The 57,671-nt window shown below is 39.8% G+C and carries 59 protein-coding genes, 7 tRNA genes and 1 pseudogene (2 of these 67 only partly in view); 51 read left to right on the top strand and 16 right to left on the bottom strand.

What is annotated here, in order from left to right; all coding sequences use genetic code 11:
* The 5 genes from FB592_RS10685 to FB592_RS10660 all read left to right on the top strand — a co-directional run.
* Positions 1-424, top strand: partial view of a D-alanine--D-alanine ligase gene (locus FB592_RS10685; RefSeq protein WP_141949503.1) — the 3' end only. The gene continues 662 nt to the left of window position 1, outside the view; 424 of the gene's 1,086 nt are visible here — the last part of the coding sequence; its start codon lies beyond the left edge, outside the window; its stop codon occupies positions 422-424.
* A 71-nt stretch (positions 425-495) separates the two neighbouring features.
* Positions 496-1,869, top strand: a complete 1,374-nt coding sequence (locus FB592_RS10680; RefSeq protein ID WP_141949502.1) for a UDP-N-acetylmuramoyl-tripeptide--D-alanyl-D-alanine ligase — start codon at positions 496-498, stop codon at positions 1,867-1,869.
* A gap of 399 nt (positions 1,870-2,268) precedes the next feature.
* Positions 2,269-3,753 carry a degradosome RNA helicase CshA gene (gene cshA, locus FB592_RS10670; protein ID WP_003246685.1) on the top strand — a complete coding sequence of 495 codons (1,485 nt, stop codon included), beginning with the start codon at positions 2,269-2,271 and terminating at the stop codon, positions 3,751-3,753.
* 172 nt (positions 3,754-3,925) lie between these two features.
* On the top strand, positions 3,926-4,405 hold the full coding sequence (locus FB592_RS10665) for a PH domain-containing protein (RefSeq protein WP_003234318.1): 480 nt from the start codon (positions 3,926-3,928) through the stop codon (positions 4,403-4,405).
* A complete protein-coding gene (locus FB592_RS10660) occupies positions 4,395-5,876 on the top strand; it encodes a PH domain-containing protein (protein WP_141949501.1) in 1,482 nt (493 codons plus the stop codon). The genes FB592_RS10665 and FB592_RS10660 overlap by 11 nt, the downstream gene beginning before the upstream one ends.
* Here FB592_RS10660 and FB592_RS10655 read toward each other — a convergent pair.
* The gene (locus tag FB592_RS10655; RefSeq protein WP_003246687.1) at positions 5,873-6,472 is read right to left on the bottom strand and encodes a rhomboid family intramembrane serine protease; all 600 of its coding nucleotides are present in this window, start codon (positions 6,470-6,472) and stop codon (positions 5,873-5,875) included. The genes FB592_RS10660 and FB592_RS10655 overlap by 4 nt on opposite strands.
* Positions 6,473-6,566: 94 nt before the next feature.
* On the opposite strand from FB592_RS10655, the gene acpS reads away from it, so the two are divergent.
* The 14 genes from acpS to FB592_RS10585 all read left to right on the top strand — a co-directional run bounded on the left by acpS (position 6,567) and on the right by FB592_RS10585 (position 17,372).
* Complete coding sequence (gene acpS, locus FB592_RS10650) at positions 6,567-6,932, top strand: holo-ACP synthase (RefSeq protein WP_015252768.1); 366 nt, start codon at positions 6,567-6,569, stop codon at positions 6,930-6,932.
* Positions 6,933-7,097: 165 nt separating this feature from the next.
* A complete protein-coding gene (locus tag FB592_RS10645) occupies positions 7,098-8,114 on the top strand; it encodes a LolA family protein (protein ID WP_003234282.1) in 1,017 nt (338 codons plus the stop codon).
* A gap of 113 nt (positions 8,115-8,227) precedes the next feature.
* The gene (alr, locus tag FB592_RS10640; RefSeq protein WP_141949500.1) at positions 8,228-9,397 is read left to right on the top strand and encodes an alanine racemase; all 1,170 of its coding nucleotides are present in this window, start codon (positions 8,228-8,230) and stop codon (positions 9,395-9,397) included.
* A 115-nt stretch (positions 9,398-9,512) separates the two neighbouring features.
* Positions 9,513-9,794, top strand: coding sequence for a type II toxin-antitoxin system antitoxin EndoAI (gene endB / locus FB592_RS10635; protein ID WP_003225183.1), 282 nt, complete (start codon positions 9,513-9,515; stop codon positions 9,792-9,794).
* Between the two features lie 4 nt (positions 9,795-9,798).
* On the top strand, positions 9,799-10,149 hold the full coding sequence (gene ndoA / locus FB592_RS10630; RefSeq protein ID WP_003156187.1) for a type II toxin-antitoxin system endoribonuclease NdoA: 351 nt from the start codon (positions 9,799-9,801) through the stop codon (positions 10,147-10,149).
* 115 nt (positions 10,150-10,264) lie between these two features.
* A complete protein-coding gene (rsbRA, locus tag FB592_RS10625) occupies positions 10,265-11,089 on the top strand; it encodes an RsbT co-antagonist protein RsbRA (RefSeq protein ID WP_141949499.1) in 825 nt (274 codons plus the stop codon).
* 4 nt (positions 11,090-11,093) lie between these two features.
* Positions 11,094-11,459 carry an RsbT antagonist protein RsbS gene (gene rsbS, locus FB592_RS10620; RefSeq protein WP_003225190.1) on the top strand — a complete coding sequence of 122 codons (366 nt, stop codon included), beginning with the start codon at positions 11,094-11,096 and terminating at the stop codon, positions 11,457-11,459.
* Between the two features lie 3 nt (positions 11,460-11,462).
* Complete coding sequence (gene rsbT / locus FB592_RS10615; RefSeq protein WP_017697001.1) at positions 11,463-11,864, top strand: serine/threonine-protein kinase RsbT; 402 nt, start codon at positions 11,463-11,465, stop codon at positions 11,862-11,864.
* A gap of 11 nt (positions 11,865-11,875) precedes the next feature.
* On the top strand, positions 11,876-12,883 hold the full coding sequence (gene rsbU / locus FB592_RS10610) for a phosphoserine phosphatase RsbU (RefSeq protein ID WP_003234295.1): 1,008 nt from the start codon (positions 11,876-11,878) through the stop codon (positions 12,881-12,883).
* Between the two features lie 61 nt (positions 12,884-12,944).
* The gene (gene rsbV, locus FB592_RS10605; protein ID WP_014662855.1) at positions 12,945-13,274 is read left to right on the top strand and encodes an anti-sigma factor antagonist RsbV; all 330 of its coding nucleotides are present in this window, start codon (positions 12,945-12,947) and stop codon (positions 13,272-13,274) included.
* A complete protein-coding gene (gene rsbW, locus FB592_RS10600; protein ID WP_003234299.1) occupies positions 13,271-13,753 on the top strand; it encodes an anti-sigma B factor RsbW in 483 nt (160 codons plus the stop codon). The genes rsbV and rsbW overlap by 4 nt, the downstream gene beginning before the upstream one ends.
* Positions 13,719-14,507, top strand: coding sequence for an RNA polymerase sigma factor SigB (gene sigB, locus FB592_RS10595; RefSeq protein ID WP_014662857.1), 789 nt, complete (start codon positions 13,719-13,721; stop codon positions 14,505-14,507). Before rsbW ends, sigB begins: the two co-directional genes overlap by 35 nt.
* The gene (gene rsbX, locus FB592_RS10590) at positions 14,507-15,106 is read left to right on the top strand and encodes a phosphoserine phosphatase RsbX (RefSeq protein WP_095252677.1); all 600 of its coding nucleotides are present in this window, start codon (positions 14,507-14,509) and stop codon (positions 15,104-15,106) included. Before sigB ends, rsbX begins: the two co-directional genes overlap by 1 nt.
* Before the next feature lie 106 nt (positions 15,107-15,212).
* Positions 15,213-17,372, top strand: coding sequence for a Tex family protein (locus FB592_RS10585; RefSeq protein WP_024572530.1), 2,160 nt, complete (start codon positions 15,213-15,215; stop codon positions 17,370-17,372).
* Between the two features lie 9 nt (positions 17,373-17,381).
* On the opposite strand, the gene cmpA is transcribed toward FB592_RS10585, so the two are convergent.
* Positions 17,382-17,495 (bottom strand): cortex morphogenetic protein CmpA, encoded by a 114-nt coding sequence (gene cmpA, locus FB592_RS10580; RefSeq protein WP_003225207.1) that lies wholly within the window; start codon positions 17,493-17,495, stop codon positions 17,382-17,384.
* A 103-nt stretch (positions 17,496-17,598) separates the two neighbouring features.
* Between cmpA and FB592_RS10575 the strand changes: the two genes are divergently transcribed.
* From FB592_RS10575 to FB592_RS10540, 8 genes are all read left to right on the top strand, one after another.
* Positions 17,599-18,051, top strand: coding sequence for a SprT family protein (locus FB592_RS10575; RefSeq protein ID WP_069703788.1), 453 nt, complete (start codon positions 17,599-17,601; stop codon positions 18,049-18,051).
* A 120-nt stretch (positions 18,052-18,171) separates the two neighbouring features.
* Positions 18,172-18,246: transfer RNA gene (locus FB592_RS10570), tRNA-Asn, on the top strand.
* 4 nt (positions 18,247-18,250) lie between these two features.
* Positions 18,251-18,341 (top strand) — tRNA-Ser (locus tag FB592_RS10565).
* 29 nt (positions 18,342-18,370) lie between these two features.
* Positions 18,371-18,442: transfer RNA gene (locus FB592_RS10560), tRNA-Glu, on the top strand.
* A gap of 11 nt (positions 18,443-18,453) precedes the next feature.
* Positions 18,454-18,528: transfer RNA gene (locus FB592_RS10555), tRNA-Gln, on the top strand.
* A 27-nt stretch (positions 18,529-18,555) separates the two neighbouring features.
* Positions 18,556-18,631, top strand: a tRNA-Lys gene (locus tag FB592_RS10550).
* Positions 18,632-18,642: 11 nt separating this feature from the next.
* Positions 18,643-18,724: transfer RNA gene (locus FB592_RS10545), tRNA-Leu, on the top strand.
* A gap of 81 nt (positions 18,725-18,805) precedes the next feature.
* Positions 18,806-18,889 (top strand) — tRNA-Leu (locus FB592_RS10540).
* 220 nt (positions 18,890-19,109) lie between these two features.
* Here the strand turns inward: FB592_RS10540 and FB592_RS10535 are convergent.
* The 3 genes from FB592_RS10535 to FB592_RS10525 all read right to left on the bottom strand — a co-directional run bounded on the left by FB592_RS10535 (position 19,110) and on the right by FB592_RS10525 (position 22,120).
* Positions 19,110-19,673, bottom strand: a complete 564-nt coding sequence (locus tag FB592_RS10535) for a GNAT family N-acetyltransferase (protein WP_141949498.1) — start codon at positions 19,671-19,673, stop codon at positions 19,110-19,112.
* Between the two features lie 196 nt (positions 19,674-19,869).
* Entirely contained in the window at positions 19,870-20,388 is a 519-nt protein-coding gene (locus FB592_RS10530) for a hypothetical protein (protein WP_141949497.1), read from the bottom strand.
* Positions 20,389-20,398: 10 nt separating this feature from the next.
* Positions 20,399-22,120 carry a ribonuclease YeeF family protein gene (locus FB592_RS10525; protein ID WP_141949496.1) on the bottom strand — a complete coding sequence of 574 codons (1,722 nt, stop codon included), beginning with the start codon at positions 22,118-22,120 and terminating at the stop codon, positions 20,399-20,401.
* Positions 22,121-22,283: 163 nt separating this feature from the next.
* On the opposite strand from FB592_RS10525, the gene FB592_RS10520 reads away from it, so the two are divergent.
* The 10 genes from FB592_RS10520 (at position 22,284) to cspC (ending at position 33,779) form a co-directional block, all read left to right on the top strand.
* A complete protein-coding gene (locus FB592_RS10520; RefSeq protein ID WP_141949495.1) occupies positions 22,284-22,757 on the top strand; it encodes a hypothetical protein in 474 nt (157 codons plus the stop codon).
* Positions 22,758-23,484: 727 nt separating this feature from the next.
* Positions 23,485-28,164 (top strand): isopeptide-forming domain-containing fimbrial protein, encoded by a 4,680-nt coding sequence (locus tag FB592_RS10515; protein ID WP_185739359.1) that lies wholly within the window; start codon positions 23,485-23,487, stop codon positions 28,162-28,164.
* A 6-nt stretch (positions 28,165-28,170) separates the two neighbouring features.
* Positions 28,171-28,743: a class D sortase gene (locus FB592_RS10510; RefSeq protein WP_141949493.1), complete on the top strand. Its 573-nt coding sequence runs from the start codon at positions 28,171-28,173 to the stop codon at positions 28,741-28,743.
* A gap of 639 nt (positions 28,744-29,382) precedes the next feature.
* Entirely contained in the window at positions 29,383-29,616 is a 234-nt protein-coding gene (locus FB592_RS10505) for a helix-turn-helix transcriptional regulator (protein WP_003240464.1), read from the top strand.
* Complete coding sequence (locus FB592_RS10500; RefSeq protein WP_141949492.1) at positions 29,613-29,966, top strand: cell division protein CrgA; 354 nt, start codon at positions 29,613-29,615, stop codon at positions 29,964-29,966. Before FB592_RS10505 ends, FB592_RS10500 begins: the two co-directional genes overlap by 4 nt.
* A gap of 905 nt (positions 29,967-30,871) precedes the next feature.
* Positions 30,872-31,048 carry a hypothetical protein gene (locus FB592_RS10495; RefSeq protein ID WP_120028276.1) on the top strand — a complete coding sequence of 59 codons (177 nt, stop codon included), beginning with the start codon at positions 30,872-30,874 and terminating at the stop codon, positions 31,046-31,048.
* A gap of 24 nt (positions 31,049-31,072) precedes the next feature.
* Positions 31,073-31,759 (top strand): hypothetical protein, encoded by a 687-nt coding sequence (locus FB592_RS10490; protein ID WP_141949491.1) that lies wholly within the window; start codon positions 31,073-31,075, stop codon positions 31,757-31,759.
* Positions 31,760-32,175: 416 nt separating this feature from the next.
* Positions 32,176-32,361, top strand: a complete 186-nt coding sequence (locus FB592_RS10485; protein WP_121591449.1) for a hypothetical protein — start codon at positions 32,176-32,178, stop codon at positions 32,359-32,361.
* Between the two features lie 350 nt (positions 32,362-32,711).
* Positions 32,712-33,305, top strand: a complete 594-nt coding sequence (locus FB592_RS10480) for a type 1 glutamine amidotransferase family protein (protein WP_141949490.1) — start codon at positions 32,712-32,714, stop codon at positions 33,303-33,305.
* 273 nt (positions 33,306-33,578) lie between these two features.
* On the top strand, positions 33,579-33,779 hold the full coding sequence (gene cspC / locus FB592_RS10475; protein WP_003234247.1) for a cold shock protein CspC: 201 nt from the start codon (positions 33,579-33,581) through the stop codon (positions 33,777-33,779).
* A gap of 689 nt (positions 33,780-34,468) precedes the next feature.
* Here the strand turns inward: cspC and FB592_RS10470 are convergent.
* From FB592_RS10470 to FB592_RS10460, 3 genes are all read right to left on the bottom strand, one after another.
* Positions 34,469-34,930 (bottom strand): CarD family transcriptional regulator, encoded by a 462-nt coding sequence (locus FB592_RS10470; RefSeq protein ID WP_029317377.1) that lies wholly within the window; start codon positions 34,928-34,930, stop codon positions 34,469-34,471.
* A gap of 622 nt (positions 34,931-35,552) precedes the next feature.
* Positions 35,553-36,416, bottom strand: coding sequence for a DMT family transporter (locus FB592_RS10465; RefSeq protein WP_141949489.1), 864 nt, complete (start codon positions 36,414-36,416; stop codon positions 35,553-35,555).
* Between the two features lie 237 nt (positions 36,417-36,653).
* Positions 36,654-37,535, bottom strand: a complete 882-nt coding sequence (locus FB592_RS10460; protein WP_038827573.1) for an AraC family transcriptional regulator — start codon at positions 37,533-37,535, stop codon at positions 36,654-36,656.
* A 112-nt stretch (positions 37,536-37,647) separates the two neighbouring features.
* Here FB592_RS10460 and FB592_RS10455 point away from each other — a divergent pair, with 112 nt between their 5' ends.
* Positions 37,648-38,607 carry a DMT family transporter gene (locus FB592_RS10455; protein WP_049140446.1) on the top strand — a complete coding sequence of 320 codons (960 nt, stop codon included), beginning with the start codon at positions 37,648-37,650 and terminating at the stop codon, positions 38,605-38,607.
* Positions 38,608-38,759: 152 nt separating this feature from the next.
* On the opposite strand, the gene FB592_RS10450 is transcribed toward FB592_RS10455, so the two are convergent.
* Positions 38,760-39,632 carry an AraC family transcriptional regulator gene (locus FB592_RS10450; RefSeq protein ID WP_049140448.1) on the bottom strand — a complete coding sequence of 291 codons (873 nt, stop codon included), beginning with the start codon at positions 39,630-39,632 and terminating at the stop codon, positions 38,760-38,762.
* Positions 39,633-39,858: 226 nt separating this feature from the next.
* Here FB592_RS10450 and FB592_RS10445 point away from each other — a divergent pair, with 226 nt between their 5' ends.
* From FB592_RS10445 to FB592_RS10430, 4 genes are all read left to right on the top strand, one after another.
* Positions 39,859-41,247 carry an aminotransferase-like domain-containing protein gene (locus tag FB592_RS10445; RefSeq protein ID WP_049140449.1) on the top strand — a complete coding sequence of 463 codons (1,389 nt, stop codon included), beginning with the start codon at positions 39,859-39,861 and terminating at the stop codon, positions 41,245-41,247.
* A 109-nt stretch (positions 41,248-41,356) separates the two neighbouring features.
* The gene (locus FB592_RS10440) at positions 41,357-42,649 is read left to right on the top strand and encodes an MFS transporter (RefSeq protein ID WP_141949548.1); all 1,293 of its coding nucleotides are present in this window, start codon (positions 41,357-41,359) and stop codon (positions 42,647-42,649) included.
* 230 nt (positions 42,650-42,879) lie between these two features.
* Positions 42,880-43,254: a hypothetical protein gene (locus FB592_RS10435; protein ID WP_064671983.1), complete on the top strand. Its 375-nt coding sequence runs from the start codon at positions 42,880-42,882 to the stop codon at positions 43,252-43,254.
* Between the two features lie 236 nt (positions 43,255-43,490).
* Positions 43,491-44,084, top strand: a complete 594-nt coding sequence (locus tag FB592_RS10430; RefSeq protein WP_141949488.1) for a YdeI/OmpD-associated family protein — start codon at positions 43,491-43,493, stop codon at positions 44,082-44,084.
* A gap of 371 nt (positions 44,085-44,455) precedes the next feature.
* Here the strand turns inward: FB592_RS10430 and FB592_RS10425 are convergent, their stop codons facing one another.
* Positions 44,456-45,115 carry a hypothetical protein gene (locus FB592_RS10425; protein WP_061891303.1) on the bottom strand — a complete coding sequence of 220 codons (660 nt, stop codon included), beginning with the start codon at positions 45,113-45,115 and terminating at the stop codon, positions 44,456-44,458.
* A 217-nt stretch (positions 45,116-45,332) separates the two neighbouring features.
* On the opposite strand from FB592_RS10425, the gene FB592_RS10420 reads away from it, so the two are divergent.
* Positions 45,333-45,656 (top strand): TVP38/TMEM64 family protein, encoded by a 324-nt coding sequence (locus FB592_RS10420; RefSeq protein ID WP_015252739.1) that lies wholly within the window; start codon positions 45,333-45,335, stop codon positions 45,654-45,656.
* A gap of 273 nt (positions 45,657-45,929) precedes the next feature.
* Here the strand turns inward: FB592_RS10420 and FB592_RS10415 are convergent, their stop codons facing one another.
* Entirely contained in the window at positions 45,930-46,205 is a 276-nt protein-coding gene (locus tag FB592_RS10415) for an HPr family phosphocarrier protein (protein WP_141949487.1), read from the bottom strand.
* A 334-nt stretch (positions 46,206-46,539) separates the two neighbouring features.
* On the opposite strand from FB592_RS10415, the gene FB592_RS10410 reads away from it, so the two are divergent.
* Positions 46,540-47,085, top strand: a complete 546-nt coding sequence (locus FB592_RS10410) for a TetR/AcrR family transcriptional regulator (protein ID WP_141949486.1) — start codon at positions 46,540-46,542, stop codon at positions 47,083-47,085.
* 168 nt (positions 47,086-47,253) lie between these two features.
* Here the strand turns inward: FB592_RS10410 and FB592_RS10405 are convergent, their stop codons facing one another.
* Entirely contained in the window at positions 47,254-48,117 is an 864-nt protein-coding gene (locus FB592_RS10405) for a DMT family transporter (protein ID WP_141949547.1), read from the bottom strand.
* 154 nt (positions 48,118-48,271) lie between these two features.
* Between FB592_RS10405 and pdxR the strand changes: the two genes are divergently transcribed.
* Both pdxR and FB592_RS10395 read left to right on the top strand, forming a co-directional pair.
* Complete coding sequence (pdxR, locus tag FB592_RS10400) at positions 48,272-49,663, top strand: MocR-like pyridoxine biosynthesis transcription factor PdxR (RefSeq protein WP_141949485.1); 1,392 nt, start codon at positions 48,272-48,274, stop codon at positions 49,661-49,663.
* 191 nt (positions 49,664-49,854) lie between these two features.
* The gene (locus FB592_RS10395; protein ID WP_021481670.1) at positions 49,855-50,280 is read left to right on the top strand and encodes a MaoC family dehydratase; all 426 of its coding nucleotides are present in this window, start codon (positions 49,855-49,857) and stop codon (positions 50,278-50,280) included.
* Between the two features lie 52 nt (positions 50,281-50,332).
* Here FB592_RS10395 and FB592_RS10390 read toward each other — a convergent pair whose 3' ends face one another.
* Positions 50,333-50,905 carry an alpha/beta hydrolase gene (locus tag FB592_RS10390; protein ID WP_031315637.1) on the bottom strand — a complete coding sequence of 191 codons (573 nt, stop codon included), beginning with the start codon at positions 50,903-50,905 and terminating at the stop codon, positions 50,333-50,335.
* Between the two features lie 82 nt (positions 50,906-50,987).
* Positions 50,988-51,317, bottom strand: coding sequence for a winged helix-turn-helix transcriptional regulator (locus tag FB592_RS10385; RefSeq protein WP_021481668.1), 330 nt, complete (start codon positions 51,315-51,317; stop codon positions 50,988-50,990).
* A 254-nt stretch (positions 51,318-51,571) separates the two neighbouring features.
* Between FB592_RS10385 and FB592_RS10380 the strand changes: the two genes are divergently transcribed.
* From FB592_RS10380 to FB592_RS10360, 5 genes and pseudogenes are all read left to right on the top strand, one after another.
* Positions 51,572-52,444, top strand: coding sequence for a YitT family protein (locus FB592_RS10380; protein ID WP_021481667.1), 873 nt, complete (start codon positions 51,572-51,574; stop codon positions 52,442-52,444).
* A gap of 568 nt (positions 52,445-53,012) precedes the next feature.
* Entirely contained in the window at positions 53,013-53,348 is a 336-nt protein-coding gene (gene aseR / locus FB592_RS10375; RefSeq protein WP_021481666.1) for a metal-responsive transcriptional regulator AseR, read from the top strand.
* Positions 53,349-53,360: 12 nt separating this feature from the next.
* Positions 53,361-54,668, top strand: a complete 1,308-nt coding sequence (locus FB592_RS10370; RefSeq protein ID WP_021481665.1) for an arsenical efflux pump membrane protein ArsB — start codon at positions 53,361-53,363, stop codon at positions 54,666-54,668.
* A gap of 58 nt (positions 54,669-54,726) precedes the next feature.
* Positions 54,727-54,972: pseudogene (locus FB592_RS10365) on the top strand (low molecular weight phosphatase family protein).
* A gap of 188 nt (positions 54,973-55,160) precedes the next feature.
* Entirely contained in the window at positions 55,161-55,952 is a 792-nt protein-coding gene (locus FB592_RS10360; RefSeq protein ID WP_120027822.1) for a GNAT family N-acetyltransferase, read from the top strand.
* Positions 55,953-56,021: 69 nt separating this feature from the next.
* Here FB592_RS10360 and FB592_RS10355 read toward each other — a convergent pair whose 3' ends face one another.
* Positions 56,022-56,909, bottom strand: a complete 888-nt coding sequence (locus tag FB592_RS10355) for an LCP family glycopolymer transferase (protein ID WP_031315636.1) — start codon at positions 56,907-56,909, stop codon at positions 56,022-56,024.
* 154 nt (positions 56,910-57,063) lie between these two features.
* On the bottom strand, positions 57,064-57,671 hold the 3' portion of the coding sequence (locus FB592_RS10350; RefSeq protein ID WP_031315635.1) for a polysaccharide deacetylase family protein. Its footprint extends 220 nt past the window's final position; the window shows 608 of its 828 coding nt (coding positions 221-828); the start codon falls outside the window, past its right edge — the gene reads right to left on this strand; the stop codon is at positions 57,064-57,066.

Raw genomic sequence — 57,671 nt, 5'->3', positions numbered from 1 at the left:
AATTAACGGCCGCGAGATTGAGATCGGCGTTCTTGGAAATGACGATCCTAAATGCTCTGTTGTGGGAGAAATCGCACCGAAGACAGATTTCTACGATTACAAAGCGAAATATGAGGATGGAGATACTGATCTGATGATTCCGGCAATTGTGACCGATGAGGAATACGCTACAATCAGTGATATGGCGATCAAGGCGTTTAAAGCGATCGATGGTTCAGGACTCGTCAGAGCGGACTTTTTCCTGACAGCTGACGGCGAAGTTCTGATCAATGAAGTCAACACAATGCCTGGCTTTACACCTTTCAGCATGTTCCCGCTGCTCTGGAAAGAAGCCGGAGTGGAATATGCTGACCTGATTGAACAGCTTGTGGAGCTTGCAAAAGAACGCCACGCTGAAAAACAATTGATTAAGCATACATTCTAATGAAGAAGGACACTGCCGGTAAAAGGGCAGTGTTTTTTCCCGTATATACAAAAGAAAGAGAGGGACCTTACTTGATTAAGCGAACAGTAAAAAACATTGCCGAAATGGTTAAAGGCACACTAACAAATTCGCAATATGAACAAACAGTCATTCATGGAGTGGCAACCGATACAAGAAAACTGGAACAACATCAGCTCTTCATTCCGCTGAAAGGGGAACGTTTTGACGGCCACACTTTTGTGGAGCAGGCTTTTGAAGCTGGTGTAGCGGCTGTTCTTTGGGATCGGTCAGAACCAAATCCGCCCGAGAATCACGCCGTCATTTTAGTGGATGATACCCTTACCGCACTTCAGCAGCTTGCAAAAGCCTATTTGCAGGAGCTTGGCACGCGTGTCATCGGAGTAACTGGAAGCAATGGCAAAACGACAACAAAAGATATGATTCACGCCGTACTGGGGACCAAGTACCGTGTCCACAAAACAGGAGGAAACTTCAATAATCATATCGGTTTGCCGCTGACGGTTCTAGCGATGCCTGAAAATACGGAGATCGCCGTATTGGAGATGGGAATGAGCGCCAAAGGAGAAATTGACCTCTTGAGCCGCCTGGCAAACCCGGATGCGGCAGTGATTACGAATATCGGCGAATCGCATATGCAAGACCTTGGCTCTAGAGAGGGCATCGCGGAGGCGAAGCTTGAAATCATTAACGGGCTTAAAGAAGACGGAGTGCTGATTTATATCGGGGACGAACCGCTTCTTCAAAATGCATACAGCTGCCAGACGAAAACGTACGGGACGGGAGCGCATAATGATTATCAGCTTCAGGATGTCAGCCAGAGTGAGGAAGGAACCCATTTTACAATCAAAGGGATAGAAAACACGTTTTTTATTCCGATACTCGGCAAGCACAATGTGATGAACGCCATGGCTGCAATTGCTGCAGGGGCTTATTTTGGCATCACGCCTGAGGGTGCGGCAAAAGGACTGAGCGGCCTAAAGGTAACCGGGATGAGACTTGAACTCATCAAAACAGACAGCGGCCTTTCAATAATCAATGACGCTTATAATGCGAGCCCGACTTCCATGAAAGCTGCAATTCAATTGACAGAAAGCCTCGAAGGCTACGGCAAAAAAATGCTTGTGCTCGGTGATATGCTTGAACTCGGCGATCTTGAAGAAACGTTCCATAAAGAGTGCGGCGCTGTGATCAGCCCTGATAAAATTGACCGCGTCTTTACGTACGGAAAACTGGGAGCTTTTATCGCGGAAGGCGCCCTGAAACACTTTGAGAAAGACCGCGTCAGCCATTACACTGAGAAAAAAGATCTCCTCCAAGCTGTGAAGGAAAACGCATCAAAAGGCGATTTGATTTTATTCAAAGCGTCCAGAGGTATGAAGCTTGAAGAAATCGTTAAAGATTTAATAGAGAGCCCGCTTTCATAAGAAAATATTTTGCAGAAAAACGCATATTGCATCATAAAATAACATGATATGCAAACACTAATGTATGCCGGCCGAAAATTATGTATATCTGGCCGGCTGCGGCTATGATACAATATATATAGGTTATTTCGCGATACGAACATATTCGTCCGGACTTTTCATCGTGACCCGAAGTTCTCCGCTGGATTCTTGGGAGCGGATGGAGCAGCAGCCGGCATATTCGAGATGCCGATCTGCTTCTCATCTTATTGAAAAACAAATAGTGTAATGGTAAGATAAAACTTAAAGTAATTCGGGCTTTGTATACGGATGGATCCTGTCCTTCTTGTCTAAAGGGCAGTTTTATAAGTGGTAAATCACGACATTACTGAAACAGCAATTAGAAGGAGTTTGAATAATTTGACTATAACGTTTCAAGATTTTAATTTAAGTTCTGATCTCATGAAAGCAATTAATCGTATGGGATTTGAAGAAGCAACACCGATTCAGGCACAAACGATACCGCTCGGACTTTCAAATAAAGACGTCATTGGACAAGCGCAAACAGGTACAGGTAAAACAGCTGCGTTTGGTATACCCCTTGTTGAAAAAATTAACCCCGAGTCTCCTAATATTCAAGCAATCGTAATCGCGCCAACCCGTGAATTAGCCATTCAAGTATCTGAAGAATTGTATAAAATCGGACAAGATAAACGTGCGAAGGTTCTTCCTATTTACGGCGGACAGGATATTGGACGGCAAATCCGGGCGTTAAAGAAGAATCCGAATATTATTGTCGGAACACCTGGACGTCTTCTTGACCACATCAATCGCCGCACCATTCGTCTAAACAATGTAAATACTGTTGTAATGGATGAAGCGGATGAAATGCTGAACATGGGATTCATTGATGATATTGAATCTATCCTTTCAAACGTGCCAAGCGAGCATCAGACACTTCTGTTCTCTGCCACAATGCCTGCGCCGATCAAACGCATTGCAGAGCGCTTTATGACTGAGCCGGAACACGTAAAAGTAAAAGCGAAAGAAATGACGGTTTCTAACATTCAGCAGTTCTATTTGGAAGTGCAAGAACGCAAAAAATTCGATACACTGACTCGCCTTCTTGACATTCAGTCTCCTGAGCTTGCGATCGTATTCGGACGTACAAAACGCCGTGTCGATGAGCTGGCTGAAGCCCTGAACCTTCGCGGATATGCAGCTGAAGGAATTCACGGTGACTTAACGCAGGCGAAACGTATGGTTGCGCTTCGTAAATTTAAAGAAGGCGCAATCGAAGTTCTAGTCGCAACTGATGTTGCCGCTCGCGGACTTGATATCTCAGGTGTTACACACGTATACAACTTCGACGTGCCTCAAGATCCTGAAAGCTACGTTCACCGTATCGGAAGAACGGGCCGTGCAGGAAAAACAGGTATGGCAATGACGTTCATTACACCGCGTGAGAAAAGCATGCTTCGCGCAATTGAACAAACAACAAAACGCAAAATGGACCGCATGAAGGAGCCTACACTTGATGAAGCGTTAGAAGGCCAGCAGCAGGTTACTGTTGAACGTCTTCGCACAACAATCAGTGAAAACAACCTGAACTTCTACATGACAGCGGCAGCTGAGCTGCTTGAAGATCATGATGCAGTAACAGTGGTTGCGGCGGCTATCAAAATGGCTACAAAAGAGCCAGACGACACACCGGTTCGCTTAACAGACGAAGCGCCGATGGTCAGCAAACGCTACAAGAACCAGCGTTCTTCTAAACGCAGAGACGGTCAAGGCGGCGGCTACCGCGGCGGAAAAGGGAAAAGCAACAACCGTTCTTCCTATGACAAAAAGCGTTCAAACGATCGCCGTTCTTCAGGTGACAGACGCCAGAAAAAATCTTACTAATTTGATCGATTCAGAGCCCAAAACATGATGTTTTGGGCTTTTTTATGTTCGCGATTTGTTATTCAGCAAACTTTCAGCTGACGGAAGCCATTTTTCTCTGTATGCTTAAGAATGAAACCTTTCTGTAAAAGAGACGTATAAGTAACGACGAAAAAAAGGGAGGTAGGTATTTTTGAGAGAGCAGCCAAAAAACCAAATCAGTCCAGACGGATTAAAGGTTTGGCGACTTCAAGAGATCATCATATCCGCTGTTTGCTTGCTTATTGTCATTGCAGTTGCAGTGTTAAGCTATTATTTTCATTGGCCGTACTGGATCAGCGGCGTGCTCGGCGCAGTTTGGCTGCTGGGATCGATTGTGACGGTCTTTATCATTCCGAAGGTCCGTCATAAGGTGTGGCGATATGAAGTCCATGAACATGAAATAGATATTCAGTCAGGTATTTTTGTGGTGACACGTGTGATTGTTCCGATGGTCAGAGTTCAGCACGTCGATACGTCACAAGGGCCATTATTAAAAAAATACAACCTGGCAACGGTGAAAATTTCCACGGCCGCGACCGTTCATTCGATCCCCGCTTTAGAGATGGAGGAAGCGGATCGGCTGAGAGACTCCATTTCCCGTCTGGCGAGGGTGACTGACGATGATGTCTGAACCGAAACGCCTGCACCCGGCGGCAGTCATTTTGAATTTATGCCATACCATTATTCAAACGATAAAAAATATCATTCTGCCATTCTTTTTTGTGTATATTGTCAATTCAAACCATACTGTCCGTTTTTACGGAGCCATTGCGCTCGGTGTGCTGTTCATCTGGCTTGTAGCGGCAAGCATTATCAAATGGAGAAGGTTTACCTATCGAATTGAAGATGATGAATTTAGAATCGAAGAAGGCTTATTTGTTACGAAAAAGCGATACATATCGATTGATCGGATTCAAACAATGAATACGAGCGCAGGCCTTGTCCAGCAAATCTTTAAGCTTGTGAAGCTGCAAATTGAAACAGCAGGCGGAGGCAAGGAGGCGGAAGCCGTTCTTTCTGCTATTTCTGTTGAAGAAGCGGAACGCATCAAAGAAGCTGTCTTTAAGAAAAAGGCGCAAAGACGAGAAAACGAACTTGATGAAGAGCGGCTTGAAGCTGAAGAGGAGTTGGTTCCGGCCGTTGAGGTGCAAGAGCACTATCGCATGAACGCGAAAGAATTGCTCATGGCTGCTTCTACCTCCGGCGGAATCGGAGTTATTATCTCTGCTGTATTTGCACTTATTTCCCAGCTTGATGAAGTGCTGCCAATGGATTGGTTATTCGATAAATTTTCCTTCCTTCAGCACGCCAGTATTGGTATTTACGCGGTACTCATTTTTATCGGTTTATTTATCGCCTGGATTTTCAGTATCGCGGGCATGATGTTTAGATACGCAAACTTTCAAATCATAAAAAAAGAGCAGGAACTGGTGATTTCAAGGGGAATTATTGAAAAACATCAAGTCACGATTCCATTGCGAAAAATACAAGCCATTAAAATCAAAGAAAATATCATTCGCCAGTTTTTCGGCTTTGTAACGGTGTCCATCGTCAGCGCAGGAGGCGGCGACCGGGAAAAAGAAGAAGGCGCTTTGACCATTCTCTTTCCAATGATTCATAAAAAAAAGCTTCCGCACATGCTCCGAACATTTACACCGGAATATACGCTGGAAGAAAACTGCCGCCGACTGCCGCGGCGCGCGTTGAAACGCTATTTGTTCCGTTCTGTCATTTTTTCAATCTTTTTGATCATTCCGTTATGTATCTTCTTTCAACCATGGGGCTACCTGTCGGTCATCCTGCTGCCGATAGAATTGCTCTTCGGATATCTTGCGTATAAAGAGGCTGCATGGACGATCAACGGGGATCGTCTTCAGCTGACGTCTAGATTTATAGGCAGAACAACCGCTATTGTACTGAAAAAACGAATGCAGGTCTGCAAGTTCAGCCAATCCTATTTCCAAAAGAAAGGCCGCTTGTATACCATTTCTACTTCGGTGAAATCATCGAGCCATATGGAAGAATTAACGGTGAGGGATGTAGGTGAAGAGGATGCAGCCTTCATTTTAAACTGGTACTCATATGAAAAAGCGGACGGTTAATACCGCCGCTCTTTTTTTTGCACGCATAAAAACGAAAGAAGAAACCCGCCGCATAGTCCAAACAGATGGGCCATCATGTTAATATTGGAGTTGATAAATGACATGAGAACGGCAAATGCGAGCAGTGTGATGATCATTTTGGAATGCTCCTGCCCTATTAGCTCATTGCGAAAAAGAACCATAAACAGGTACACGCCGAATAGCCCGAAAATGGCGCCTGAAGCACCGACATGCACGTAATCAAGCGGCTCTGTAACATAAGTGCCGATATTGCCGATGATGCCGGAGCCGGCGTATACAAGAAGAAAACGCGCTTTTCCCAGCATGCGTTCCAAAGCCGGGGCAAATAAAAAGATGGACATGGAATTAAACAGCAGATGTGTGAAACCGGCGTGCAGCAAAATCGGTGTGATCAGCCGCCACCATTCACCGTTTGCGACACCTAGATTATAGCCTGTGACGGTATCCCTCCATAACACGACTGAATGGGCAGGAAGTGAAAAAAACAGCCAGAGAACAGCTTGCAAAGCCAATATAAAGGTGACAACGGGGTAAAGCCTGATAAATGTTTGAAAATTTTCAGTCCGTATAAACATTCCGAGCCCCTTTTCTTCATTTTGGTATATCTATAGTAACACGTTTATGAGACAAACCATTTAAATAGTACGTACGCAAAGGAGGTTATCATACATGATTTACGGCATTGGGCTGGACATTACCGAGCTTAAACGGATCGCCTCTATGGCCGGACGCCAGAAAAGGTTTGCCGAGCGGATTTTGACGCGAAGCGAGCTTGACCAATACTATGAGCTTTCAGAGAAAAGAAAAATCGAATTTCTCGCGGGCAGATTCGCGGCAAAAGAAGCTTTCTCGAAAGCATTTGGCACCGGCATTGGGAGGCAGCTCAGCTTTCAGGACATTGAAATTAGGAAAGACCAAAATGGCAAGCCCTATATCATTTGCACGAAACTGAGCCAGGCTGCCGTTCACGTATCGATCACTCATACAAAAGAATACGCTGCCGCGCAGGTTGTGATTGAAAGGTTGTCAAGCTAGTCTGCATATTAGGGAAACCCCACTCATATATTTGATAGTGCATTAAGGGAGACAAGTTGTTTGAGGCTTTTATGGTACGCATCTGTTCTGCCTAAACGTGTACCGAGCGTACCGTTAAAGTCAAACAAGCGATTTCTTCCTTTTACATCAATTGAGAAAAAGGGGTTGAAAAAGGTGAGAAAAAGCTTTGTTTTGCTTTTAACGGGACTGCTTGCTGTTCTTATTCTTTCTGCCTGCGGGCAAAAAACACAGCAAGATATTGTGGCCGGGTTAGATGAAAAGGCGAAAGAATACACCTCGTACAAAGCAAAAGCGAAAATGACCATCGAGACAGGGAGTGAGCCTCAAGTATACAATGTGGAAATCTGGCACAAAAAGCCGTCTCTGTACAGGGTTTATTTAGAAAATCCGAAAAAGGACCAAAACCAAGTCATTTTACGAAATGAAAACGGAGTATTCGTTCTCACGCCGTCTTTAAATAAGAGCTTCAGATTTCAAAGCGATTGGCCGAACAACAGCAGCCAGGTTTATCTGTTTGAATCGCTCGTAAAGGATGTTCAAAACGATTCGGATGCAGTTTTCACTGCGAAAGAAAAGAAATACGTATTCGAAACAAAAACAAACTATCAGCATAACAAAATGCTGCCCACGCAAGAAATCACATTTAACAAAAAAGATATGAGCCCGTCATCTGTCAAAGTGATGGATACTGACCGGAAAGTGATGGTCAAAGTAGAATTCAGCAGCTTTGAATTTAATAAACAATTTGATAAAGAATCATTTGACGAAAAGAAAAATATGACCCTTTCTCAAATGGATGTTGCCACAAGCGCAAAGCCTTCCGATACATTCGCGGTCAAAACGCCGCTGGAACTGCCGCTTGGCGTCAAGCTGCTTGAAGAAAAAGATATATCTACTGAAGACGGGAAGCGCATCATTATGACGTACGGAGGAGAAAAATCATTTACGTTAATTCAGGAAAAAGCCCAGATTGCCAAGGCTTCCTCCTCCGTTACGCTGAACGGCGAACCGGTAAATCTCGGCTACACCATCGGCGCCCTGTCGGATGCATCATTATCATGGACATATGACGGCGTAGATTACCTTCTCTCTTCTAAAGATCTTTCTAAAGAGGAAATGGTGACAGTAGCGAAAAGCATGCAGGGACAATCATCGAAATAACGCCAAAGGCCAAACATGATTTGGCCTTTTTTTCGTTAGACATCGTTTCCCTTTAGCCTTTAATTTTAGTATGATATGTAAATGATATTGAATAAAAGCTAGGAAGTGTCGTAATGAGCACAAAACCTTTTTACCGAGATACGTGGGCGGAAATTGACTTGTCCGCGATAAAAGAAAATGTCAGCAATATGAAAAAACATATCGGTGAACATGTCCACCTGATGGCAGTTGTGAAAGCAAACGCCTACGGGCATGGTGATGCAGAAACAGCAAAGGCTGCTCTTGACGCAGGTGCTTCATGCTTGGCCGTGGCCATTTTGGATGAAGCGATTTCACTGCGTAAAAAGGGCTTGAAGGCGCCTATATTGGTGCTCGGCGCGGTTCCCCCGGAGTATGTGGCAATCGCTGCTGAGTATGACGTGACCTTAACGGGTTATTCTGTTGAATGGCTTCAGGAGGCAGCCCGCCACACGAAAAAAGGTTCTCTTCATTTTCATCTGAAGGTCGATACGGGGATGAACAGGCTTGGTGTAAAAACAGAGGAAGAAGTTCAGAACGTGATGGCCATTCTTGACCGCAACCCTCGTTTAAAGTGCAAAGGGGTATTTACCCATTTTGCGACAGCGGATGAAAAAGAAAGAGGCTATTTCTTAATGCAGTTTGAGCGCTTTAAAGAGCTGATTGCTCCGCTGCCGTTAAAGAATCTGATGGTCCACTGCGCGAACAGCGCCGCCGGACTCCGGCTGAAAAAAGGCTTTTTTAATGCAGTCAGATTCGGCATCGGCATGTATGGCCTTCGCCCGTCTGCTGACATTTCGGACGAGATACCGTTTCAGCTGCGTCCGGCATTCACCCTGCATTCGACGCTGTCACATGTCAAACTGATCAGAAAAGGTGAGAGCGTCAGCTACGGAGCCGAGTACACAGCCGAAAAAGACACATGGATTGGGACGGTGCCTGTAGGCTATGCGGACGGCTGGCTCCGAAAATTGAAAGGGACTGACATCCTTGTGAAGGGAAAACGCCTGAAAATTGCCGGCCGAATTTGCATGGACCAATTTATGGTGGAGCTGGATCAGGAATATCCGCCGGGCACAAAAGTCACATTAATTGGCCGGCAGGGGAATGAATATATTTCCATGGATGAGATTGCAGGAAGGCTCGAAACCATTAACTATGAGGTGGCCTGTACAATAAGTTCCCGTGTTCCCCGTATGTTTTTGGAAAATGGGAGTATAATGGAAGTAAGAAATCCTTTATTGCAGGTAAATACAAGCAATTAACTTACCTAAATGGAGAATTCATAAAACAGCTTTGCTTGAAGAGTGAATAATGGTATCATTATCACTGGATGGATAAAAGAGTCGTATCCGTAAGTTTGGTGGAGGTGTATGTTTTTTGTCTGAATCCAGCGCAAGAACCGAAATGAAAATCAGCTTGCCCGAAAACCTAGTAGCTGAATTGGATGGTGTAGCGATGCGGGAGAAACGAAGCAGAAACGAACTGATATCACAAGCAGTGAGAGCGTATGTCAGCGAACGAACAACTCGTCACAACCGTGATTTGATGAGACGCGGCTATATGGAAATGGCGAAAATCAACCTGAATATTTCTTCTGAGGCTCACTTTGCGGAGTGCGAGGCTGAAACGACAGTTGAGCGCTTAGTCAGCGGAGGATAATCATTTGATTGTGAAACGCGGCGATGTTTATTTTGCTGATTTATCTCCTGTTGTTGGCTCAGAGCAAGGCGGGGTGCGCCCGGTTTTAGTGATCCAAAATGACATCGGAAATCGCTTCAGCCCAACTGCTATTGTTGCAGCCATAACAGCACAAATACAGAAAGCGAAATTACCAACCCACGTCGAAATCGATGCAAAACGCTACGGTTTTGAAAGAGATTCCGTTATTTTGCTGGAGCAAATTCGGACGATTGACAAGCAAAGGTTAACGGATAAGATTACTCATCTGGATGATGAAATGATGGATAAGGTTGATGAAGCCTTACAAATCAGTTTGGCACTCATTGATTTTTAGACATATTTGCTGGTTGCTCAAATAGAGCAACTTTTTTTGTTTTCAAAAAACATAAACGATATAATAGTGAAATAACGAAAAAAATATGTTGTTTTTTATTGGGAGGTAAGCGAATTTGATGTCGAATCAGACTGTATACCAGTTCATTGCCGAAAATCAAAATGAACTGCTCCAACTGTGGACTGACACACTAAAAGAATTAAGCGAGCAAGAATCCTATCAGCTGACTGACCAAGTGTATGAAAATATATCTAAAGAATATATCGACATTCTGCTGCTGTCTGTTAAGGACGAAAACGCTGCTGAAAGCCAAATCAGCGAACTGGCGCTTCGAGCGGTCCAAATCGGACTGTCTATGAAGTTTTTGGCTACTGCGCTTGCTGAATTCTGGAAGCGTCTCTACACGAAAATGAATGATAAGAGATTGCCAGATCAAGAGAGCACGGAATTAATCTGGCAGATTGACCGCTTTTTCAGCCCGATTAACACAGAAATTTTTGATCAATACTCAATCTCATGGGAAAAGACAGTATCCCTGCAAAAAATCGCGCTGCAAGAGCTGTCTGCGCCGCTTATCCCGGTGTTTGAAAATATCACTGTGATGCCTCTTGTCGGAACAATTGATACTGAACGTGCGAAACGAATTATGGAAAACCTTCTTAATGGCGTCGTCAAACACCGTTCCCAAGTCGTGCTGATTGACATTACAGGTGTCCCTGTTGTCGATACGATGGTTGCCCATCATATTATTCAGGCATCAGAAGCTGTAAGGCTTGTCGGAGCAAAATGCCTGCTGGCCGGAATCCGTCCGGAAATTGCTCAAACAATCGTCAACCTGGGGATTGATTTATCCCAAGTTATAACTAAGAATACCCTGCAAAAAGGAATTCAAACAGCATTGGAAATGACGGATCGAAAAATCGTTTCATTGGGGGAATAACATTTTGAGACATCCGAAAATCCCGATCTTGAAACTGTATAATTGCTTATTAGTATCCATTCAATGGGAACTTGATGACCAGACAGCTTTAACTTTTCAAGAAGACTTATTAAATAAAATATACGAAACAGGTGCTAACGGAGTCGTCATTGACCTGACATCTGTGGATATGATTGATTCATTTATCGCGAAAGTGCTGGGCGACGTCATTACAATGTCTAAGTTAATGGGGGCAAAAGTCGTCTTGACCGGCATTCAGCCCGCTGTGGCAGTGACGCTGATTGAACTTGGAATCGCGCTTGAGGAAATCGAAACTGCGCTCGACTTAGAGCAGGGGCTTGAGACATTGAAGCGGGAATTGGGGGAATAGCGAATGAACGACCAATCCTGTGTAAGAATCATGACAGAATGGGATATTGTGGCCGCCAGACAGCTGGGACGAAACGTTGCGAAAGAACTGGGTTTCGGCACGGTAGACCAGGCTAGAATTACAACGGCTATTTCAGAGTTAGCCAGGAATATTTATTTATATGCCGGCAAAGGGCAGATTGGAATTGAACAGGTCGCAGACAGAGGAAAAAAAGGCCTGAAAATTATAGCGGAAGACCAAGGGCCGGGAATTCCTGATATCCGAAAAGTCATGGAAGACGGGTTTTCAACGTCTGGAGGACTTGGTGCGGGACTTCCCGGGGTCAAAAGGCTGATGGATGAATTCAGCTTAAATTCCGTATCGGGGGAAGGAACAGAGATACAAGCCATCAAATGGCTTCGGTAGGAGGTAAGAACGTGGATTTTAGGGAGGTTATTGAGCAGCGGTATCATCAGCTGCTTAGCCGATATATAGCCGAATTAACAGAAACATCTTTATATCAAGCCCAAAAATTCAGCCGAAAAACAATCGAGCACCAAATTCCTCCGGAAGAAATCATCAGCATTCACAGAAAAGTGCTGAAGGAGCTGTATCCAAGTCTCCCGGAAGATGTGTTTCATTCGCTGGATTTTTTAATAGAAGTCATGATTGGCTATGGAATGGCTTATCAGGAGCATCAAACCCTTAGAGGGATACAGCAGGAAATCAAATCAGAAATTGAAATCGCGGCAAATGTCCAGCAGACGCTGCTCGGAACTAAAGTTCCTCAGGAGGAAGCGCTGGATATCGGCGCCATCAGTGTTCCCGCTAAACAGATGAGCGGTGATTACTACCACTTTGTCAAAGACAAGGAATCCATCAATATCGCAATCGCGGACGTGATCGGAAAAGGCATTCCAGCGGCTTTATGCATGTCCATGATTAAATACGCAATGGACTCTTTGCCGGAAACGGGCATACACCCTTCTCAAGTGCTGAAAAATTTGAATCGTGTTGTTGAACAAAACGTTGATGCCAGTATGTTTATTACGATGTTTTATGCGAATTACAATATGGACAAGCATCAATTTACATATGCTTCAGCAGGACATGAACCGGGATTCTATTATTCTCAAAAGGACAACACGTTTTACGATTTAGAGGCCAAAGGACTCGTTCTTGGCATCTCACAGGACTATGACTACAAACAATTCGATCAGCATCTGGAAAAGGGCGATATGATTGTTTTATTTTCTGACGGCGTCACAGAATGCAGAACGGAAAACGGTTTCTTGGAGCGTCCTGATCTGCAGAAGCTCATTGAGGAACATATGTGTTCCTCCGCGCAGGAAATGGTCAAAAACATTTATGACAGCCTCCTCAAATTGCAGGATTTTCAGCTTCACGATGATTTTACGTTAATTGTTTTGCGGAGAAAGGTTTAACGTCTGTCAGACAAGGGTATAAAGCAACTAGTGATTTGAAGGAAAATTTGAGGTGATACGAATGAATATAAATGTTGATGTGAAGCAAAACGAGAATGATATACAAGTAAACATTGCAGGAGAAATTGATGTATACTCAGCGCCGGTGCTCAGAGAGAAGCTTGTTCCTCTGGCAGAACAAGGCGCGGACTTAAGAATTTGCCTGAAAGATGTGAGCTACATGGACAGTACCGGATTGGGCGTTTTTGTAGGGATCTTTAAAACAGTGAAAAAACAAGGCGGTTCGCTGAAACTTGAAAATCTTTCTGACCGGCTGATCCGACTGTTTGACATTACAGGCCTGAAGGACATCATTGATATTTCTGCAAAGTCAGAAGGTGGAGTGCAATGAAGAATAACGCTGATTACATCGAAATGAAAGTGCCGGCCCAGCCTGAATATGTGGGGATTATAAGACTGACGCTGTCAGGGGTCGCAAGCAGAATGGGCTATACGTACGATGAAATTGAAGATTTGAAAATCGCAGTCAGTGAGGCGTGCACAAATGCGGTTCAGCACGCTTACAAAGAAGATAAAAATGGGGAAGTGTCAATACGATTCGGTGTGTTTGAAGACCGTTTAGAGGTTATTGTGGCGGATGAAGGAGACAGCTTTGACTTTGATCAAAAGCAGCAGGATCTAGGGCCGTACACACCTTCGCACACAGTTGATCAATTATCAGAAGGAGGGCTCGGTCTATATTTAATGGAAACGCTCATGGATGAAGTCAGAGTGCAAAACCACTCCGGCGTCACCGTAGCGATGACAAAGTATTTAAATGGGGAGCGAGTTGATCATGACACAACCATCAAAAACTACGAAACTAACTAAAGATGAAGTCGATCGGCTCATAAGCGATTACCAAACAAAGCAAGATGAACAAGCGCAGGAAACGCTTGTGCGGGTGTATACAAATCTGGTTGACATGCTTGCGAAAAAATACTCAAAAGGCAAAAGCTTCCACGAGGATCTCCGCCAGGTCGGCATGATCGGGCTGCTAGGCGCGATTAAGCGATACGATCCTGTTGTCGGCAAATCGTTTGAAGCTTTTGCAATTCCGACAATCATCGGTGAAATTAAACGTTTCCTCAGAGATAAAACATGGAGCGTTCATGTGCCGAGACGAATTAAAGAACTGGGTCCAAGAATCAAAATGGCGGTTGATCAGCTGACCACTGAAACACAAAGATCGCCGAAAGTCGAAGAGATTGCCGAATTCCTCGATGTTTCTGAAGAAGAGGTTCTTGAAACGATGGAAATGGGCAAAAGCTATCAAGCCTTATCCGTTGACCACAGCATTGAAGCGGATTCGGACGGAAGCACCGTCACGATTCTTGATATCGTCGGATCACAGGAGGACGGATATGAGCGGGTCAACCAGCAAATGATGCTGCAAAGCGTGCTTCATGTCCTTTCAGATCGTGAGAAACAAATCATAGACCTTACGTATATTCAAAACAAAAGCCAAAAAGAAACTGGGGACATTCTCGGTATATCTCAAATGCACGTCTCGCGCTTGCAACGCAAAGCTGTGAAGAAGCTCAGAGAGGCCTTGATTGAAGATCCCTCGATGGAGTTAATGTAATGATCCAGGTTGAAGAAAACGAGCATATTCAAACTCTAGTATATCAACTGAATAAAGAAGGAAAATCGATTTGCGGTGACAGCTTTTTTATGAAAGCTGATGATAAGGAGTTAATTTGCGCGGTTGCTGACGGACTGGGAAGTGGATCACTTGCTAACGAATCCTCTGCAGCCATCAAAGACTTAGTGGAAAACTATGCGAATGAAGACGTACAAAGCATTATCGAACGCTGTAATCAGGCGATGAAAAACAAAAGAGGCGCTACAGCGTCTATCCTGAAAATCAATTTTGAGCAAAGGCAGTTTACGTACTGCTCTGTCGGAAATGTACGGTTTATTCTGCATTCCCCGTCTGGTGAAAGCTTTTATCCTCTGCCGATTTCGGGCTATTTATCAGGCAAGCCGCAAAAATACAAAACGCACACCGCCACCTATGAAAAGGGTTCAAAGTTCATTATACATACAGATGGACTCAACGTACCTGATATCCGCTCCCATTTGAAAAAAGGCCAATCGGTAGAAGAAATATCGAATTCGCTGAAAATGTATACGACATCGAGAAAAGATGACCTGACCTATATTCTCGGACAGCTGTCCTAGAGAATAAGAACAAAAAGAAGCCGGAATGCCGGCTTCTTTTTTTATGTGTTTTTTTCGGTTTTTGATACACTAGAGAAAGAACGACAAAATTGGAGGCTTTGGTTACATGGAAACGTCAGCCCTTTTAAAACAGCAAATTGCGAAAGAAATAGGTTTATCACAAAAACACGTTGAAAGTGTCATCCGCCTGCTTGAGGACGGCAATACAGTCCCGTTTATTGCCCGGTATCGAAAAGAGCAGACGGGTTCAATGGATGAGGTTCAGATTCAGACGATTTCTGAACGCTGGCAATACATACAAAACCTGAATCAGCGAAAAGAAGAGGTAATCAGGCTGATTGCAGAGCAGGATAAACTGACAGATGATCTAAAACGTAAAATCGAGCAATCGGTGAAGCTTCAGGAAGTGGAAGACCTTTACCGCCCTTATAAACAAAAACGTAAAACAAAGGCGACAGTCGCCAAAAGCAAAGGCCTTGAGCCGCTTGCCGACTATATCCTGACACTTCCCCAAGATGATCGTCTGGCAGCAACAGCAGACCAATACATCAGCGAAGAAAAAGAAGTGTTCACACGAGAAGAAGCGATTGAAGGCGCCAAGCACATTATTGCGGAACAAATTTCAGACGAGCCGACCTTCAGAAAGTGGATTCGCCAGGAAACCTTCAAAAGAGGAACCATTAAGTCAGCAGCCGGAAAGTCGGCAGACACCGATGAGAAAAATGTGTATGAAATGTATTATGAATATGAAGAGCCAATTGCAAAAGTCGTTCCGCATAGGGTGCTGGCAATGAACCGCGGCGAAAAAGAAGACATTTTAAAGGTAGCGATCGAACCGCCTGCGGATCACATTAAGGCGTATTTAGAAAAACAAATCATCAAAAATCGCTCAACATCCGTAAGAGAGATTTTGCAGGAGACAATTGAAGACAGCTATAAAAGGCTGATCCAGCCGGCAATCGAGCGTGAAATCAGGAAAGAGCTCTCAGAAAAAGCTGATGAACAGGCGATTCATATTTTCTCGGAGAATTTGAGAAAGCTTCTTTTGCAGCCGCCGATGAAAGGCAAAACCGTTCTCGGTGTTGACCCAGCCTTTCGAACTGGCTGTAAGCTCGCTGTGTCAGATGAGACCGGAAAAGTCTTGAAAATTGATGTGATCTATCCGCATGCGCCAGTCAACAAAACAAAAGAAGCCCATGAAAAAGTGAAAAAAATTCTTGAGCAGTATCAAGTCGAGATGGTGGCGATCGGAAACGGCACAGCATCCAGAGAAACAGAACAATTCATCGTCAATGTACTCAAAGACATGCCGCGCAAAATTTATTATGTGATCGTCAATGAAGCGGGAGCAAGCGTCTATTCGGCTTCTGAGCTTGCCCGAGAAGAATTCCCTGACCTTAAGGTTGAAGAGCGCAGTGCCGTATCTATTGCGCGAAGGCTTCAAGACCCGCTCGCGGAGCTCGTTAAGATCGATCCGAAGTCTGTTGGTGTCGGACAGTATCAGCATGACGTCAGCCAAAAACGCTTAAATGAATCTCTGCGGTTTGTCGTCGAAACGGTCGTAAACCAGGTGGGAGTAAACGTCAACACAGCCTCTGCCGCGCTGCTTCAATATGTAGCTGGATTATCGAAGTCTGTAGCAGGCAACGTTGTCAAAAAACGCGAGGAAATCGGAAAATTTTCAAATCGAAAAGAACTGAAGGACATCCCAAGGCTCGGTGCGAAAACCTATGAGCAATGTATTGGTTTCTTAAGAGTGCAGGAAGGGACAGAGCCTTTGGATAGAACAGGCATTCACCCGGAAAGCTATAAAGAAACAAAAGCGCTTTTGAAAAAACTCGGACTTTCAACAGAACATATCGGCACGGCGGAATTGAAGGACAAAATCAATCAGCTGGCGCTTTCTGAAACGGCAAAAGAGCTGGGAATCGGCGAAATCACTCTGAAAGACATTTGTGAACAGCTGACAAGGCCGGAACGCGATCCGCGCGATGAGGTGCCTAAGCCTTTGCTGAAAACAGACGTCCTTCAGCTGGAAGATTTGAAAGAGGGAATGGAACTGCAGGGCACCGTGCGCAATGTAGTGGACTTCGGAGCGTTTGTTGATATTGGAGTCAAACAAGACGGGCTTGTGCATATCTCAAAACTGAGCAATCAATTCGTCAAGCATCCTCTTGATGTCGTATCTGTGGGCGATATCGTGACAGTTTGGGTTGACGGCGTAGATGTACAAAAAGGCAGAGTATCGCTGTCTATGGTAAAATAAAAGCACTGCTTACGAGCAGTGTTTTTTCCTATAGAAATACCAGCATTGATTCAGCAGTTTAATTTGGTAATTATCTTTTTCAAGGAACGCTTTTTGCATCTGCTTTTTAAGCCAATTTGGCATAGGCTCATTCCTCCTCAGCTTTTATCATAAGAGGGACGGTGATTACCATATTGTATGCGAACGGTGAATTGTCCCGTTCAATGTTTTTTAAGTGAGGTGCACTATGGATAATATAGAGCTTCAAAAGCTGACAGAGGATATTTCTAAAACATATTTTAAAAAGCCGTTCCGCCATCAGGCGCTTTTTAATGACAGGCTTAAAACCACGGGCGGAAGGTACCTGTTAACCTCTCATAACATTGAATTGAACAGAAAATATCTGATTGAACACGGCAGGGAGGAGCTGATCGGCATCATCAAGCACGAGCTCTGCCATTATCATCTCCACCTTGAAGGAAAAGGGTACAAGCACAGAGACAGAGATTTTAGAATGCTTTTGCAGCAAGTCAACGCGCCGAGGTTCTGTACACCCCTTAAGAAAAAAGCGGAAAACAAAAAAACTTATATGTATATCTGTACGGCCTGCGGCCAACAGTATATAAAGAAGCGGGCTATGAACCCTGATAGATACAGGTGCGGAAAATGCCGCGGGAAAATAAAAAGAATTTTTTTGTGAAAAAGGTTGACGAATATGGCAAGCCTATGTTACATTATAAAAGTCGTTACGAGAGATAAAAAAACATTTACCTCTTGACACTGTAAATCAAGGCTGATATAATAAGTCTTGTCTCATTATTCCACAGTAGCTCAGTGGTAGAGCTATCGGCTGTTAACCGATCGGTCGCAGGTTCGAATCCTGCCTGTGGAGCCATATTGGAGAAGTACTCAAGTGGCTGAAGAGGCGCCCCTGCTAAGGGTGTAGGTCGCGTAAGCGGCGCGAGGGTTCAAATCCCTCCTTCTCCGCCATAAGATTTCGATATAAGTTCTCAACCATCGGCCCGTTGGTCAAGCGGTTAAGACACCGCCCTTTCACGGCGGTAACACGGGTTCGAATCCCGTACGGGTCATTCCATTTCGTTGGGCTATAGCCAAGCGGTAAGGCAACGGACTTTGACTCCGTCATGCGTTGGTTCGAATCCAGCTAGCCCAGCCATTTTTATTTTTTGAAATTGAATAGTAAGAGCCATTAGCTCAGTTGGTAGAGCATCTGACTTTTAATCAGAGGGTCGAAGGTTCGAGTCCTTCATGGCTCACCATTTGTCTTTTTGCGGGTGTGGCGGAATTGGCAGACGCGCTAGACTTAGGATCTAGTGTCTTACGACGTGGGGGTTCGAGTCCCTTCACCCGCACTTTATTTACAAAGTGCACGCAAATCGGTTTTACTAGGTTAAGAGCCTACTAAACCAGCACAAACACAATTTAATGATCACGCGGTCGTGGCGGAATGGCAGACGCGCTAGGTTGAGGGCCTAGTGGGTGAATAACCCGTGGAGGTTCAAGTCCTCTCGGCCGCATCAATGATACCAAGGGTTTAGAGTACCTTGGTATTTTTTGTGTCTTTTGAACAGAACATATTTTGTGACTAAAACTGCCCATCTACTTAAAGTAAGTGATCTGATTTGTCCGCGAAAGTATATAGTTAAATAAGATAAAAAGGGCATAGTATATTAGCGTACAAAATATGTTATGCCTTTTTTGTTTTAATAACGCATCCGTTATTTTAAGCGTACAATGTTACTTTATTATGGAATAAAAACAAGTGTCGGTCAGCTTGCTTCCATCTGCAGATAAATCATCATTTCTTAAAGTGCCTTCGAATACAAACCCAAGTTTTTCAGGAATAGCACGACTTTTAAGGTTTGTTGATTCACACCTTATTTCAATTCTTCTAAATTTGATGTTGTTTAACCCAAAGTCAGCTAATTTCTTTACTGCTTCTATCATATACCCATTCCCGCTAAATGTGGTATTTCCCCAGTATCCAATTTCACATTTAGGTATGTCCCAGTCAATCCCCTGAAGGCTAGTTATTCCAATAAAGCCCTTGGTATCTTTATTAAAAATAAGAAAACGAAAACTTTCTCTTTTTAGAAAATTTATATGGGCAAGTCTTAAATTTATCTCTGTTTCTTCAACAGTGGGAAGTTTTTGAGCAAATGGCAACCACGCTTTTAATTCACTAAAGGAATCCCTAATTGCTTGGTTTACAATTTTCCCATCTCCTGTTTGGTGTGGTGCTCGAAGGATTAGTCTTTCTGTTTCCAATTGTAAAGGCACATCTAACAATAAAGGATTCATTTGATAACTCCTCTCGTAAGCTAAATGTTAAAAAATTGAAAAAAGTAATGAAAACTCTTATCTTTAAAAAATAATTCTTGAGGACGTGAGTTATAACTTCTTGGTATCTATTTGTTTATCTATGACGCCTCCAGAATTGAATATTTTTTATTCTCATCAAAGAATTTTTTCACTCTAGAGTAATTCACATTTAGCCTCACATACATTTAATTTTGGTTTGCAATTCATCGATCTTATTAAGTTCATACTCATAATCACAGTTTTCTTCTAAAACAAAATTCATAGTTTCAAAGAAACTTCTCGCATTCTTTAAGAGTGATTCAAAAAAATCAAGTTTCGGTAGTAATATTTTTTGTTTTTGGTCAATTTCAAATAACAACATATCATTCGATATTGATTTCATTTTCAATAGAAGGGGTTGATCTGGAAAATAAGTTTCGCTTTTTCCTGTTTCGATAGCTTCTTCAATTAGATTTAAAAAATAAGCCCACAATTGGTCAACCAAGTCCCACATAGTGACATCAAGCAAATCTTGTTCACCATATTTTAAAATAATCGCCCCAGATAAATAGTAAGAGTCTAACTGTGGTTTTATGTTCTTTAGTCCCTCTATATTGCTAAGTGCAACAAAGTAATCGTCAATATTATTTTTTAAGATTGAAAGATCGTTTATCTTCTTATTTGGCCTAAGAATTAATGATTCAATATAAAACATTTTACCTCTCCTATTTTTCCGGATAGAATTGTCCTACTCTTCCTTTTTGAAAGCCAACAACATATTTTTGACCCTCATATGTTCCTCGAATTTGATAACTAAATTTAGTTCCTTTTTTTGTTAACTCTTCACGGTTTTGTTTCATAATTGATTCTATCGCATCTGCAACATCGTTAACAGTCATCTCTTTATTAAGAAAAGATTGTTGAGACTTAATTGAACCATCCCATAAATTAGGATGATGGCGCTCTAAAATATGCTTCATTCCTCGTTTGTCTATGAGGAATGATTGTCCTCCGAAAATGTATTTTCTGCTTTGAAAAGTTTTTAATTCGTTTACAACTTCATGTGGCTTAGCTTTCTTTAATCCTTGTACAGTAGATGAGGTCTTGAATATTTCAAGTGCAGAGCTTTTATAGTTGTCTCCATCAATCACGTTGAAAGGAAAAGTCCCTGAACCACCAGTCATTGCATACTGTTGTTCAAAAACATTTGGTATTTTAACGTATTCAATACCTTTTTTTAATCCTGCTTTTGAAGCTTCAAGTGTCTTAATTGCAGCAACTTTTGAACCGGCTTTTGTAACTTTGGATACTTTATCAATACCCTTCGGACCAACTATTGCAAGAACAACAGTACTGCCTACATAGGAAACCCATTTTGCTCTGCTGTAGCTATCTCCATTAATCATATCACGTTGAAATGTGTCTTCTATGTCTTTTGCTATGATCTTATAAGTATCGATTGGATGTAAGGCTGCGTTCACAGTTCCAGAAAGCGATTCAATCGGGTGTCTTGCAAGTTGATAGAGACCCATCACTGTATCTTTACCTGCTTCATACATTCCCACTGCAATACCTTTTCCAATTTCAGCTTTTTGTTGGAGTTCTTCGAGTTGGCGGAAATAAACTTGCTGGTCAGGTTCCAAATTCTCGTACCCTATTTTCTTCGCAATTTTTAAATACTCGTCTGGATCTGTTACCTTTACAAGCTGTCTTTTCAAATCTTTTATTTCGTGTTTTTTAGCTTCTTCTTTTTTGATCTTCAAATAAGCTTCAGATTGCTTCTCGATATCGCCTTTTTTCTTATGTATATCGCTCTCACGATATGCCTTGGCATTATAGTGAAGGGGTGTAGCATTCTTGCCCTTATCTGTTGATACCTGTAACTTTTGAAAGTCTGCTTTAATGAATTGTTCGTTAGGTTCAGTTATTGCATATTCAGTTTTTAAGTTTTCGTCCACATCGCCTATTTTATCAACAGTCTTTTTCCGTTTGTTTTCGGCAGAAGAGAGCTCATCCTTAAAAGTCTCTGTTGAAAATAAATCAAGTGGAAGAATGTCATCGATGTCATTCAGAATATCTTTCATTGCTTTCTTCTGCTCAGACATAATTGATTTTGATTTTTTATATGCGTTTGCTAATTCATGTTCTAAGAAGGATTCCTCGATATATGCATCAGATAAGCTGGCATCTTCTAAAACACCGGAAATACTAGTAAGGAAAGCGATCTTCATTTCAATTAAATCAATCCATTGATCAGTGACACCCACATGATCATGATAAAATGCTTTGATATTGTTTGCTCCCTTGCCAGAGAATTCATTGTCATCAAGATCAGCAACAGCCTTAAATGCTTTTCTTAGCTTAATCATTTGATTTTTCAATTCTTTATAATCTTTAGCTCGGTTTTCAGCTTCAGATAACAAAGACTTAGCTTCAAATACCTTCATTGTCCAATCCTTTCAGTGATTTTATATCTAAATATTACCGTGGATAAGTCATGAAGTTCTAAAAAGTTATTTAAGGACAGGTAATGAATTGAACGTAATGAGAATTCATTGGTGTAAAATAAGCTTACATCCCATTTATTACATATAGAGATTGGAGTTAATAATGAAAAAAAGTAAGTTTATTTTAGCGAGTATTGTTTCTGTTGCACTGATAGTTTTTTTAGCATGGTTTATTTATGCTGGCACCCACCAGCCTCCTATATTAAAGGGGAATTCAAAAGATGGAAAATGGAGTGTTATATATTCTCCTGAAAAAGACATAGATCTGGCAAGGCAAGACTTATGGGCGGTTTATATTACATGGAAAAGGGATTCTGAGTTTTCAGTAAAAGAGGTTGTGTTTAAAGAAAATGGTGTTGTTGAGGCATCAGGTGACGCAACAGATGAACCAAAGAATGCGAAAGAAATAGCAGTAGCGATAATGGCAGATCCGCCAAATACGACCAATAATTATCAGGTAGAAGTCACTTGGGAAGAGAATGGGAAAACACAAAAAGACATTATTCAAGTAAATAAAGAAATCAAACGTGCATTTGTTATTCCTAATGTAATAAAAAGAATTTTAAGTTTAGGATAAAGCTAAAACACTCTAATAGGAATATTTAAAAAGCAGGTGAACGCGCCTGCTTTTTTTATGTGTATCTTAATTTTTCACCTTACCGATTACTTCGAGCAGGGCTGTTACTAAGTAAACATCAATAATAAGGTAATTTTTTTAAAGAAGACCGCTACTCCATTATTACTCCTCAATATGAATAAATCATTATAAAACCTTATAATCAAAATAAACAAACACTGATATATAAAGGTTTTGTAACAGAAAAAACAGTTTCACTTTATTGAGGGACTGGAACTAACAAAGTAGATACCAAACTATATTGGTATCTTTTTTTGTTTGTATTAGAGCTATCAAACCCTTTCTATTTATGAGTTGAATCAATATCCTGTTCTTTCTCCTGTTTTTTAACAATCAATAGAGTCACATGTACAAAACACTTCTTAGGAATTCAAACAAAATTAAACAAAAAAGTACTAATTAACCTTGACAAATTACGACAAATACTTGATGTTTTTTGCAATCCAACCTTATTTTATGACAAATATATGAATATTTTGTCACATTGTAAAAGATGTACTTATTTTATATATTTAAATTGAGAGGAGGTCATATAAAGAACGAATATTCCAATTAGTATGAATTTATCGGGAGGTAGATTCATAAAACAATTAAATAATGGGAGTGAGAGTCTATGAAAAAGGGCTTTGTGCCTAAATCTTACATACTGAATCTTAGGAAAACCCTAATGATTTTTGCAGTCTTGTTATTGATTGCTGGCAATGTGTTGACTGTTTTGCCAAATCATATTCATGCTGAAGATAATACAGAGGTCACTCAAAGTGCAGATACGACTTGTCCAGCTCCAGTCGCATTGATTAATGGAAGCTTTGAGCAAGGTGCTGCGAGAGGATCTGCAGTCAATGGTTCGGGTATCTATTATTACGAATCCGAGGTTCCTGGCTGGAAGACGACTGATGATGCAGCTGGCTATAAAGTAATTGAAATATGGAACCATGCTCAGAATCTTCCTTCTGGTGCAAAGGATTATCCTGCACCTCCTGATGGAAAGCGTTGGGCAGAATTAAACGCCATGGAAAACGGGATGTTGTACCAAGATGTGAAGACAACGCCAGGACAAACCATTTATTGGCGCCTATCTCACATGGGGCGGGCAGGAGTAGACACCATGCAGGTCCGCATCGGGGCAGCGACTCAGAACCCGTACGATACCGTCGTCCAAAAACAAATGTCTGATGGGAGAACAGCTTGGGGAACTCATACAGGTTCTTATACTGTACCAGCAGGACAGACTACAACCCGGTTCGGTTTTGAAGCGGTGAGTTCAGCCAGTGGAAGCATAGGAAACGGTAACTTTTTAGATGATATTTTCCTTGGAACAGAACCATGTGTGACGGCAAATAAGTCAGTCTCTCCACAGGGTGAGGTGCATCCCGGAGATGAATTAACATATGCAGTTCAAGTCAAAAACCAAGGTGGAGACGTTGCTGCTGATGCAAGCTTTTCCGATGCAATTCCAGAGGGAACTGAATATGTTCCGGGATCATTAAAATTAATTAACGGTTCGACAACAAAGAATTTAACTGATGCATCAGATGGTGATGAAGGCAATTTCGATGGCAATAAAGTAAATATTACATTAGGAAATTTACCTAACACGAACGACTTGCCTAATGGGATGACTGTACAGTTTAAAGTGAAAGCCAAGGCAGGTTATGTCGGTAAGGAAATTTCTAACAAAGCGCAAATAAACTATGACAGTTTATTAACGAATACAAGTAAAAAAACCGAATCAAACGAAGTAACGACTCCGGTTGTTTTTAAAGATCCTGTACTTGAATCGAAGAAAACATCGGCTATTAAGGCAAAAGCGGAAGGAAACCAAGATGCGGATCACCCGGAAGTCGGAGATACACTTCTTTACACGATTCAAACCCGAAATACTGTTGAAGACAGTCAGGTGAAAAACCTTGCTATTTTAGATATGGTGCCAGAAGGCTTAGACTATGTTCCAGGATCACTAAAAGTAGACGGTGCCTCTGTCAGTGATGATCAGGATGACGACAAAGGACAATACACTGATGGCAAAGTGTCAGGAAAGATTGGTAATGTAACTGATACAGAATGGCATAATGTGACTTTTGAAGTGAAAGTGAAGCCTGGTCAAGCAGGAAAAAATATTATCAATACGGCAAGCATTTCAGGAGATAATATCCAAACACCGGATAAGCCAAATAATGAAGTGAAAGTGTATCCTAGGAACCCTGCTTTAGAATCAAAGAAAACAGCAGCAATTAAGGAAAAAGTGGAAGGAAACAAATATCCTGACCACCCAGAAGTAGGAGACACGCTTCTTTACACAATACAAACACGAAATACAGAAGAAGACAGTGAGGTAAAAGCCCTTACAATCTCAGATGCCATACCAGATGGACTGGAATACGTTTCAGGCACTCTGAAAGTAGACGGTACAGCAGTCAGCGATGCTCAAGACGATGACAAAGGTGATGTGATAGATGGCAAAGTGTCAGGCCAAATTGGCGATGTGACTGATACAGAATGGCATAATGTTACCTTTGAGGTGAAAGTAAAAGCTGGCCAAGCTGGTGAAACGATTAAGAACACAGCTAGCGTTACAGGCAGTAATATCGAGACACCAGATAAGCCAAGCAATGATACTGAGATTTACCCAAGAAAGCCGGATGTAGAATCGAAGAAAACCGCAAGCCTTCAGACAAAAGCGGAGGGCAATAAAGATGAGAAACATCCAGAAGTAGGAGATACCCTTCTTTATACAATCGAAACACGAAACACAATTGAGGACAGTCTGCTGAAAGATCTCGTCATCTCAGATGAACTTCCGGACGGATTAGAATACGTTTCAGGTTCTTTGAAAGTAGACGGTACAGCAGTCAGCGATGCCCAAAATGATGATAAAGGCGATATGACAGACGGCAAAGTGTCAGGTCAAATTGGTGATGTGACTGATACGGAATGGCATACTGTTGCCTTTGAAGCGAAAGTGAAAGCTGGCCAAGCTGGCGAAACAATTCAAAATATGGCTAGCATTACTGGCAGTAACATGGAAACTCCTGATAAGCCGAAAAATGAAGTTGATATTTATCCGAGGAATCCTGTCTTAGAGTCAAAGAAAACAGCAAGTATTCAAGTAAAAGCAGATGGCAATAAAGAAGAGAACCAGACACAAGTGGGAGATACCCTTCTTTATACAATCCAGACGAGAAACACGGTTGAGGACAGTCTGGTGAAAAATCTCGTCATCTCGGATGAACTTCCAGAAGGCCTAGAGTATGTTTCTGGAACGCTAAAAGTAGACAATAAAGCCGTCAGTGACGCCCAAGATGATGATAAAGGCGATATGACAGACAGCAAAGTGTCGGGTCAAATTGGTGATGTGACTGATACAGAATGGCATACTGTTACCTTTGAAGTGAAAGTGAAAGCTGGACAAAATGATCAGAAAATTGTGAATACTGCCAGCGTCACAGGTGACAATATTGATAAACCAGACAAACCAAGCCATGAAGTCAAAGTTTATCCAAGAAATCCAGTGTTAGAGTCAGAAAAGACAGCGAAGAATCTGGATTCCGATAAAGAGAAGTATGAAGCAGGAGATACGATTGTTTACACCATCAAAACAAGAAATACAGTAGCAGACAGTAAAGTAACTAATCTCGTCATCTCAGATGAACTTCCAGAAGGACTCGAATATGTTTCTGGGACACTCAAAGTAAACAATAAAGCGGTTACTGATGCTAAAGACGACGACAAAGGTGATGTGACAAAAGGCAAAGTGTCAGGCCAATTTGGTGATGTGACTGACACAGAATGGCATACTGTAACATTTGAAGCAAAAATAAAAGCTGGTCAAGCAGGTAAAAATATTGTCAATACGGCTAGCATTAGCGGTAACAATACCGATAAACCGGATAAACCAAGCCAAGAGGTCAAAGTTTCTCCGAAAGATCCAGTTTTAGAGTCAGAAAAGACAGCAAAGAATTTGGATTCAGATAAAGAAAAATATGAAGCAGGAGATACGGTTGTTTACACCATTAAAACAAGAAATACAGTAGCAGACAGTAAAGTAACTGATCTTGTTATCTCAGATAAACTTCCAGCCGGATTGAAGTATGTCGAAGGCAGCTTGAAAGCGAGCAACGGCGGAGAAGCAACAATCAAGGACGGCAAAATCACAGCTAACTTTGGTGATGTTACAGACACAGAATGGCATACTGTGACATTCCAAGCGAAAATCGAATCCGGCTATGCGGAAAAAACGATTAAAAACGTGGCAACCGTTGACGGGGGCAATATCGACACACCGGATAAACCGGGAACAGACATCAAAGTCGATCCGAAAGATCCAAAATTAGAATCAAAGAAAACAGCCTCCATTAAGGAAAAAGCTGATGGAAATAAAGATGCGGACCATCCGGAATCTGGCGACACGCTTCTTTACACAATCCAAACCCGAAACACGATGGAAGACAGTCTTGTCAAAAATCTTGTCATCTCAGATTCCCTTCCTGAAGGATTAGAATATGTTTCAGGAACATTGAAAGTAGATGGTACTGCGGTAAGTGATGATCAAGATGATGATCAAGGATATTATGCCGACGGTAAGACGTCAGGTGAGTTTGGCAATGTGACTGATACGAAATGGCACTCTGTGACATTCGAAGCAAAAGTGAAGTCTGGTCAAGCAGGTAAAGATATCGTCAACACTGCAAACATCAGCGGTGACAATATCACGACTCCTGATAAACCAAGCCATGAAGTGAAGGTATATCCGCGAATTCCTGTTTTAGAATCTGAAAAAACAGTGAAGAACTTGGATTCAGATAAGGAAAAGTATGAAGCCGGGGATACGGTAGTCTACACCATTAAAACCCGAAATACAGTATCTGACGGTAAAGTAGAAAATCTGGTGATTTCAGATGATCTTCCAGCCGGATTGAAGTATGTTGAAGGCAGCTTGAAAGCGAGCAACGGCGGAGAAGCAACAATCAAGGACGGCAAGGTTACTGCTAACTTTGGCGATGTCACTGATACTGAGTGGCGGACTGTGACATTCCAAGCGAAAATTGAGTCGGGATATGAAGGCAAAACGATTACAAACGTGGCAACTGTAGAAGGCAGTGGTATCGATAAGCCAGATAAGCCTAAAGTAGATATTACTGTCGAACAGAAGGACCCTGTACCTGACAAACCAGAGGCACCTGGAAAACCAAGCAATCCTAATAATCCAAACAAAGATCAGGGAACAGAATCAGGAAATGAGCTTCCAAATACAGCAACAAATACGTATAATCTGATTCTTGTTGGTTTGGTATTGTTAGTAGCAGGAACTGCACTCTGGTACTTTAGAAGAAAAAGAAATGCCTGATGTTGCATGAAGAAATATCTTCCTATATGCATCATTATTGCTGGACTCATTTTTACAGGTTACGGAGTCTGGAAAGTGGTGGACATCAATCATAAGACAGAACAAACTTTAGATGAGGCAAAACTTGCACTAAAGAGTCCTTCTGGAAAAAGCGGCGGCTCAGAAAAAGAAGGATTTAAGCCTAAGTTCGGAGAGGCAGTTGGTATTCTGGAGATTCCAAAGATCGACGCAGAGCTCCCGATTGTAGAGGGAACCGATGCGGATGATTTGGAAAAAGGAGTCGGGCATTACAAAGGAAGCTATTATCCAGATGAAAACGGGCAGATTGTTCTATCAGGTCATAGGGATACAGTCTTCCGCCGAACGGGAGAACTGAAAAAAGGTGATCAATTAAAGGTTAAGCTGCCATATGGAAGTTTTTCATATGAAATAGACAAAACAAAAATTGTAGACCAAAAAGATACGTCTATTATTACGCTGCAGCATAACAAAGAGGAGCTTATCCTTACTACTTGTTACCCTTTTTCATATATCGGAAATGCACCAAAGCGGTATATCATTTATGGAAAACGGATATGAGAACAAAGATTAGGCTGACGATAATTCGTCAGCCTTTTTATAATAAGAAAGGAATAAAATTCTTAATCAAAATAGGCGAAAAAAGTAAGGACATTCATTGGTTTTGGCTCACCATTTTTTAACCATAATTGATATAAACGTATAGAAATGATGGAAAATCAAAATAGGGAGTGTAATGAAAACAAGCTTACATAACCAGTGATATGGATTTACTATGTTGAGGGCCTAGTGGGTGAATAACCCGTGGAGGTTCAAGTCCTCTCGGCCGCATCAAGGATACCAAGGGTTGTAGACCTTTGGTATTTTTTGTGCTTATTTTTAAAATTGTCTACCCTTCAGAGTGATAACCAAGAATTGTTGTTCGGTTTGCACCATCAGAACCGTTTACTGTTGTTTTTGGAAATTGATCACCTGTTGCATCACTGAATATCATAAAATGTACCGCCAAGAACCACAAATTACACCAGATCGATTAGTGAACTTGACGGAATCATGAATTTCGTCAGGTTCTTTCTGCATTCTGGTTCATGATTAAATCAAAGTAATCTTAATAAACATAAAAGTATTTTATATTTTTGTATAAGTTTACTTTACTTTTATATAAGGTGAGTTTATAATTTGGTTCAAGAGGTGATGGTCATGAAGAAAGATTTTGGTGATTCGATCTCAAATAAGGTTTATGAATATCGTGTACTTGCCAGATTGTCTCAGCAAGAATTAGCAAAGAAAGTCGGGGTTTCCAAACAAACCATCTTTGTAATGGAAAAAGGAAATTATGTTCCGACTCTGCTGTTAGCTTTTCGAATTGCCGAATTTTTTAATGTGGATGTAAACGAGATTTTTACTTATGAGAAAGGAAATGATCAAAAATGAAAATGAATTCGATCACAGATACGATCACCAACGCAATTTTTCCCCCTTTAAAGTCCTGGGCTGAACATTCTCCGGGAAATTGGAATATTCTTATTGGCAGTGGGTTTGTATTGCTTGTAGTCGGATTGATTCTGACATTCGTATTTCTTAAAAAAATGGGTAAGGCTGACGAAAGAACAAATCAAATATCATTAAAAAGTGCCCTCTTTATGTTATATGGAGTAATTTTGTGCGACTTGATTTTCCCGAAAGAATATATGTGGCAAGTTTTCTTCTTATTTAAATATTCTCTTGCCTTATTAGCTTCAGGAATCTATCTAGCCGTTCGATATAAAAAAGATTTTTTGTAAATTCAATTACCGAGAAAGATAGTGTCTCTGAAGTTTTAATTGTTTTAGGAGAGGGAACGAATATGAATCATTTTATAATGAGATTTGGAGAAGTGAGGAAGTGGGTTTTTGCTCACCAATTATTAACCATAATTCATACAAACTTATAGAGATGATGTAAAATGAAGTTAGAAAGTGTAATGAAAATAAGCTTTCATAACTAATGTTATGGATTTACTATGTTGAGGGCCCAGTGGGGGAATAACCCGTAAAGGTTCAAGTTCTCTCGACCGCATCCCAATAATACCAAGGGTTTACCATCTTTGGTGTTATTTTTTTATGCAGAAAAACGACTATGGAAGATCGTATGCTAACCAATACTCACCAGTTATTTAAAACCACTTATTATATTTAATATTCCCCTGTATCCCCAAACCAAATAATTCAAAAAGCGGTATCCTACATAGAACAGGATTCAGAGAGCATGTAATGAACGGAAGAGATAATTATTTATCACTTTTATTATTGTACTGTGTTCCTTTGGCATTAAGTTCAGTCTAACTGTTTTCTTTTTTGAACATTTTCATCACCTCTCCATATTATCAACAAACACGAAAAGGATTTTAATGAAAATAAAATGATTAGCGTATGTATCTCTAATTCTCAAAATGAATGAATAGTCCTTTTTAAGATTTACACACAGTCATTCTCTAAGGAAAAATGACTCAATTTTTCGATTCTTTATGTAAATCAAAAAAGAATCATGTTAGAGTAGGTGTGCTGAAAATAATTCAAAAAATTATTTTGCGATATGATTAAAGTAATATTGCCAGAGAGTTCGGATTGGACAAAATTGTAAGTTTTTAATACACTGGGGCTGCAATCAAATATGCACCTGGAATCAATTGCTAAACGGGGGAGTTTAAATGAACAACAAGAAAAATATCTTTGATATTGTAATGTACATTATTTTCGGTGTGTTAAGTCTTTTTCTAGTTGCAAAAACTGATTATGGCACTGGAGTTTTAGTGTTTGTTGCAATTTTATACCTCGCTGTAATTGCTTATAAAATTAAGCAACTATTTAGTAATTCAGATTCGTAAGGTGTAACACAAGGGGGATTTTAATTGAAAAAGAAAAGAGTTATTACTTGTGTTATGGCTGCATCATTGACTTTAGGCTCACTTTTACCTGCAGGTTACGCTTCTGCTAAGGAGGACTCTAAGACAACCCCTTCTTACGAAGAACTAGCTCTACATTACAAAATGAAAAGTGAAAAGATATCGTCAAACGGGAAATTAGTTGAAATTGAGTATGTGAGTGGAAATGAAACTCACAAAGTTCAGATGAACGGAAATGATCATACTGTAAAAGTCGATGGCATAGAACAAAAAGGCTTAAACTTTGAGTATGATGAAAATGTTGCTAACAGAACAAATTATGAAAACAATAATTTGAAATCTAATGAATTCACAACACAGGCTGCAAAACCTAAAAAAGGATACCATTATGTGGGGACTTTATCTGGGCATACAAAAGCAGCTAAAAATGCGTTATCAGTTACAATGTCATTAGTCGGTATTGTCCCTGGCTTGGGATGGGGGAGTAAGGCTGCCACTATTTTATTCTCTTATTGGGCAAAAGAACAAATCCCTGATGCGTATTATAAATATGATTTATACGAAAAAGGAGCAATGACTGATAGTTGGTATCAGTATGCTACAGTTCAATTTTTTGAAGATAAAGCTCATAAAAAGAAAATGGGCAAACCTTGGACAAGTACTCCTGCAAAAGTAGATTTACCTAATAGCTAATTTTAAAATCACTTTGTCTTTATAAAGGACAAAGTGATTTTTTGTTATACAGAAGTAAAATCCCTCGTCTGAGGAATCTTGGAAAAAACTTGGTTTAATTTTGATATAACATGTTTTTTTCTTGCTAATTTAGTTTTTCTATGTATCGCTACACATTCTAAAAATAAGATATTAGCCGGACGGTTGAATGCCAAGCTCAAAAGTTTATATGGAAGTCAAAGCATAAAAAGGGACGTGTAGTCTTCTTTTTATTTTGCCAACGTAACAAGTGTGAAAGTAATGATTTGTAGGATCAGTTAAGAAAGGTTTAAGATTAGATATTGAAAAATTTTATATATTTTCAATAAAATACTGGTACTATAATAAATGTATATAGATTGTATGGAGATGTAATTAATTAAAAAGGAGTTTTTTAATTGCGTTGGAGTAAATGGTTCAATGTTTTTTGTATAGTAGCATTGGGATCAATATATGGTTATAAATTATTTTCTAACCAAGAAGTCAGTACTACTCGTTTAATAATAGCTTCTGTAATTGTGTTGTGGAATATTGTTGGACTTTTTAGCAAAGAATCAGTAAAACAAGCACAGCAAGCAAATTAAAAGTCATAAAGTTGGGAAAGAAGGATGTTACTTATGTAGTATCCTTCTTTATTATTCCTTGAAAAACGAAACAAATTGGAGATTACAGCTTATATAATCAATTGAAGGCGTTGATTATTTTCATGAACAGGAGATTTAATGCTTTCTGATGAATATTATCGTATGAATGTTGAAGCAAGAGGAAACGTTACTCAAAGATTACAGGAATGTGATGAACACTCCTCTTTATCGCACTCACCTGCCCCAAATTGTTGGGGAGGGGCAGGGACGGAAGATAGAGTATTTTTTCTTCGTAACAAATCGAAAAGGTTGGATAATAAAAAACTTATAATCTAAGGCGGTATATAGTTGTGAAAAAGGCGTTATTTCTTATATTAGACCAGTATGCAGATTGGGAAGGTGTTTACTTAGCATCTGCATTAAATCAAAGAGAAGATTGGTCGGTTCACACTGTTTCTTTAGACCCTATTGTAAGCTCAATAGGTGGTTTTAAAACATCTGTCGATTACATAATAGGGTTAGAACCTGCAAATTTTAATTTGCTAGTTATGATTGGCGGGAATTCCTGGAGTAATGATAATAAAAAACTATTACATTTTGTAAAAACTGCATTTCAAAAAAACATTCCAATAGCAGCGATATGCGGTGCAGTGGATTTTTTGGCGAAGAATGGTTTGCTGAATAATCATAGCCATACAGGTAATTTTGTTTACTTATGGAAAGATTACGAACAATATAAACCGATTAGCAGTTTTGTAGAGAAACAAGCAGTAAGAGATAAAAATTTGGTTACCGCTAATGGAACTGCCCCTATTGAATTTACTAGTCTAATTTTAGAGATGATTGATTTTGACACTCCTGAGAACATAGAGAAAATGATGTATATGAATCGTTATGGTTTTTATCATTTTTGTGTTAAATATGGAAATCCATTTGTTGATTAATTTGCTGGAAATGATTTTCCCGAATAGGGGGCTTTGCGATTGAGTTGAATTTCCTAATAAAGCAAAGAAAGATGATTTGAGGTCAAGTTTAACAAATAATGTCATGAATAAATCGGAAATATTAATTTGCAGTTATTTCCGATTCCTGATATAATAAAGAAGAATTATTTTTGTTCGGTGTAAAGGATAGTATGAAGATTGACTTTTCGTCTTGATGATACTTTGGGCAAGGATAGTATATACTGTGTGGTTACACACTAGGAGGCAACAAAAATGGAACAAGGTACAGTTAAATGGTTTAATGCAGAAAAAGGTTTTGGTTTTATCGAACGCGAAAATGGAGACGATGTATTCGTACACTTTTCTGCAATCCAAAGTGACGGATTCAAATCTTTAGACGAAGGTCAAAAAGTATCGTTTGACGTTGAGCAAGGTGCTCGTGGAGCTCAAGCTGCTAACGTTCAAAAAGCTTAATCTTCAATCGTTTATACAAACAGGCTCTTTATATAGGGCCTGTTTTTTTATGTCTATTCATACTCAATAAAAAACCCTACTCAACGTTCGAGTAGGGAGATGCTACAAGGTAATAGAAAAAGATTTAAAACTTCAAAGGTTTGTTTACAGTATAACATACTGGATTGACAAGATGCGGAATGTATATAAAATATTTAATGTTTTGTTCAAATATAGATAACTCTTTTTTTCACTAACCTGTTCGTTCATTTAAGTAAGATTAGATGAATTATAAAAATGGTTTCATCTAGATGTTATCAACTCGCATATCTCTTTTATGAGAAGACGATAAACAATTATTATTCAATGTGCCAGTGGATATAAGAAATTCTTAAAAATAATGAGGAGATCGATTGTTTTTTCTCCTGGAAATAATCACTTAGAGATACCTAAAACAATGAAAGCCCTACCTCTCTTCCATCCTTACGGCTCCTTGTCCGTGCCAGTGTGAATCAGGATACTAAAAACAAGTGACTATTTTATTGAGTTTTTTGGTAAAACTTCAATCTTCGCAGAAGAAATGTAAATAATAAAAATGGATTAGAATGTAGGAATAACAAAAGAGGTCGTTAATGTTCTAAACATAAGTTGGAGAAGTTTTGCTTTTCATCATAATATTCCGAAATATTTTTTGGGATGCAATACACTATCTAACCGAAACTTTTTATTTGATTTTCAGTGATTCCTTTAATTACTTCCAGTTCACTAATCAAAAATTCATATGCATTATCCAGCATTTTTTTTTCGCTTGCATTAAGTGCTTTTTCTTTCTTCATACGCATTAAATCACGTACAACTTCAGCGCCTTCTTGTATTTCACCCGTTTTTATTTTGTCCGTGTTTATTTTATACCTTTGCTTCCATGGCAGTAACCTATCTGATTCCCCATGCTGAAAAATGTGCATAATGTGTTTTAATGCAAGTATATCGGTAACTGGTCGGATATTCGAACTCAATATTTTACGCGTTGGAATCATAACTGTCATATTACTGATTGACATTCTTATGACATAATACTGTTGTTTTTCCTCTAAAAATTCTTTTTCTTCTATGGCTTCAATTATACCTGCTCCGTGCATTGGATAAACAATGTTATCGCCAATTTGAAACATATCATCCACCTCCATATATGGTAACCTTCTTAAGATTACCATATATGGAGGTGCAATATCAAAATTTTAATAATAACATGATCGAATTTTTGATGTCAATAACTTTTTTAAAAAAAACAGATCAAGCAAAAACAATAGGGAACGTGTCGGATTTCCAATCAAGGAAAAGGTCAATTGATCCGTGTATATCCTAAAACTTCGACTAATTAACATAGATCAGTTTTTCATTGGCTCAATGGATCACAGATATGATTTGAGTAGATAAGAAGGAACGATATTCGTGAAATGTCAGCTAAAAATATTTAAAGCACATGATTAAGTTCTAATTTCTTTACCGATTTGATATGGATAACGGCCCACTTACTTAATGATACATTTTCACTTATCTTGCGAACAGAAAAAGGTTTGTGGATATTGAACATTTTGCCACCGAGATTGGCATTATTATCAGGGAAATTGACAACCTTCAAATGGGTATTGAGGCGAGAAGAAAAATAAAGAAAGGAGAGATTATAAATGAAGACCAGAACATAAAGAAGTAAAGGGGAAAGAACAAGGTTAATTGAAAAGCAAACTATATAAAATAGTTGGCTTTTTTTTGTTATGAATTCACTTCTTTTTCTTACTCTTTAATGACTAATAAAACACCGCTAAGAATTAAAAACGAACCTATCCAAAATGTCCCGCCTATTTGTTCTCCAAGCAGAATCCATCCGAGTAAGGTTCCAACCAGAGGCTGAAAAAAGAAAAAGAGGCCTCCACTTGAGGCATTTAATAATTGTAAGCCGTGGTTCCACAATAAAAAAGCACAAGCGGTTGAAACAATTCCCAAATACAAAAGGCAACCTAGAATTTTAGGGTCATGCAGTTGTGATGTAAAAATGGTGCTAGGTTTTACAAAAGGAGTTAGCGCCACAATGGCAACAAAAGTTGAATATGTTGTAACAAGTATTGGTGAATAACTGCTTGGAACGCGTTTGATAAGCACTGACATAAGTGCCCATGTAAGGGCTGCAACAAGCAGAGAAATACCGCCAAGCTGATGAGATGTATCAATATGTCCGTTTCCCACAATAAAGAATACACCTATGGTCGCTAAAATAATTGAGGTTCCTTTTTTGATAGTCAATGGTTCTTTGAGTAATAGACGAGCAAAAATAACCATGAACGCTGGTGTGGAGGACGTAATAATTGCTCCCATTTGTGCTGAAGACAACATCGTTCCATATTCTTGTGTAACAATTGAAATGGTGTTGCCAACAATTCCAATGGCAACCATTAATAAAAGGTCACGCTTATGAATTTTCCAAGGTTGTTTCCTTATCAAACCAACAATAAGGAGCGCAAGGATGGCGATGACGTACCTGATCCAAACCAATTCAAAAGGCGGAATTACTGCGACAACAACCTTTACCACAACATACATGCCACCCCAGATACTAGCGGCTAAAGCTAAATATATAGAACCTAACAGGGTATTTTTCATTTTCTTGTTCCCTCCGTATTTAAAATTAGGTCAATAAATGCCCTAACGGAGAGAAGTAGTCACTTTACTCCATTAAGGGCGGAGAAGTGCTACTGGAACATCATTTTCAAATAGTGGAGCTAAGAACATGTTATGATCACCTCGATTTTTAAGAATGACTATCATTATACAATGTTGGTTTTAAAGCCGTAAACAACTTAAGGGGACTCCATTTATTAATAGAATAAACCTTATGAATTAATGTCTCATATGAATTTTTTTGTAGGATAATGGCGTTATATTCATCGCTTGTTGAAATTTACTTATGAAATAACTGGTACTGTTAAATCCAACTTGATAAGACACTTCTGTCACATTGGATTCAGGGTGTTGCAGTAATAATAAGCTTTTTTGAATTCTATAATCCATTACATAACGTAATGGCGTCTTATTCAGCATTCGTTTAAAATAACGGCAGCATTCAGAACGGCTCAGTTGGCCAGCTTTTGCAATGTCCTCTAATGTGATTTTTTCAGCATAATGGAGATGGATCCAGTTTAACATTTGTTTCATTCGATGACTTTTTATCATTTCAGATTGATCGTACTCTAATTGAAAACCATTAACGACCAGGTTTTTCCACATTAACGTTAATTGCATTGTAATGTCAATCTCATAGAGCGATGGCTTTTGTTGAACCAATTGATTTATTTTTTTAACAGCATCTAGAATATTTTTTGCCCACTGTTGATTTCCATCCAAAAATAAATAGGGCAAATTGGTTGAAAACATATAGGGCTGAACATAGCTGGAATACAGTTCTTGAGATAAAACGAAATGGGGTGACACATTTAAGCAAATATACGTACAATCCGAGCCTTCCTTTTCTTCTGCCATGTGCAGGCAGCCGCTATTGATAAATAATCCATCCCCTTCGTGAACCTCTATTTTTTCTTCATTTATTTGAAAGAGAGCTATTCCTTTTAGTATCAAAACAAATTGGATTTCATCATGCCAATGAAGCGGAATATAGCCATTTATATTTTGATTGATCCTTGTCTTGTAACAGGCAACTGGTAATTCTACCGTTCGGTGCTCTGTTAATTCTTTTAAATTTTGATCGATCGCAAAATTCTTCATTCTGACTTCTCACCTCAATATATTTATATTTTTTCATTCAATTTGAGTATTTTTTATCATGTTTTGCATTTATTATAACACTATTATTATATTTATTAGTGAGGAGTCATGTATGATTACTTCCAATAGAAAAATGGGATTGTTCTATGTTATAACAGGGGCGACATGTTGGGGAATTGGAGGCACAGTAGCCAAAAAACTTTTTCAAGAATATCAAATTGATGTCAATTGGCTTGTAACGACACGTTTGCTTACGGCTGGAATGTTACTTTTAATGCTGCAATTGTTCAGAAAGGATCGGTCTCAGGTTATTGAGGTGTGGAAACACAAAGCGTCGGCTGGCCAGCTTCTTATTTTTGGCCTATTGGGAATGCTAGCTGTGCAGTACACATATATGGCATCCATTCAACATGGGAATGCTGCCGTTGCTACGTTATTGCAATATTTATCCCCAGTAATCGTCATTATCTACACGCTGTTGCGAAAACAAACGGTTCTTACCAAACAAGATATCATAACTGTTGTACTTGCTTTAGTGGGTTGCTTTTTTTTGTTAACAAATGGTTCAATGTCTCAACTTTCAGTGCCGGCAGCTGCAGTAGTATGGGGAGTTTTATCAGGATTCGCGGCAGCTTTTTATACTTTGTATGCCATTGGTTTATTAAATAAATTTGATTCTCTTGTCGTTGTAGGTTGGGCTATGATTATTGGCGGTTTTGCATTGGGTTTTATCCATCCGCCATGGCAACTGGATTTTCAACGATTAACTGCTGAGGCGTATGCATATATCTTATTCGTGATATTATTTGGAACAATGATTGCGTTTTGGTTCTTCATAAAAAGCTTGGAAAGCCTCTCTCCCAAAGAAACAAGCCTACTAGGCAGTCTAGAGCCTCTATCAGCTGTTGTAACAACTGTCGTTTGGTTAAAAGCGCCATTTGGTTCTTTTCAATGGATTGGTGCTATTTGTATTATAGGGATAACTTTAATATTGGCTTTACATAAAGAGCCTTCTATGGAGAGTGAAAAATCGATATTAAAGATTAGGAATCATGCAAATCGGGATATATAGGGGCTTTTTTTGCTTACATGACCGGTCCGGCAATGAAAAACACTGGTGGAGTTTGAGCCCTCTCGGCAGTATCAAAAATACCAAGGGTTTTGACGCCCTAGGTATTTTTTCTTCAAGAACCTTCAATTTTTCTTCTCTGATTGAAAAACGTATTACTTTTTTGTGATTGGTATCCAAATTTCACTTTTAAAAGATGGTGATGTTACATCCTTATGCTCGTTCCACAATATTTCTGGACCTTCTATTTGTTCGTAATTTGACGATGGAAACCATTCGGAATAAATGCGTCCCCATACTTCTTGCAGTGTATCCGGAAATGGCCCGATTGATTCGAATACAGCCCATGTTGAGGCAGGAACTTCAAGCCGTGAGAAGTTATCTGGACACCGTTTCGTTGTGGCTGCGCCAATATAGTGATCGAGCTCTCCGTTTTCCTCTGTCCGACCTTCAGAAAAATTCGTGGATGCACTAATGAGGCCTGATGGTGCTACATTAGATAGCTCTTTTAGTTTATTTATTGCTTTTTCATCTAAACTTTCCCACATAGATGCAATTTCCGGATTAATTCCTTTGAAAATAATAGGAACTCTTTTTTTAATGCCAACGATGCGAAATGCCTCTTTTTCTTCAATACGGTAGTTCATTTCATTTCCTCCTTTAATTGTTAGCTGGAAGGTCATTCGTGGATAAGCTTTAAGGGAATGGCCATTAAGTCTGGCTTGTGATGGGTTTATGCCATGTAAATTTTGGAATGCCCGTGCAAAAGAATCTGGTGAGTTATAACCGTACTTTATTGCAATATCAATCACTTTTACATTGCTGTCTTTCAGTTCAAAAGCTGCAAGAGTAAGACGTCTGCGACGAATATATTCCGATAATGAAATACATGAAAGGAAGGAAAACATCCTTTTAAAATGATATTCAGAGCAGAAAGCAAGCTTTGCTGCCTCTTGAAAATCAATATCGTTAGTGAGGTTTTCTTCAATATACTTTAACGCCCTATTCATACTTTTAAGCAAATCCATTTATTTGGCCTCCTTTAACCAAAGAATAACAGGAGTGAAATGTATTTATCCGACATTCTGTGCACAGTTTTGCAGGATGACTTATATGAAATAAAGTAAGTGATTCACTTGTATTTGTACAGGTTTTATTGAAGCATGCTGTTCATAAAAAGGCATCAATAAAAGATAATTATAATTGTCTTATAAGCAGCACATTCATATAATTGAGTGAAAAAGGATGCGTATCATGCCTATCAATTCTTTTGAAAACTATCCGATGAGCTGGAAGCCATCGATTGATAAAGCTGAAAAGCCTATTTATAAAGCACTTGCAGGGCAATTGGAACAGGATATTTTAAACGGAGTTTTATTACCTGGAACAAAACTTCCTCCACAGCGAGAATTGGCCGATTATCTAGATTTAAATGTGAGTACGATTTCAAAAGCATTTAAAGTGTGTGAGTTAAAAGGGCTGCTGAGTGCGACTGTAGGGAGCGGCACATTTGTATCGTATGATGCGTTGTCGAATGCGTATTTACTTGAGGATAATAAGCCGACACATTTAATTGAAATGGGAGCAATACTTCCAGATCACGCTTCATATGAGCCCTTGTTATACCAACTAAAAAACATGGTTCATGAGGAGGATTATGAAAAATGGTTTAGCTATGGCCGGGCAGGTGAAAGCCTTTGGCAAAAAGATGCAGCTGTAAAGCTCATCCAAAGAGGCGGATTTGAAACATCCGTTGATCACATTTTATTTGCAAATGGAGGGCAAAATGCGATTGCTGCGACTTTGGCGAGTCTTTGTAAGCCTGGAGATCGCATCGGAGTTGACCATCATACGTACCCTGGATTAAAAACTGTTGCATCATTGCTTAGTGTGCAAATCGTACCGATAAAATCAGAGAACGATGAAATGAGTCCGGAGTCACTTGAATATGCGTGTAAAAACGAAAATATTAAAGGTTTGTATTTAATCCCGGATTATCATAATCCGACGACTTCCTTTATGTCTGTTGAGAATCGAAGAATGGTTGCAGACATTGCAAAGAAATATAATCTGTTTGTTATTGAGGATGCATCGTACCATCTTCTTAGCAAAAAGCCGCTTCCGGCACTCGCCTCATTCGCACCGCAACAGGTTATTCATATTGCAAGTTTATCAAAATCGTTAGCGCCAGGCCTGCGTTTGGCTTATGTAGCAGTGCCGAGACAATATAAGGAGCCAATATCAAAGGCGCTTTATAATTTAAATATAACCGTTTCCCCGCTATTAGCTGAACTTACTGCTCGCACGATTGTATCAAATCAATTTGAAGTCTTAATTGAGAGTCATCGTGAACAAACCATTCGCAGAAATCAAATCGTAAACCGATATGTTGCGGGATATACATGTTTAGGTGTTGAAACAGGCATTTTTCGTTGGTTGATGTTACCCGGTAAAATAACTGGCGCTCAATTTGAAGAGTTGGCTGCTCGACATGGCGTGCAAGTGTATGCGGCTGAACGCTTTGTAGTAGGCAATAGTTGTCCTGAAAGGGCTGTAAGGGTTTCTGTCTGTGCACCAAAAACACTTGAAGAGCTTGAACAAGGATTAATGATCCTGAGACGTTTGCTAGACGATCTTACCTAATATTGTTTGCCATACAATTATGACATTGTATGGCTTTTTTGTGCGTGTTATGATGATCCACATCTAGAGGGAGGTTTATACAAAATTGGCTTTTAGAAAGGAAGGTCAGATGATGTTAGACAAGGACAGCGTAAAAGCAATAGATGTTCAAACTGCTTCATTACAAAGCTACATCAGTTCACCAGAAAAACAAAAATCGTTATACAAGCGTACACTAATCGTTGTGAGTATCTCACAAATTTTTGGCGGTGCGGGGCTGGCGGCAGGAGTGACTGTCGGTGCGCTTATTGCACAGCAAATGCTTGGCACTGATGCGTTTGCTGGTCTTCCTTCTGCTTTGTTTACTTTAGGGTCAGCAGGATCTGCATTAATTGTTGGAAGACTTTCTCAACGTTATGGCCGTCGAACAGGTCTTTCAGCTGGCTTTATGATTGGCGGACTTGGAGCAATAGGCGTTATTATGGCAGCAATCATAAATAGTATTTTCTTGTTATTTATTTCGTTGCTTATTTACGGTGCAGGTACAGCCACTAATTTACAGGCCCGTTATGCAGGTACAGACTTAGCAAATCATAAGCAGCGAGCGACTGCTGTTAGTATAACCATGGTTTTTACTACATTTGGCGCAGTGGCAGGTCCAAGCTTAGTGAATGTGATGGGGGATTTCGCTCTTTCTATTGGTGTTCCATCACTTGCTGGCCCTTTCATTTTAGCCGCAGCAGCATATATTTTAGCAGGTGTGGTCCTTTTCATTATGCTTCGTCCAGATCCATTAGTTATAGCAAGAACAATAGAAGCGGCAAATGAAGAGCCTGGTGATAAAGGACATTTGGCGGCAACTGAGCATACAGAAAACAAAAAAGGGATAATCGTTGGGGCAACGGTTATGATTCTTACCCAAATAGTAATGGTAGCTATTATGACAATGACACCGGTTCATATGAGACATCATGGGCATGACTTGGGTGCAGTCGGTCTTGTTATTGGTTTTCATATAGGTGCTATGTATCTCCCTTCACTGGTTACAGGTGTTCTTGTAGATAGGTTGGGACGTACCGCAATGGCTATTTCCTCTGGAACAACGTTGCTTTTGGCAGGTGTAATAGCAGCATTTGCTCCGGGAGATTCTATGGTTCTTCTCGTCATTGCTCTTTCTTTACTGGGATTAGGGTGGAATTTTGGTTTGATAAGCGGGACTGCCCTTATTGTAGATTCAACTGATAGTGCCACACGAGCTAAAACGCAGGGGACAGTGGATGTTCTGATTGCGTTGTCAGGAGCTGCTGGCGGAGCATTATCTGGAATGATTGTGGCAGGGTCAAGTTACCTCGCATTATCATTTACTGGAGGGATTTTGTCCTTATTACTCATTCCAGTGGTGGTATGGTTTAGGGGCCGCTAAAGGATAGGATTGTTTAATTTACATTAATTTGTTATATTGTTAGATAAAGTCTATTGCGTCGTCTAATATTCTAACGAACTATAGTTGCTCCATTAAATCTATTATAAAGATTTGACCAGGATTCCTTATAGCTGTGTCACTCACTGCATATTCTTTAATTGAATCACATAAAATGGTTATCGGATTTGAAAAAGGCAGGATTACTCGCTTTAGGTAAAGGAGTCATAACGTTGTTAAAAAGGTTTTCTCTTGTTTTTGTTACACTAATGATGTCTATCGTTGTTGTTTTAGCGGCTGCTAAAGAGTCGCCTGGAGATCATGTCATCTCATTTGATGAACCTCTTATCTTGATGATCTCAATTGGGATCGTTGTATTTTTATTTATCCCTCCATTAGTCATGTCCTTTTTTGGCAATTTGGTTGTAAGAATAATATCTGGTGTATACCAATGTTTTATCGTTTTCACTTTTCTGGGACTCATTCCAATTGGATTTCTTATTCCCAATGGCTTTTTGACAATTCTAGTTTCTATTGCAGGAACTTTAGTCAGTATAGCTAGTGTTGCCGTAACCTTATGCATTGGCAAGAATAAAAAAGATATATAATCATCGAATTGTTATTTTTTCAGATTGTCAGTGAAATAATTATACAAAAAGAGAAGGCTTGTGGGCCTTCTTTTTTTGTTGTTGCATCATCCCTACTTTAAGCTTAATCTATTGAATAATAAGAGAAGGAACCTATAGAAGAATAAAATAAATACCGAGATGTCAAAAATAAAACTGGACTTCATTATTGTGAATTCACGTAAAAGTAAAAAGATTGGAAAGAGGGGAATTCCTTCATGACAAATAGCAGAACAAATCCGAAGGTTGATGAATTTTTAAGTGAAGCGAAAAAGTGGAAGGAAGAATTTGAGAAGTTGAGAACCATCATTCTTGACTGTGAGCTGACTGAAGATTTTAAGTGGATGCATCCTTGTTACACATACAATAATAAAAATGTCGTTTTAATACATGGGTTTAAAGAATATTGTGCGCTTCTGTTTCACAAAGGTGCCCTATTACAGGATGCCCATGGAATTCTCATACAACAAACGGAGAATGTACAGGCGGCGCGCCAGATTCGGTTTACAAATGTTCAGGAAATAAATGAGCTAGAAAACATTTTGAAAGCCTATATTCACGAAGCCATTGAAGTTGAAAAAGCCGGTTTGAAAGTGGAAGTTAACAAAAATATTGAATTGAACATTCCTGAAGAACTTCAAAAAAAATTCGATGAAATCCCTGCATTGAAAACTGCTTTTGAAGCATTGACCCCGGGACGGCAAAGAGCATACACTCTTTATTTTTCTCAAGCCAAACAATCCAAAACCCGAGAATCGAGAGTCGAAAAATATGTGCAAAAAATTCTCGATGGAAAGGGATTAAAGGATTAGGCACGCCAAGGTTCAGGCTAAAGGAATAGCATCATAGCGTAATAAGATACTTTCTATAGAAGAAAAAACAAGCATAGTAAGATGCTTGTTTTTTCTTAGGACAACATTCACTTACTGCCGAAATGCTTCTTTTGATTAACATTGTATGCCACTAGACAGCGTTATAAAATATTAATGCAACACCTAGAAATCATACGATCCAATGAAATAGCTCAATGGTACGGCTCATCACATTTAGAATGCCTAGGAGAACTAATAGAACCGGAAGATTTTTCAGCAAGTTACTGCACTTCAAACTTTGTTTTTATATTAATATATCTTATTTCCTTATTAACCATTGTATTTAGTCAGGTACAGACAAACGAATACGATTAATGAATCATCATGATATCAATGAGCCGCTTGATTTTTTCCTTGTCACCTGTATCAACATACACTGTTTTTCTGTTTTTTATGATATTCTCAGTCACTTCCCTCATGACGCCTTTTTCTACATCATCAGCGGAATCCCAGCGTAAAGGCACATTATATACATGAATCGTGCCATCCCCATTGCCATGATAAGTGACTGATCCATCCACTAAACGAGAACCTGCTAACTGGGTTACATCTTCTGGATAGCTGGCACTTGTATCATCATTAGGATTAATTGGCTCGCCAGCCGAAATATGTCGAACATTTAATTCATCTATCTCTTGATTAGGTCCAAGTTGAAGCCAAACTCTGGCATATTCGATTTTTTCCGAAGAGTATGCTGCCAATACATTGTCTTCTTTGCTTTTCTCTTCTGCTGAAGAGGTCTCATTTGCAGCTTTTGTTGCGAATTCTTCTGATTCTGTTATTGGCTCCGCTTCATCCTTGCGTATTTTGGTTCTCTCTTCAGGCTCAGTGTGTTTTTCGTCAGTTTGCACAGCAGAAGCTTGATTTGAAGGTTGATGTGCTTCTTCATCCTTACTGCCCGTACATCCAGCAAGCAAAATCATGAGCAGCAGGGCAGTAATACAAAAATATATCTTTCTGTGTTTCTTCATTCTTTCATTCATTCATTCATTCATTCATTCATTCCTCCCTCTCCATTAACTCAGGTCAGCTTCATATATAAGTTTATGTATCTAAATATTACCATGGAATAGATAGGATGATATTGAAAACTGTTAAGAAGAGGAAACGATCTTGAATAACATCGCGAAAACTTAAGAATTCTTAAGAAGTTTTGCCCCTTTTTCTATGTTTTCAAGCGGGAACATGATGAAGGATTTAGAACGTAAATATCCAGAGTTGAAAAAATTATTGGAGACTTACAATTATAAGTTTTTGGCGCTGGGGATGATTTATCCAATAGCTCCAACAGATGTCGTTTGTTTTTTATCGGCAGCTGTAGGAATCAAGTATACCACTTACATTTTAACGGTTATCGTTACGAATATCCCTTTATTGATATTTTCGAGTTTCATTGTGATCAATTTTAGTGAGTCATTAATGGGAACTGTATTGGTTGTCGCATCATTTGTTTTGGTTTCTATTGTATCCATTAAAATGTGGAATACCCTTAAGCATAAACGGAGCACATAGAAATGCCACGGGACTAACCATTTATAGCTTATAAGCACCTGTAGAGATTTAAGTTCTTTCTGTATCCAATAATACCAAGGGTATAACTGCCCTTGGTATTATGTTCTGCTGCACATATATAAACCCTCCATTTTCGTTTGTAGATCCTTTTTTATTTTTGTATTTTAGGTTGAATGATCACCAGACGATAAATGAACGCATGAACTGAAAAGCTGTTTTGCCGCAAAATAAATAAATCAACGATAACAATCTCGCTACTACGATAGATTTTGATTACTGTATATAATCGTTGTTTAGTAAATGCTCTTTCATTTTTTGTATAGCCTTCGCTTCGTCAGATCCATTTGCGTGTATATATATTTTGGTTCCGGGTTTAATTCCTAAATCCATAATATCCATTATGGATTTGGGTGATTGTTTGAGGTTAACAGTTTTCCCTTGGTATTCAAGAAAAATGTCTGATGTAAACCGATGAGCTATACTGACTAACAGGGTAGCCGGTCTCGCAAACCCTGTTTCCTTAATGATCGTAAATTGTCTTTTAATCATTCTTCACCTCATTACATTCTGCCTCTTGACGGATTTATAGTTGGGTTGCAGATCAAATTTGAATTTAGAGTACCTTTAGGATAAGCGGTCTAATTTCATCATTTTCTCTGCATTTTGAAATAACACTCTTTCTTTGTGTTTACAAAATAATTCTCAACTAACTAAAATGGACAATGACTTCATTCGAGAAAAAAGCATGATTCACTAATCAACATTTGTTTATTATTGTAAATAAAAACATGGTGTGTACAATGGTTACATTCAGGCGATTTGTTGATTATTCAACATTCCACTCTAAATTGTTGATTATCTTAAGAAAGTTTGGTGAAAAGCTATGTCCAAAGTGGATAGAAGAATAACCAAAAGCCAAGAGGCTATTAAAATAGCTCTGATTGAGCTGATGACTGAAAAAAGTTTTGATCATATTACGATTAAGGAAATTTCTGAAAGGGCAAATGTAAACCGGGGAACAATCTATCTTCATTACTTAGATAAATTTGATCTATTAGAAAAAATTATGGAAGAGCATATAAACAATATGGGGGATTTTTGTGAGTCGGCAGCTGAAATGGACTGGATTGAATCGACTGTACACTGCATGGAATACCTTGAGAGTAATTATTTATTCTTTTCGACGATGTTAGCCAGTGAAGGCGCTCGATATTTTCGCAGTCAGTTCCTTAAGTTTAATATCGAAGAGTTCAGGAAAGATGTAGATGTAACGAAAGGCAAGAATTACGGCCAAAGTGAAGATGTCATTGTTGAATTTATAGCAAATGCTTACGTAGGGGTAGTGGAATGGTGGTTGAAAAACGAAATGCCTTACCCGCCTCGTGTCATGGCAGAAAAAGTGGGGGATTTGTTAGTGCGGATTTTATAATGGCGTCAGGTAAATGGGTGTTGCGAATCGTTAGGAACAAGAATGTGACTTATTTGTCTAAGCGAGAGATTCAAGTCTCCTCGATCGCATACAAAATACCAAGGGTTGCAGGCCCTTGGTATTTTTATACTTTCATGCATTTTTGAAGTTTATGCTTAATGGTCTGCCTTACTTTGCAAATCGCCGAGCTGCGGCAACGCACATGATAACGGCGATATTCACTGCTACGAGTGCCCAGCCTACTTTCTCGTGCAGTATCACTGAGGCAAGCAGCAGTCCAAAAAAAGGCTGGAGAAGCTGGAGCTGCCCAACCGCTGCAATTCCCCCTTGGGCAAGACCTCGATACCAGAACACGAAGCCAATCAGCATGCTGAATAAGGATACATATGCAAGACTGAGTAGCGCGGGAACGCCGATCGCCGACCATGAGTCCGGCGTAAAAAAGAACGACAATGGCAGCATAAGAGGAAGCGACAGAACGAGTGCCCATGAGATCACCTGCCAATTCCCCAGACGCCGTGAAAGTTTGGCCCCTTCTGCATAACCGAGACCGCATACGACAATAGAAGCCAGCATGTACGCGTCGCCAAGCGGGGATGAACCTCCCCCCTGAATGAGGGCGAAACCTGCTACTAACAAGCTGCCAACGGTTGAGAAAATCCAGAAGACGGGCCGAGGGCGTTCACCCCCGCGCAGTACGCCGAAGACCGCCGTTGCGAGTGGAAGAAGTCCAATGAAGACAATGGCGTGTGCGGAAGTGACATGCTGAAGCGCTAAAGCTGTCAGCAACGGGAAACCAATCACTACGCCAAACGCTACCACTAATAATGAAATGAGGTCTCTTTTGGAAGGATGCTGCTGCCGGAAGATGAGAAGGAGACCTCCCGCCAGTACACCAGCTATCGCAGCGCGGCATACGGTGAGGAACAGCGGATCGAAGTCCGACACAGCCAAACGGGTCGCAGGCAGCGAGCCGCTGAAAATGAGTACGCCTATAAAACCATTTATCCAGCCATTTGTTCGTTTGTTCATTACAATCACTCCACATATCTTTCTTGTTCATTGTCTGTATTTTCTTAACAAAACCAGTAGCTAAGGATTACAATGACTATAAACTGGAATTGGCCTTTTATAAACAGCCAGTTTTCATAAAAAAATGCATACCAGTTAGGAGAACAACGCGCAAATGGATATCACGCCTTTTTTGGATAGAAATCTGGATATTCCGCTTTATCAGCAGCTTTATCGATATTTTAAAGAAAATATGCATCGGGGCCGTATTCAAAAAGGAATGAAGCTTCCTTCAAAAAGACTCCTGGCGAATCAGCTTTCCATCAGCCAAACGACTGTAGAGCGTGCCTATGAACAGCTCGCTGCTGAGGGCTATATTGTGAGCAAGCCAAGAAGCGGGTGGTTTGCTGATTATCATGATTCTGATTTTGCTTATGATAGAATGCCAAGCACAACACCCATTCAACAAGAAGCAGAAGAAAATAAACAATCGATTGATTTTCATTATGGGAATGTAGATTCTTCTTACTTCCCTTTTTCCGCATGGCGAAAAAGCATGGTCAATAGCTTAGACCAATATGGACACGAGCTTTATCGGCCGGGTCATGTTTTAGGAGAGTTTGAGCTGAGAACACTCATTGCAGAGTACCTGTATCAATCTCGGGGTGTTTATTGCGGCCCTGAACAAGTGATTATAGGTGCCGGGAACCCTATTCTGCTGCAAATCTTGTGCCAAGTTTTTGAGCCGAATATTTCTATAGGGTATGAGGATCCTGGTTATCCAAGAGCACGCAAAATTTTTGAAGCCAATCGCATGAATATTGTTCCGATACCAGTCGATGATGAAGGAATCTGTATACAGAAGATCAAAGAACAGCAGCCAAACCTTGTATATGTCACACCTTCCCATCAATTTACGCTGGGAACCATAATGACAATAAACAGAAGAATTCAGCTGCTCAAATGGGCGGCCGAACATCAATCCTTTATCATAGAGGATGATTATGACGGGGAATTTAGGTACACAGGACAGCCGGTTCCTTCTCTGCAAGGGCTTGATCAGCATAACCGTGTCATTTATATGGGCACTTTTTCTAAGTCTCTTTTGCCCTCGCTGCGTATCAGCTATATGATTCTTCCTTCGCCTCTTTTAAAAAAGGGGCATGAAATCACGTCCTTATATAAGCAAACAGTGTCCTGCCACAGTCAGCTAACCCTAGCTGAATTTATAAAAAATGGAGAGTGGCAAAAACACATCAACAGAATGAGAAAACTTTACCGCAAAAAAAGAGCCATTGTATTAGAGGCAGTGCAAAGGGAATTAGGAGAGCATGTCAGAATTCGCGGAGAAAACTCTGGGCTTCGTATCTTACTTGACGTTTATTTGCCATTTGGTGAAAAAGAGTTAATTGAGAAGGCGAAAAAACATGGAGTAAAAATTTATCCTGTTTCTCTTTCTTATCAACATCATCCTCCTACAAAAACGGTCTCGCTCGGGTTTGCAGGGGTTTCTGAATCCGACATAAGAGAAGGCATAAAAAAACTGAAGGCTGCCTGGAAGATATGAGGGAGCTTTCAGTTTAGCAAAACGGCAAAGTGACGACTAAGTGTTGAGAGCTGTTCAATATTATTTAAGTATATGATGAGTGCCTGCAGTCCAGGCCACGATACGTCTGTTTAGCGAAAACAGAATTTTTTATTTGCTCATCACAGTGCTAAAATAAACAAAATAGACAATTGAAAAATAGAGGTGTAAGAATGAAGTTAGATGAGTTTACAATTGGCCAGGTCTTCAAAACGAAATCATTAAAAGTATCAAAAGATGATATTATGCGGTTTGCGGGTGAATTTGACCCTCAGTATATGCATGTAGATGAAGAAAAAGCGAATAAAGGCAGATTTAATGGAATTATCGCTTCCGGCATACAAACACTGGCCATATCTTTTAAACTTTGGATTGAAGAAGGTTTCTATGGAGACGATATTATAGCCGGAACAGAGATGAATCATATGACATTCATAAAACCTGTATATCCGGATGATGAATTGTTTACAATTGTTAAGGTTCTTGATAAGCAGCCAAAGAGAAATGAATTGGGAATACTCACAGTATTGCTATCTACTTATAATCAAAAAGAAGTAAAAGTGTTTGAAGGTGAGTTATCTGTATTGATCAAACGATAACTCAGAAAGCCCGCTTTTCGCGGGCTCGATTGAAGCAGATGGGTGAAAGATGTTAGCGAGTTTCCTTTGAAAAATAAGAGGTTAAAACATCATAAACAATAGGCAAAGAAGTAAATCCCTCATCTTCTAGAAAATGACCTCCGTGCTGAACTTCATATAACGCAGCATCAATTTGTTGTGCCAGATCCTTGCTGAATGAAAAAGGCACAATTTGGTCGTCCTTAGAAGCAATGACAGCACGGTGCTTCGCGGACTCAATGATTGTTTGATGATCAAACGATCCCTGTGTAAATTCATCTAACATCTTTAAAGTGGGCAATGATTTGGCAAAGCCGGAAACAAGTATGATTCCGCCAAGCTGTTTTCGTAATTGAAGATGTTCCAAAAATCTCAAAATGGCGGGGCAACCTAAGCTGTGCGCAACCAAATACGTATTTTCATGTAAAGTGTGCTGATATAAAGAGAGTGTATCCAGCCAATCCTCAAGTCTTGGCTGGAGCGGATTAGGCATGTTTAAAATGTCTGCTTTGACCCCATCTGCGAGCAGGCGTTTTTTCAGCCAAGGGAACCAATGATTTGTTGAGGAGGCTCCGTAGCCATGAATGATATAGACTTGTTTTGTCATTTTTTCCTCCACACGAAGCATTTTCATTCAGTATAAAATTCCTCTCAATGGGAAACAAGTACGCACTTTTTTGTAAGTAGTTTTACATATGAGGCATTCCTTGTGCCATTCCCCACTTACACATTTCATCTATGAGGGGGTACAAAGATCGCCCTCTGTCAGATAACGAATACTCTACTTTCAGTGGGGTTTGAGAAACCTCATACCGATGAATAAGGCCGTCAGTTTGCAATTCCTTAAGCTGTGCGCTTAACATTTTATGGGTGATGAAGGGCATAGCCCTTTTCAGCTCGCCGTATCTCATCGTTTTTTCACACCCTAACTCATAGAGGATTCTCATTTTCCATTTGCCCCCTATAAGAGATAAGGTGTATTCAAATGGGGCTTGTTTACTGCGGCACAGGTTATTCATTGTAATCAAACCTCCTTTTTTAAGTATCATATCAGAATAAATTAGGATTTTCGGTGTTGAAGTTTGAGGGCGATTCACGATCTGAAGTGAAAGGGGCCGCTTGCTCAACAGGCGATACGGTACATGAATGTTCTAAGTCAAAGAGGGTTACCTTACTGTTAATTACTTTATTTAAAAAAACGCATGTTTTTAGCTGGAAATATCTATTATGGTATATTTAAATATAACGAAATATTTGAGAAATGAGGAATGGTATGAATACAACCAAAAAACATAAGAAATTTAAAGCGAAAATGATTTTCCAAATCATCATGGTTATCATTGGAGGAATCATTGCGGCATATGGACTAGAAACAGTGCTCATTCCAAACAGTGTATCTGATGGAGGGGTGACGGGTCTTAGCATCGTTGGTTCACAGCTATTCAACTTGCCGCTGGGGATTTTGATTGCTGTGATCAACATTCCATTTGTCTGGTTAGGATATAAGCAAATAGGGAAAAGCTTTGCATTATTATCAATTATCGGAATCGTATCGCTTGCCGCGGGGACAAGCTTTTTCCACCACACACCCGCAATCATAGAAGGAGATACCCTGTTAATTACCGTTGTCGGCGGGATTATCCTTGGATTTGGAATGGGGCTGGCGCTGCGTAATGGCGGCGCATTAGATGGTATTGACATGCTTGCTGTGCTGCTATCCCGAAAACTGCCCTTCGGAACGAGCGATCTCATTCTATTCTTAAACCTATTTGTGTTTATTTTTGTTTCCACAGTATTTGGCTTACAAGGGGCATTGCTTTCAGTCATTGCTTACTACATTGCATCCAAAGTGATTCATGTTGTGGAGGAAGGCTTAAGCGGCTCTAAAACCTTTCAAATTATTACAACCCAACCTGAATTAATGGTAGAGACAATACGTGATCAATTAGGCCGAAGCGCCACATATAAAGAAGCTTACGGGGGTTTTTCCCACGAGAAATTTAAAGAAATCACATGTGTCATCAACCGTTTAGAAGAAACCAAACTAAAGGAAATTATTAATGATATTGATAAATCCGCCTTTGTCACCGTATATGACGTAGCTGAAGTGAAGGGCAGCAATTTTAGAAATCTTAATCATCACTAAAAAATAGAATGACCTTTTTAACCGTAACTGACATGCCGCGGGTAATTTAATCAAAAACACTTTTTTGAGGCTTGTGGGTGAATAACCGGTGAAGGTCTCAATCATAAATACCAAGGGTATCAAAACCCTTGGTATTTTTTGTATTTTGCTGATTGCTATTATGCTTTCCTGTCCGATATCCATTTCAGTTACTGATTTGGGAATGAAATGCTTTGTCCGCCATAAGTGTTGTCCTGGCCATCCTTCCTGCCAAAAACCAAAAGCAAACACAAGCTATATTGCCGTACTCGGTTCAATGTACAATGGGTAAAGGAAAATAAAGAGATTGATATTAATTGAATCAAACATATTTGATGTTCCAAATATAAGGGATTGTTTATATAAATAAAAGTTTATATAATGACGGTGGCGCTAAGGTAACGCGGGGAGCTACTCAGGTTTTCGTTTCGAAGTTTTGATCCTTAAGATATACGGAGCGCTACATATGGAAACGTAAAGGGGAATGTAGAATCATTTGGCGTGTATATAATGATTTGCTTATATATTGATTTGGGAAGGAGGAGCTCATATGACGATTGATGTTGCGGCGATGACTCGTTGTTTGAAAACACTTAGTGATCAAACTAGGCTTATAATGATGAGATTATTTCTTGAAAAAGAATATTGTGTCTGTCAATTGGTTGATATGTTCGAAATGAGCCAGCCCGCCATAAGCCAGCATTTGCGGAAATTAAGAAACGCAGGTTTTGTGAATGAGGAAAGAAGAGGCCAATGGCGTTATTATTCAATAAATGGTTCCTGTCCTGAGTTTGATACATTGCAATTGATCTTACATCAAATCGATCAGGAGGATGAATTGTTAAACCATATCAAACAAAAGAAAACTCAAGCGTGTTGCCAGTAAGGAGGCATTAGAATGACATCAATGATTTTGGCAGTATTCATCTTTTTATTAACTCTAGTATTGGTCATATGGCAGCCGAAAAATTTATCTATAGGGTGGTCAGCCTGTGGAGGCGCAGTTTTAGCTCTAATAGCAGGTGTTGTCAATTTTCATGATGTGTTAACTGTGACAGGGATTGTTTGGAATGCGACCTTGGCTTTTGTGGCTATCATACTGATATCGTTAATTCTTGATAATATCGGTTTCTTTGAATGGGCAGCGCTTCATATGGCTAAGGCTGCAAAAGGAAACGGTGTGCGGATGTTCGTTTATGTATCTCTATTAGGGGCTATCGTCGCCGCGTTATTTGCAAATGACGGTGCAGCTCTTATATTGACACCAATTGTATTAGCGATGGTCAGAGCATTACATTTTAATGAAAAATTAGTTTTTCCTTTTATCATTGCCAGCGGATTTATTGCGGATACCACTTCGCTTCCTTTAGTAGTGAGCAATTTGGTCAACATTGTTTCAGCGGACTATTTTCATATTACGTTTATTGATTATGCATCCAGAATGGTTGTCCCGTACTTGTTTTCGCTGCTGGCGAGCATCATTGTACTTTACCTTTTCTTTAGAAAAAGCATACCAAAACGCTATGATCTGACTGAGGTTAAAAAACCTGTTGAAGCAATTAAAGATCAAAACATGTTCAGACTGTCATGGTATATCTTAGGGCTGCTGTTAATTGGATATTTTGCAAGTGAATTTTTTTCTATCCCTGTATCAGTGGTAGCGGGCAGCATTGCGATCATTTTCTTAATCGCTGCGCAAAAGAGTCCGGCCGTCCATACAAAGAAAGTGATGAAAGAGGCGCCATGGGCTATCGTATTCTTTTCAATTGGCATGTACGTTGTTGTGTATGGTGTCCGAAATGCCGGATTAACGGATGTCCTTTCAGATGTGATTCAAGCCGCAGCTGATCAAGGATTGTTTGCTGGGACAATTGGAATGGGCTTTATTGCGGCGATTCTTTCTTCCATTATGAATAACTTGCCGACTGTTATGATTGACGCATTGGCTATTGCCAGTACAGATACACATGGGATGATGAGAGAAGCGCTTATTTATGCAAATGTGATCGGTTCAGATTTAGGACCTAAAATAACACCGATTGGTTCCTTGGCGACATTATTATGGCTTCATGTTCTTTCGCACAAAGGTATGAAAATTTCCTGGGGCACGTATTTTAAAACAGGAATTATCCTCACGATACCCACTTTATTGATCACACTTGTCGGCCTGTATATTTGGCTGCTGATAATCCATTCTTGTTTCTAAAAGGACAAGGTCACTATATCAAGGAAAACAATGCACTGGTAACTCTTGCCGCAGCCAAATGGCTGAAGGGTGGGGGAGAAAATACCTTGGGGACAAGTGGAATGTGTACAGCGCAGGAATCGAAGCTCATGGATGACATCGAGTGCTGTCAAAGCAATGAAAGAAGCAGGGATTGATATTTCAAATCAAACATCGGATAAATTTGATGATCCGGCAAAAGCACACGGAACAGAAGAAGTGTTTTCAAAGGGTCCGTGCTGAAATTGGTGACCGTTTAAAACAGTTTGCTGTAACTGGGGAATAAAGAATCGATATACTCAGCGTTTTCTTGGGTTTATATAATGCTATGTGTTGTTCAACAGGTGTCTGCGGGCTGAGTGCAGACACCTGTTTTTATTTGTCTGAGATTCGTAACAGGGAAGTTATTTGCTGGTGACAGAGGAAAATTGATTTTGTGAACAGAATCAAGAAGAAGACGGTGTTTTAAAGGAGTTGTCTGTTTTGCAGGAATTAACAAAAGAAAAGTATAGTAGCTTAAAAACAATGTTTGATGACAAATATTGTCCCACATTTGTCTATTCAATATTAGATCAAACCATTCCGGGAGCTGTTTATGCAGATGATCAAACCTTTCCTAAATCGTTTTTTATAGGAGCTGAATCAGGCATTTATTTTATTGCGGGAGACCAAGGGAATCGGGATTTTCATGATTTCATTGCAGGATATTATGAAGAACAAGTGAAATCATCAAAACGATTTACCTTGTTTTCTTCCAGTGATACATGGGATAGCGTACTGAAACCCATACTGAAAGATGACTTAAACCAAATGAGAAGAGCTGCATTTTCTTATCAACCAAAATCTTTCAAAAAGACTTTGCAACTGCCAAAGGGGCTTGTATTGAAAAGAATAGACGAAGACATCATTTCACACAGCACAGCGTTTAACAGCGCGTATTATGAGGAGTATTGGGATTCTGTCTCACAGTTTGCTTCAAAAGGTTTTGGATTTGCCGTATTACATGGCAATCATGTAGTAAGTGAGTGTACTTCTATATTTTTAGGGCATAATCGAGCGGAAATGGATATCTATACACTTGAAGAATATAGAGGACTGGGGTTAGCTTATTGCGTAGCAAATAGGTTTATAGCGTTTTGTATGGAAAATGGGATTGTTCCTAGCTGGGATTGTGATATCTGCAACAATTCGTCCATTGCATTAGCAGCTAAACTAGGGTTTAAGAAAATAATCGAATACTCTCTTTTTTATTCCGGGAAATCATAAAAAAGAGAAGAGGTAAGAACTCTTCTCTTTACATGAGTAAGCGGTTGGTGAATACCGGTTTTTATTTTATTAAGAATCTAGATTTAATTGCTGGCGAAGTTTCTTCGATAAGTCCTTTCTCGTTTTATCAGTTACAACATGATACCATAAGTGATCTATCTTTTTATCCTCACCTTTTATTTCGATCTGTTTGACATGTTGAACGGCTTCTTTATAAGAGCGTTGAATATCAATCATTTTATCAAGTGTTAAGTTTGTTTGTATATTTTTTTCTAAGGCAGCCAAAATTCCTTGATAGTTTTTTAATGATTTTAATTGTGCTCCTTCGTGAATAATTTGGTTAATGATTTCTCGCTGCCGCTTCTGCCGCCCAAAATCACCGCGAGGATCTTCTTTTCTCATCCGTGCGTATTTAAGGGCAACCTTTCCATCCAGGTGCTGTTCCCCTTTTGGTATATGCACCCCTTCAAGGGTAAAAGGGAAATCATTATTCACTGTGATTCCGCCAATCTCATCTACAATATCTTTAAACCCTTCCATATTGACTTTGATATAATAATTGATTGGGATGTTTAAAAATTGTTCAACGGTTTGAACGGCACCTTCAATACCCTCGTAAGTATATGCTGCGTTCATTTTAATATTGGTATTCTTTGATCGCATAAATACTCTGGTATCACGCGGTATACTTACCATCGTCGATGTTTTCGTCTCTGGATTTAAAGTCAGTACGATCATCGAATCAGGTCGTCCTTTATCACCGGGGCGTTCATCTACTCCCAGCAAAAGAATCGATATAGGATCATGCCCAAGACTAGCATCTTGTTGCTTAGAATCTCTTTGCAGAGGTTCATACATATGGTTGACCGATTTTGCTACGTTTCGGTAAATGCTATAGCAGGTCAGGCCTCCAATGGTTAACAAGAGGGCTAGAACAAACAATAAAATACTCTGCATTTTCAGTTTCCTTCTCCCGATTTTCACTATCAAATTCCTTCCTGATCAAGTTGAATATTTATATGTTGTACTGGTTCTTAACGGTTCTCTAATAAATAATTCTTTTATCTTCGTGATATTTTGTAGTTCATATAAGATACTTTAAATTTATACTTCAATTGAATCTGAATTGTACCGGTTTGATTGAATCATGAATTGCTTTCATTTCGTATCCGCTTTCCCGGAAATATTTTAATAATTGTTCCAAATACGCCGCGGTAGTCGGCTTTTCATGCATTAATACAATAAGCGGCTCTTTTCCTTCAAGGGTTTTGACTTGCTGAATGACACTCTTAACAAACTCTCCATGAGTGTACTTCCAGTCCTCTGAGTCAACTGTCCAATCCCACAGGTTAAAATGATCACGCTCCACAACATCTCTAAAAGGGCCAGTAATGTAAGGCTTTGACCCGTAAGGTGCTCTTATTAAATGCGTGTTGACTTTGGTTGTTTCTTTAATGTAGTCTAATGTATCGTTCATTTCTGCAGCAAAGCTTTCAGGGGATTTATAGATTTCGGAAACCTGGTGCGTCACGCCGTGAGACCCAACAGAATGACCGTTTTCCGCCATTTTTCTCACAATATTAGGATTTCGCTCGATATTTGGTTTTAACATAAAAAACGTTCCCTTTGCATTGTATTTATGAAGCAAATCCATAATTTTCTCTGAAGCAGCAGGGTTTGGTCCGTCATCAAATGTTAAATAAACGACCTTCCCGATTT

The sequence above is a fragment of the Bacillus sp. SJZ110 genome (genome assembly GCF_006715455.1).
GTDB lineage: Bacteria > Bacillota > Bacilli > Bacillales > Bacillaceae > Bacillus > Bacillus subtilis.
The sequence above is the reverse complement of the archived record's forward strand: the minus strand, read 5'-3'. Positions and strand labels throughout refer to the sequence as shown.

What these genes read in the sequence shown, in the direction of transcription:
- FB592_RS10660 (WP_141949501.1), top strand. Translation starts at nt 4,395, where the DNA reads ATGATGTCTGAACCGAAACGCCTGCACCCGGCGGCAGTCATTTTGAAT.
- FB592_RS10655 (WP_003246687.1), bottom strand. Translation starts at nt 6,472, where the DNA reads ATGTTTATACGGACTGAAAATTTTCAAACATTTATCAGGCTTTACCCC.
- acpS (WP_015252768.1), top strand. Translation starts at nt 6,567, where the DNA reads ATGATTTACGGCATTGGGCTGGACATTACCGAGCTTAAACGGATCGCC.
- alr (WP_141949500.1), top strand. Translation starts at nt 8,228, where the DNA reads ATGAGCACAAAACCTTTTTACCGAGATACGTGGGCGGAAATTGACTTG.
- rsbT (WP_017697001.1), top strand. Translation starts at nt 11,463, where the DNA reads ATGAACGACCAATCCTGTGTAAGAATCATGACAGAATGGGATATTGTG.
- rsbV (WP_014662855.1), top strand. Translation starts at nt 12,945, where the DNA reads ATGAATATAAATGTTGATGTGAAGCAAAACGAGAATGATATACAAGTA.
- rsbW (WP_003234299.1), top strand. Translation starts at nt 13,271, where the DNA reads ATGAAGAATAACGCTGATTACATCGAAATGAAAGTGCCGGCCCAGCCT.
- sigB (WP_014662857.1), top strand. Translation starts at nt 13,719, where the DNA reads ATGACACAACCATCAAAAACTACGAAACTAACTAAAGATGAAGTCGAT.
- rsbX (WP_095252677.1), top strand. Translation starts at nt 14,507, where the DNA reads ATGATCCAGGTTGAAGAAAACGAGCATATTCAAACTCTAGTATATCAA.
- FB592_RS10585 (WP_024572530.1), top strand. Translation starts at nt 15,213, where the DNA reads ATGGAAACGTCAGCCCTTTTAAAACAGCAAATTGCGAAAGAAATAGGT.
- cmpA (WP_003225207.1), bottom strand. Translation starts at nt 17,495, where the DNA reads ATGCCAAATTGGCTTAAAAAGCAGATGCAAAAAGCGTTCCTTGAAAAA.
- FB592_RS10575 (WP_069703788.1), top strand. Translation starts at nt 17,599, where the DNA reads ATGGATAATATAGAGCTTCAAAAGCTGACAGAGGATATTTCTAAAACA.
- FB592_RS10535 (WP_141949498.1), bottom strand. Translation starts at nt 19,673, where the DNA reads ATGAATCCTTTATTGTTAGATGTGCCTTTACAATTGGAAACAGAAAGA.
- FB592_RS10530 (WP_141949497.1), bottom strand. Translation starts at nt 20,388, where the DNA reads ATGTTTTATATTGAATCATTAATTCTTAGGCCAAATAAGAAGATAAAC.
- FB592_RS10525 (WP_141949496.1), bottom strand. Translation starts at nt 22,120, where the DNA reads ATGAAGGTATTTGAAGCTAAGTCTTTGTTATCTGAAGCTGAAAACCGA.
- FB592_RS10520 (WP_141949495.1), top strand. Translation starts at nt 22,284, where the DNA reads ATGAAAAAAAGTAAGTTTATTTTAGCGAGTATTGTTTCTGTTGCACTG.
- FB592_RS10515 (WP_185739359.1), top strand. Translation starts at nt 23,485, where the DNA reads ATGATTTTTGCAGTCTTGTTATTGATTGCTGGCAATGTGTTGACTGTT.
- FB592_RS10510 (WP_141949493.1), top strand. Translation starts at nt 28,171, where the DNA reads ATGAAGAAATATCTTCCTATATGCATCATTATTGCTGGACTCATTTTT.
- FB592_RS10505 (WP_003240464.1), top strand. Translation starts at nt 29,383, where the DNA reads ATGAAGAAAGATTTTGGTGATTCGATCTCAAATAAGGTTTATGAATAT.
- FB592_RS10500 (WP_141949492.1), top strand. Translation starts at nt 29,613, where the DNA reads ATGAAAATGAATTCGATCACAGATACGATCACCAACGCAATTTTTCCC.
- FB592_RS10495 (WP_120028276.1), top strand. Translation starts at nt 30,872, where the DNA reads ATGAACAACAAGAAAAATATCTTTGATATTGTAATGTACATTATTTTC.
- cspC (WP_003234247.1), top strand. Translation starts at nt 33,579, where the DNA reads ATGGAACAAGGTACAGTTAAATGGTTTAATGCAGAAAAAGGTTTTGGT.
- FB592_RS10470 (WP_029317377.1), bottom strand. Translation starts at nt 34,930, where the DNA reads ATGTTTCAAATTGGCGATAACATTGTTTATCCAATGCACGGAGCAGGT.
- FB592_RS10465 (WP_141949489.1), bottom strand. Translation starts at nt 36,416, where the DNA reads ATGAAAAATACCCTGTTAGGTTCTATATATTTAGCTTTAGCCGCTAGT.
- FB592_RS10460 (WP_038827573.1), bottom strand. Translation starts at nt 37,535, where the DNA reads ATGAAGAATTTTGCGATCGATCAAAATTTAAAAGAATTAACAGAGCAC.
- FB592_RS10455 (WP_049140446.1), top strand. Translation starts at nt 37,648, where the DNA reads ATGATTACTTCCAATAGAAAAATGGGATTGTTCTATGTTATAACAGGG.
- FB592_RS10450 (WP_049140448.1), bottom strand. Translation starts at nt 39,632, where the DNA reads ATGGATTTGCTTAAAAGTATGAATAGGGCGTTAAAGTATATTGAAGAA.
- FB592_RS10445 (WP_049140449.1), top strand. Translation starts at nt 39,859, where the DNA reads ATGCCTATCAATTCTTTTGAAAACTATCCGATGAGCTGGAAGCCATCG.
- FB592_RS10440 (WP_141949548.1), top strand. Translation starts at nt 41,357, where the DNA reads ATGATGTTAGACAAGGACAGCGTAAAAGCAATAGATGTTCAAACTGCT.
- FB592_RS10430 (WP_141949488.1), top strand. Translation starts at nt 43,491, where the DNA reads ATGACAAATAGCAGAACAAATCCGAAGGTTGATGAATTTTTAAGTGAA.
- FB592_RS10425 (WP_061891303.1), bottom strand. Translation starts at nt 45,115, where the DNA reads ATGAAGAAACACAGAAAGATATATTTTTGTATTACTGCCCTGCTGCTC.
- FB592_RS10420 (WP_015252739.1), top strand. Translation starts at nt 45,333, where the DNA reads ATGAAGGATTTAGAACGTAAATATCCAGAGTTGAAAAAATTATTGGAG.
- FB592_RS10415 (WP_141949487.1), bottom strand. Translation starts at nt 46,205, where the DNA reads ATGATTAAAAGACAATTTACGATCATTAAGGAAACAGGGTTTGCGAGA.
- FB592_RS10410 (WP_141949486.1), top strand. Translation starts at nt 46,540, where the DNA reads ATGTCCAAAGTGGATAGAAGAATAACCAAAAGCCAAGAGGCTATTAAA.
- FB592_RS10405 (WP_141949547.1), bottom strand. Translation starts at nt 48,117, where the DNA reads ATGAACAAACGAACAAATGGCTGGATAAATGGTTTTATAGGCGTACTC.
- pdxR (WP_141949485.1), top strand. Translation starts at nt 48,272, where the DNA reads ATGGATATCACGCCTTTTTTGGATAGAAATCTGGATATTCCGCTTTAT.
- FB592_RS10395 (WP_021481670.1), top strand. Translation starts at nt 49,855, where the DNA reads ATGAAGTTAGATGAGTTTACAATTGGCCAGGTCTTCAAAACGAAATCA.
- FB592_RS10390 (WP_031315637.1), bottom strand. Translation starts at nt 50,905, where the DNA reads ATGACAAAACAAGTCTATATCATTCATGGCTACGGAGCCTCCTCAACA.
- FB592_RS10385 (WP_021481668.1), bottom strand. Translation starts at nt 51,317, where the DNA reads ATGAATAACCTGTGCCGCAGTAAACAAGCCCCATTTGAATACACCTTA.
- FB592_RS10380 (WP_021481667.1), top strand. Translation starts at nt 51,572, where the DNA reads ATGAATACAACCAAAAAACATAAGAAATTTAAAGCGAAAATGATTTTC.
- aseR (WP_021481666.1), top strand. Translation starts at nt 53,013, where the DNA reads ATGACGATTGATGTTGCGGCGATGACTCGTTGTTTGAAAACACTTAGT.
- FB592_RS10370 (WP_021481665.1), top strand. Translation starts at nt 53,361, where the DNA reads ATGACATCAATGATTTTGGCAGTATTCATCTTTTTATTAACTCTAGTA.
- FB592_RS10355 (WP_031315636.1), bottom strand. Translation starts at nt 56,909, where the DNA reads ATGCAGAGTATTTTATTGTTTGTTCTAGCCCTCTTGTTAACCATTGGA.